This is a genomic window from Cyanobium sp. ATX-6F1 (genome assembly GCF_047395825.1).
In the GTDB taxonomy this organism is placed as follows: Bacteria; Cyanobacteriota; Cyanobacteriia; order PCC-6307; family Cyanobiaceae; genus ATX-6F1.
Genome location: NZ_JBCEBF010000002.1, coordinates 214298 through 254875, shown reverse-complemented (window position 1 = coordinate 254875; position 40578 = coordinate 214298). Strand labels below are relative to the sequence as shown.

General features: G+C 66.9%; 39 protein-coding genes, 1 tRNA gene and 4 pseudogenes (1 of these 44 running past the window's edge). 19 read left to right on the top strand and 25 right to left on the bottom strand.

Annotation, left to right across the window (positions count from 1 at the left end):
- From AAF143_RS11315 to AAF143_RS11305, 3 genes are all read right to left on the bottom strand, one after another.
- The coding region (locus AAF143_RS11315; RefSeq protein WP_414027046.1) for a hypothetical protein at positions 1-422 on the bottom strand (422 nt) is incomplete at its 3' end.
- A gap of 303 nt (positions 423-725) precedes the next feature.
- Positions 726-1013 carry a hypothetical protein gene (locus AAF143_RS11310; protein WP_414027045.1) on the bottom strand — a complete coding sequence of 96 codons (288 nt, stop codon included), beginning with the start codon at positions 1011-1013 and terminating at the stop codon, positions 726-728.
- Positions 1014-1258: 245 nt separating this feature from the next.
- Positions 1259-2356: an HlyD family type I secretion periplasmic adaptor subunit gene (locus AAF143_RS11305; protein ID WP_414027044.1), complete on the bottom strand. Its 1098-nt coding sequence runs from the start codon at positions 2354-2356 to the stop codon at positions 1259-1261.
- Between the two features lie 207 nt (positions 2357-2563).
- Between AAF143_RS11305 and AAF143_RS11300 the strand changes: the two genes are divergently transcribed.
- Positions 2564-2770, top strand: coding sequence for a hypothetical protein (locus AAF143_RS11300; RefSeq protein WP_414027043.1), 207 nt, complete (start codon positions 2564-2566; stop codon positions 2768-2770).
- On the opposite strand, the gene AAF143_RS11295 is transcribed toward AAF143_RS11300, so the two are convergent.
- The 4 genes from AAF143_RS11295 to AAF143_RS11280 are packed head-to-tail and all read right to left on the bottom strand — an operon-like array spanning position 2759 to position 6556.
- Entirely contained in the window at positions 2759-4882 is a 2124-nt protein-coding gene (locus AAF143_RS11295; RefSeq protein ID WP_255010308.1) for an ATP-binding cassette domain-containing protein, read from the bottom strand. The two genes, AAF143_RS11300 and AAF143_RS11295, sit on opposite strands and share 12 nt — an antisense overlap.
- Positions 4879-5703 (bottom strand): hypothetical protein, encoded by an 825-nt coding sequence (locus tag AAF143_RS11290; RefSeq protein WP_414027042.1) that lies wholly within the window; start codon positions 5701-5703, stop codon positions 4879-4881. Before AAF143_RS11290 ends, AAF143_RS11295 begins: the two co-directional genes overlap by 4 nt.
- On the bottom strand, positions 5697-6050 hold the full coding sequence (locus tag AAF143_RS11285) for a hypothetical protein (protein ID WP_414027041.1): 354 nt from the start codon (positions 6048-6050) through the stop codon (positions 5697-5699). The genes AAF143_RS11290 and AAF143_RS11285 overlap by 7 nt, the downstream gene beginning before the upstream one ends.
- A complete protein-coding gene (locus AAF143_RS11280) occupies positions 6032-6556 on the bottom strand; it encodes a hypothetical protein (RefSeq protein WP_414027040.1) in 525 nt (174 codons plus the stop codon). The genes AAF143_RS11285 and AAF143_RS11280 overlap by 19 nt, the downstream gene beginning before the upstream one ends.
- Positions 6557-6760: 204 nt before the next feature.
- Here AAF143_RS11280 and AAF143_RS11275 point away from each other — a divergent pair, with 204 nt between their 5' ends.
- Together AAF143_RS11275 and AAF143_RS11270 are read left to right on the top strand one after the other, a co-directional pair.
- Entirely contained in the window at positions 6761-7261 is a 501-nt protein-coding gene (locus AAF143_RS11275) for a hypothetical protein (RefSeq protein WP_414027039.1), read from the top strand.
- Positions 7249-7431 carry a hypothetical protein gene (locus tag AAF143_RS11270; protein ID WP_414027038.1) on the top strand — a complete coding sequence of 61 codons (183 nt, stop codon included), beginning with the start codon at positions 7249-7251 and terminating at the stop codon, positions 7429-7431. Before AAF143_RS11275 ends, AAF143_RS11270 begins: the two co-directional genes overlap by 13 nt.
- Positions 7432-7441: 10 nt before the next feature.
- Here the strand turns inward: AAF143_RS11270 and folP are convergent, their stop codons facing one another.
- The 3 genes and pseudogenes from folP to AAF143_RS11255 all read right to left on the bottom strand — a co-directional run bounded on the left by folP (position 7442) and on the right by AAF143_RS11255 (position 9309).
- Positions 7442-8296: a dihydropteroate synthase gene (gene folP / locus AAF143_RS11265; protein ID WP_255010303.1), complete on the bottom strand. Its 855-nt coding sequence runs from the start codon at positions 8294-8296 to the stop codon at positions 7442-7444.
- Positions 8296-8996, bottom strand: a pseudogene (gene tpiA, locus AAF143_RS11260) (triose-phosphate isomerase). Before tpiA ends, folP begins: the two are co-directional and overlap by 1 nt.
- Positions 8997-9066: 70 nt before the next feature.
- A complete protein-coding gene (locus AAF143_RS11255; protein WP_261359063.1) occupies positions 9067-9309 on the bottom strand; it encodes an RNA-binding S4 domain-containing protein in 243 nt (80 codons plus the stop codon).
- A gap of 23 nt (positions 9310-9332) precedes the next feature.
- Between AAF143_RS11255 and AAF143_RS11250 the strand changes: the two are divergent.
- Together AAF143_RS11250 and AAF143_RS11245 are read left to right on the top strand one after the other, a co-directional pair.
- Positions 9333-11070: pseudogene (locus tag AAF143_RS11250) on the top strand (ABC transporter ATP-binding protein).
- A 433-nt stretch (positions 11071-11503) separates the two neighbouring features.
- Positions 11504-11725 carry a DUF6447 family protein gene (locus tag AAF143_RS11245; protein WP_255010294.1) on the top strand — a complete coding sequence of 74 codons (222 nt, stop codon included), beginning with the start codon at positions 11504-11506 and terminating at the stop codon, positions 11723-11725.
- Between the two features lie 18 nt (positions 11726-11743).
- Here the strand turns inward: AAF143_RS11245 and AAF143_RS11240 are convergent, their stop codons facing one another.
- Together AAF143_RS11240 and carB are read right to left on the bottom strand one after the other, a co-directional pair.
- Positions 11744-12466, bottom strand: coding sequence for a DUF3386 domain-containing protein (locus AAF143_RS11240; RefSeq protein WP_255010292.1), 723 nt, complete (start codon positions 12464-12466; stop codon positions 11744-11746).
- Positions 12467-12521: 55 nt separating this feature from the next.
- The gene (gene carB / locus AAF143_RS11235; RefSeq protein ID WP_255010291.1) at positions 12522-15836 is read right to left on the bottom strand and encodes a carbamoyl-phosphate synthase large subunit; all 3315 of its coding nucleotides are present in this window, start codon (positions 15834-15836) and stop codon (positions 12522-12524) included.
- A gap of 122 nt (positions 15837-15958) precedes the next feature.
- Between carB and AAF143_RS11230 the strand changes: the two are divergent.
- The 4 genes and pseudogenes from AAF143_RS11230 (at position 15959) to AAF143_RS11215 (ending at position 18526) form a co-directional block, all read left to right on the top strand.
- Positions 15959-16592, top strand: a pseudogene (locus tag AAF143_RS11230) (DUF3318 domain-containing protein).
- Complete coding sequence (gene rsfS, locus AAF143_RS11225) at positions 16585-16983, top strand: ribosome silencing factor (protein WP_255010287.1); 399 nt, start codon at positions 16585-16587, stop codon at positions 16981-16983. Before AAF143_RS11230 ends, rsfS begins: the two are co-directional and overlap by 8 nt.
- Before the next feature lie 7 nt (positions 16984-16990).
- The gene (locus tag AAF143_RS11220; RefSeq protein ID WP_255010286.1) at positions 16991-17497 is read left to right on the top strand and encodes a CGLD27 family protein; all 507 of its coding nucleotides are present in this window, start codon (positions 16991-16993) and stop codon (positions 17495-17497) included.
- A gap of 43 nt (positions 17498-17540) precedes the next feature.
- A pseudogene (locus AAF143_RS11215) lies at positions 17541-18526 on the top strand (asparaginase).
- Here the strand turns inward: AAF143_RS11215 and AAF143_RS11210 are convergent.
- A complete protein-coding gene (locus AAF143_RS11210; RefSeq protein WP_255010282.1) occupies positions 18523-19542 on the bottom strand; it encodes a DUF475 domain-containing protein in 1020 nt (339 codons plus the stop codon). The pseudogene AAF143_RS11215 and the gene AAF143_RS11210 overlap by 4 nt on opposite strands.
- A gap of 58 nt (positions 19543-19600) precedes the next feature.
- Here AAF143_RS11210 and AAF143_RS11205 point away from each other — a divergent pair.
- Positions 19601-19677, top strand: a tRNA-Met gene (locus AAF143_RS11205).
- A 101-nt stretch (positions 19678-19778) separates the two neighbouring features.
- Here AAF143_RS11205 and AAF143_RS11200 read toward each other — a convergent pair.
- The 4 genes from AAF143_RS11200 to AAF143_RS11185 are packed head-to-tail and all read right to left on the bottom strand — an operon-like array spanning position 19779 to position 29390.
- Complete coding sequence (locus tag AAF143_RS11200; RefSeq protein WP_414027037.1) at positions 19779-20786, bottom strand: CHAT domain-containing protein; 1008 nt, start codon at positions 20784-20786, stop codon at positions 19779-19781.
- Between the two features lie 23 nt (positions 20787-20809).
- Positions 20810-22426: a hypothetical protein gene (locus AAF143_RS11195; RefSeq protein ID WP_414027036.1), complete on the bottom strand. Its 1617-nt coding sequence runs from the start codon at positions 22424-22426 to the stop codon at positions 20810-20812.
- A complete protein-coding gene (locus tag AAF143_RS11190; RefSeq protein WP_414027035.1) occupies positions 22423-28692 on the bottom strand; it encodes a YDG domain-containing protein in 6270 nt (2089 codons plus the stop codon). The genes AAF143_RS11195 and AAF143_RS11190 overlap by 4 nt, the downstream gene beginning before the upstream one ends.
- Entirely contained in the window at positions 28614-29390 is a 777-nt protein-coding gene (locus AAF143_RS11185; protein WP_414027034.1) for a hypothetical protein, read from the bottom strand. Before AAF143_RS11185 ends, AAF143_RS11190 begins: the two co-directional genes overlap by 79 nt.
- Positions 29391-29665: 275 nt before the next feature.
- Between AAF143_RS11185 and AAF143_RS11180 the strand changes: the two genes are divergently transcribed.
- The 4 genes from AAF143_RS11180 to AAF143_RS11165 all read left to right on the top strand — a co-directional run bounded on the left by AAF143_RS11180 (position 29666) and on the right by AAF143_RS11165 (position 31500).
- Positions 29666-29857, top strand: coding sequence for a hypothetical protein (locus AAF143_RS11180; protein ID WP_255010276.1), 192 nt, complete (start codon positions 29666-29668; stop codon positions 29855-29857).
- A complete protein-coding gene (locus tag AAF143_RS11175) occupies positions 29857-30546 on the top strand; it encodes an FAD-binding protein (protein WP_414027033.1) in 690 nt (229 codons plus the stop codon). The genes AAF143_RS11180 and AAF143_RS11175 overlap by 1 nt, the downstream gene beginning before the upstream one ends.
- Entirely contained in the window at positions 30543-31208 is a 666-nt protein-coding gene (locus AAF143_RS11170) for a hypothetical protein (protein ID WP_414027031.1), read from the top strand. The genes AAF143_RS11175 and AAF143_RS11170 overlap by 4 nt, the downstream gene beginning before the upstream one ends.
- Before the next feature lie 94 nt (positions 31209-31302).
- Complete coding sequence (locus AAF143_RS11165; RefSeq protein WP_414027030.1) at positions 31303-31500, top strand: GMC oxidoreductase; 198 nt, start codon at positions 31303-31305, stop codon at positions 31498-31500.
- A gap of 179 nt (positions 31501-31679) precedes the next feature.
- On the opposite strand, the gene AAF143_RS11160 is transcribed toward AAF143_RS11165, so the two are convergent.
- Both AAF143_RS11160 and AAF143_RS11155 read right to left on the bottom strand, forming a co-directional pair.
- Complete coding sequence (locus tag AAF143_RS11160) at positions 31680-31997, bottom strand: DUF2811 domain-containing protein (RefSeq protein ID WP_414027029.1); 318 nt, start codon at positions 31995-31997, stop codon at positions 31680-31682.
- A gap of 379 nt (positions 31998-32376) precedes the next feature.
- A complete protein-coding gene (locus AAF143_RS11155; RefSeq protein WP_255010317.1) occupies positions 32377-33456 on the bottom strand; it encodes a sirohydrochlorin chelatase in 1080 nt (359 codons plus the stop codon).
- A gap of 426 nt (positions 33457-33882) precedes the next feature.
- Between AAF143_RS11155 and AAF143_RS11150 the strand changes: the two genes are divergently transcribed.
- The gene (locus AAF143_RS11150; RefSeq protein ID WP_414027028.1) at positions 33883-36600 is read left to right on the top strand and encodes a glycosyltransferase; all 2718 of its coding nucleotides are present in this window, start codon (positions 33883-33885) and stop codon (positions 36598-36600) included.
- Positions 36601-36712: 112 nt separating this feature from the next.
- Complete coding sequence (locus AAF143_RS11145; RefSeq protein ID WP_414027027.1) at positions 36713-36934, top strand: DUF4115 domain-containing protein; 222 nt, start codon at positions 36713-36715, stop codon at positions 36932-36934.
- Positions 36935-37050: 116 nt separating this feature from the next.
- On the opposite strand, the gene AAF143_RS11140 is transcribed toward AAF143_RS11145, so the two are convergent.
- The gene (locus AAF143_RS11140) at positions 37051-37455 is read right to left on the bottom strand and encodes a gamma-glutamylcyclotransferase (RefSeq protein ID WP_414027026.1); all 405 of its coding nucleotides are present in this window, start codon (positions 37453-37455) and stop codon (positions 37051-37053) included.
- Positions 37456-37506: 51 nt separating this feature from the next.
- Between AAF143_RS11140 and AAF143_RS11135 the strand changes: the two genes are divergently transcribed.
- Positions 37507-37800, top strand: a complete 294-nt coding sequence (locus tag AAF143_RS11135) for a hypothetical protein (protein ID WP_414027025.1) — start codon at positions 37507-37509, stop codon at positions 37798-37800.
- Positions 37801-37842: 42 nt separating this feature from the next.
- On the opposite strand, the gene AAF143_RS11130 is transcribed toward AAF143_RS11135, so the two are convergent.
- Positions 37843-38397 carry a PAP/fibrillin family protein gene (locus AAF143_RS11130; protein WP_255010255.1) on the bottom strand — a complete coding sequence of 185 codons (555 nt, stop codon included), beginning with the start codon at positions 38395-38397 and terminating at the stop codon, positions 37843-37845.
- An 89-nt stretch (positions 38398-38486) separates the two neighbouring features.
- On the opposite strand from AAF143_RS11130, the gene AAF143_RS11125 reads away from it, so the two are divergent.
- Together AAF143_RS11125 and arfB are read left to right on the top strand one after the other, a co-directional pair.
- Positions 38487-38801 (top strand): hypothetical protein, encoded by a 315-nt coding sequence (locus AAF143_RS11125; RefSeq protein WP_255010253.1) that lies wholly within the window; start codon positions 38487-38489, stop codon positions 38799-38801.
- 118 nt (positions 38802-38919) lie between these two features.
- Positions 38920-39264 carry an alternative ribosome rescue aminoacyl-tRNA hydrolase ArfB gene (arfB, locus tag AAF143_RS11120; RefSeq protein WP_414027024.1) on the top strand — a complete coding sequence of 115 codons (345 nt, stop codon included), beginning with the start codon at positions 38920-38922 and terminating at the stop codon, positions 39262-39264.
- Here arfB and AAF143_RS11115 read toward each other — a convergent pair.
- From AAF143_RS11115 to AAF143_RS11100, 4 genes are all read right to left on the bottom strand, one after another.
- Positions 39261-39608 (bottom strand): PilZ domain-containing protein, encoded by a 348-nt coding sequence (locus tag AAF143_RS11115; RefSeq protein WP_255010250.1) that lies wholly within the window; start codon positions 39606-39608, stop codon positions 39261-39263. The two genes, arfB and AAF143_RS11115, sit on opposite strands and share 4 nt — an antisense overlap.
- Positions 39609-39775: 167 nt before the next feature.
- Positions 39776-40099 (bottom strand): hypothetical protein, encoded by a 324-nt coding sequence (locus tag AAF143_RS11110; RefSeq protein ID WP_255010247.1) that lies wholly within the window; start codon positions 40097-40099, stop codon positions 39776-39778.
- A 78-nt stretch (positions 40100-40177) separates the two neighbouring features.
- A complete protein-coding gene (locus AAF143_RS11105; RefSeq protein WP_255010245.1) occupies positions 40178-40417 on the bottom strand; it encodes a hypothetical protein in 240 nt (79 codons plus the stop codon).
- A gap of 93 nt (positions 40418-40510) precedes the next feature.
- Positions 40511-40578: the end of a hypothetical protein gene (locus tag AAF143_RS11100; RefSeq protein ID WP_414027023.1), read on the bottom strand. Its footprint extends 385 nt past the window's final position; only the last 68 of its 453 coding nucleotides appear in the window; its start codon lies beyond the right edge, outside the window — the gene reads right to left on this strand; the stop codon is at positions 40511-40513.

The following is a 40578-nucleotide window of genomic DNA, read 5'->3' as shown; positions in this document are numbered from 1 at the left end:
GGCGTGGCATCAAGGATCAAGATCCCGCCACTGGCGGTGGAAGATTCACCGCTTTGGTCGGTGACGGTGACCACGAGGGGAATCGTGGTGGTCACATCGGAGATGCTTGAGGTGCTCTCTGGATTGGCGTTGTTGACCGGGTTGTCGAGGATGAACGTGAAGCCGATCTCCCCGGTGACCGGGTTGAAGCTGGTGAGGACGAGGGTGCCCTCGGACTGGGGGTCTCCGTCTTTCGCCTCCAGGGGGATCTGGTAGAGGGGATCGGACGGGTTGATCGCCTGCAACTGGGCGAGGGTGAAGACCTTGCCGGCGATGGTCACCGTGGCGATGTCTTGGATGCCATCGGGATCGTTAACGGTGATCGTGCCGTTGGTGCTCGCGAGATCGGCGAAGGTGCCGCCTTCAAGACCCAGTTCAGCCACGGCGCCCTTGGGCAGGCTGAGATCGGGGCCGCCGTTGTTGGCGCGCAGATCTTGATCGCTCGGGGGGGCACCTCAGGGGTGCCCGGTGTGATCGCCACCGTGGGCGGCTGATCAACAGGCGCAGGCACTTCAGGCGCAGGCGCTTCCGCGACCAGGGGCGCCACCTCGGGGGCTGTCACCACATCGGGGTTCTGGGCACTGGGTTGAGCCGGCCCGCCGACGCCGCCCACATCCAGGGGCAGGTCGCTCGGTGGGGAGGTCGCGGCGCCAGGCAGCGGGGTGCCACCACCACCGCCAAGCACATCAGGCCCGCCGGGGCCCCTGGTTCAGGCAGGGCGGTGCCGGGTGCGGCAGCGGCTTCACCGAGCGGCCCGAGATTGAACTGATCCGGGTTGGGGCCGATGCCGGTGTCGGGGACACCGCTGGCCCCCTCAGGGTTGGGGGCGTACCACCGGGGCTGAAGGGAGCGCCGGCGCCGGCCTGTTGCGTGTTCTTGCGCAGTTCGTCGTCGGTGGCCTCCAGTCCCACGTTGGTGGCATCGACCTGGCTCTCGTCGGCGGTGGGGCCGGCAACGAAGGGGGTGGAAGTCATGGCTCAGGTGCAGCGAAGGGACGACGCAAACAACGGGAAAGAGTGGAAGACACCTTTCCGATCTGTTTTGAACCTAGGGGTGGCCGAGGGTGCCAACGGGCGGGTTAGCTGGAGAGTGTGCTTAGAGCACCTGGCCCGTGAGCATGAAAAACGGCCAACCCCCTGCAAGGCAGGGAATTTGGCCGGATTGAGAGTTGCCTGAGAGGCGCCCGATGGGGCTCTCAGTGCTGCTGTTTTGTGACCCCTCAGCGGGCTTCGGTGAAGGCCGAATTCATCGTGCGGGCGATCGGCTGGAAGATGTAACGCAGCACGCTGCGGCGGGGCCCCTGGATGTCGGCCACCAGGGTCATGCCCGGCAGGATCGGATAGAGCTTCTTCTGCGGGTCCACATACTGACGCTCCAGGGCGATCTTCACCCGGTAGTAGTACTGCCGGTCGTCGGGGTTCTGGAAGGTGGTGGGGGAAATGCTGCTCACCACCCCTGGAACGAAGCCATAGATGGTCGAGTCGTAGGGCTGGAGCTTGATCTCCGCCTTCTGGCCCACCTTCACAAAGCCGATGTCGGAGGGGCGCACGCGCGCCTCCACCACCCGTTGGGTGCCCTCGGGCACCACCGTGGCCACCACGGCGCCGGGGGCCACCACCGCCGCGGCATTCTTGAATTTCACGTCTTGAACCAGGCCGCTGGCGGGCGAGAGGATGCTGGTGCGCTCCAGCTGGTTCTTGACCCGCTTGATGTCTTCGCTCACCACCGCCTCCTCGTTCACCAGTTCGGCGATCTTGGAGTCGTTCTCCAGGCGCTGTCCCGAGTTCAGGCTGCGCAGCTTGGCCTGGGCCTCGCTGAGCAGCTTGTAGGACACCGACCGGTTGCCCCGCAGTTCCGCCAGCCGCGTGTTCGAGGCCGCCAGTTCCCGCTGGGCATTCACCACCTGCAGCCTGGAAACGGCGCCGATGTTGTCGAGTTTTTCGTACATCGACACCCCCTGGCGCAGCAGGCTCTGCTCGGTGAGGAACTTGCGCTCCTGGTCGTTGAAGCGGGCGATTTCCGCTTGCTTCTGGGCGATCTGGGCCTTGATCGTGTCCACCTGATCGCGGGTGTTCTGCTCACGGCTGCGCAGCAGGTCTTCCTGGGCGTTCTGGACCCTGTTGCCCAGGCTGCCCAGTTCCTTACTGGAGTCAGGGAGCTTGTCGCTGCCGCTGAGCGCCGCCCGCAGCTGGGCCTGCTGAAGCGTGAGCGCCTGCAGCTTCTGTTGCATCGCCAGGTACTGGCTGCCCAGGAGATTGGGCCGCAATTGCAGCAGCAGCTGCCCCTTCTGCACCTGATCGCCTTCTTTGACCGCCACCTTCTCGACGATGCCCCCTCCAGGTGCTGCACCGTGTAGACGTTGCCCTCGGGAATCACCTCACCGGAGGCATGCACCACCTCGTTGATCGGGGTGAGCGCTGCCCAGGGGATGAAGATCAAAAAGGCCGCACCGATGCCGTAAAGGGTGAGCTTGAGGTAGCGGTTGTCGGGTTTCTCCTCCAGCTCCAGGGCCTGGCTGAGGCGGTTGCGCCCCACCAGCCCGATGGTGTCCACCTGCTCGAGGCCCGGCAGTTTGCTGATCAGCCCAGAGCCCGGAGGCAGGGCCATGTCGTTGCCGGAACTAGGGGTGATGGCGGAAGGGCCGGCGGAGGTGGGGCCGCCGGGGGTGTTGGAGGAGTTGCTCATGGGATCAGAGGAGGGCGGGGCGTGGGGCGGTGATTCAGGGGGCTGATTTCTGCATCTGTTGGCGGAGCTCTTCAGCGGTTCCTTGGAAGACGGTGACGCCCTTGTCGAGGATCACCAGCCGATCGGCCAGCTCCAGCAGAAGTTTGTTGTCGGTGGCGAGGATCACACTGCGCTGCTGGCCGCTGAAGGCGCAGCGCCGCAATTTGGGCAGGGCATCGACCACCGTCTGGAACTGACCCGGGGCCAGGCCCTGGCTGATGTCATCGATCAACAGGATCGGCGCATCCTTGATGATCGCCTGGGCCAGGGCGATCAGTTTGCGCACCCCCAACGGGATCTGATAGGTGATCTCGTTGGTGAGCGGCGTGAACAACCCATCCGGCAAGGCTTCGAGGGTTTCGAGGATGCCCAGATCAGCGCAGACCCGGCGCACACCATCAACGGTGGCATCGGAGTTCATCGCCGTGAGGTTCGACCACAGCGTGCCCGGCAGCAGTTCCACGTTGGTCATCACGTAGGCGATGTTGCGCTGGAGACCATCGGTGCTGAACTGGCGGTAATCGCTGCCATCGAAGAGCAGGGTGCCACTGGCCAGGGGGTAGAGCTGGTCGATCACCTTGAGCACCGCGCTCTTGCCGGAGGCGGCATGGCCCGTGACCGCCAGGATCTGGCCCGGTGTGACCGACAGCGACACCCGGCTCAGGGCCAGTTGGGCGTCGTTGCCCAGGCGGCAGGCCAGCGAATCCAGCAGCAGGTTGCCGCGCAGGCGCGGAACACTGCCTTCACTCGACGCCTTGCTCACACCCCGGAGCTTCAGGAACGATTCCAGCTGCTTGTACTGATTGAGCATGCTCGTGTAGCGCAGCACCGCGTTCATCAGTTGCTGGAAGGGGGTGAAGATCCTCCACACGAAGAACATCGCCGCGATCAGGCTGCCCATCGCCGCCGGATCCTTCAGCTCACCGGAGGTGATCAGCCAGGCCCCCGCCGCCAGGGTGAGCACACCGGCCAGCTGGGAGGTGGTGCTGATCAGCACCTGCAGGCGGCTCACCTGCTTGTTGAGCTCCAGGCCACTCTTGCTGCTCTCAGCCGAAAGGCCGCGCAGCCGCTGCAGCCAGACCCAGCCGATGTTGGAGGTCTTGACCTCCAGGAAGCGCGACACCAGTTCCTGCTGGGCCAGACCGATGCCGGTGCCGGTGCTGAGGCTGAGCTCGGCGGCGCCGGCGTAGTAGCGGGCCAGGAAGAACACGATCAGGCCGCTGACGATCATCAGGGCGATCGGCACCATCACCAGCCAGCCACCGATCACCGCCACCGCGGCCAGATACACGACGATGAAGGGGAAATCCAGCAAGGCCGAGGCCAGGGGCCCTTGCAGGTAGCCCAGCAGGCTGTCGAGGTTGCGCAGGCGGTAATAGAGGCCATTGCGGCCAATTTGTTCAATCTGGCGGTAATCCAGTGAGAACAGCTTCTCAACGATGCCCACGCCCATCAGGCTTTCGATTCGCCCCGCCAGCAGAGCCAGCTGACCCGAGCGCCACTGGCGCAGGATCCAGTCGAGGCCGAACAGCACCACCACCCCCAGGAAGATCCAGAGGGTGGAAATGATGCTGTTGCTGGGGATCGAGACCGCGTAGATCGCCCGGATGTAGAAGGGCAGCGCCAGGGCCAGCAGGCTGAGGCCGAAGCTGATGGCGTAGAGCACGCCGATGCGGTTGGTGAAGCGGTAGAGGATCTGCTTCAGCAGGCTGGAGCGATCGACGCTCGCCTTTTCCTGCAGCAGCACCACCTGGCCGCCGGGGGTCAAGGTGGTGGGGTCGGTGCGACCGGTGACATTGCCGGCGATCACCTCGCCGTGGCTGTCCCGGGAGAGCACATAGGGGGTGCCCTCAGGGCTGAGGTAGAGGGCCGGCAGCAGGTGGGGGTTGAGCTGGCCCCAGCCCTGCAGCACCTCCAGGCGGCTGCCGTAGCCCAGGCGCAGCAGCACATTGCGCACGTCCACCAGATCCATCTGGCGGGGGTCGGCGCTGATCAGCTCGAACAGCTCCTCGGGCCGGCCCGTCCACAACAACTGCTGCAACAGCAGCCGCAGGCAGAAGGCCATGGGCGCCTCGGCACTGAGCGTGATGTCGCGCAGCAGCACATTGCGGCTGGTCATCGGGCCACCTCCAGGTTCAGCGCGGGAAGATCAATCGACTGGTCGGTGAGGGCCTTGAGGGCGTTGCCGGCCCCGCAGATCAGCACGGTGGTGCGGCCGTGGGTGCGCTTGAGCAACTTCGCGAAGCCATCGATGAACTCCTTGCCGTAGGAGCACTCGCTCAGGTCGACCAGCAGCAGCCGGGGCTCCATCGTCACACCCCGGATCAACTGGAACTGCTGCAGGGTGTCGCGGGAGAGCCCGGTGGGGACGGAGCCACCCAGGGGCGTGCTGTAGCCGTCGGAGAGGCTCCTGACCTTGTCGTCGGTGCCCACCAGCACCGACCAGAACAGGGCCTTGCGGCTGTAGCGGTTGGGCTGGAAGGAGGTGATGTTCTGCAGCAGGGTGCCGTCGAAATACGCCTGGGCCGGATCCACGTAGATCACCTCCCGGCGCAGCCGCTCACGGTTGTAGTCGGCAATCGAGAGGCCATTCACCTGCAGATCCAAGTCGGTTTCGATCTGCAGCAGCGAGAGGAACAGGTGCCGGGCGTCGGCACCGCTGCTGGCGTCGCGCACGATCACCGCCTCACCGGCGCCAATGGGCGGCAAGGCCTGGCCGTTGATGCTGAATTGGAGGCTCTGCTCCAGGGCCAGGTCGGCGCTTCCACCCGCCGGTTCCACCGGCAGGGCCATCAGGGTGTCGAGCTCGTCGCGGGCATGGATCAGCCGGCGGTAGCTGCTCCAGAGGCCCAGGGCCTGCTGCCAGGGCTGCAGGATCTTGCCCCCCAGCAGCAGGCAGGCGGCCAGGGCGCCCACCAGCAAGTGGCCGCTGATCACCATGAAGGCCCCCAGGTGACCAGGGCGGCCATGGTGACCTGGTTCATCAGGCTGCTGAACGCCTGGTATTGACCGGTGGCGTTGCTGTTCTGCATGCGCTGCCAGGCCAGGCGCTCCTGGCGCTCCTCGTTGCCGATCAGGAAGAAGCGCCCCAGCCCGTTCGACTTGATCAGATCAATCGACGACATCAACTGGGATTGGTAGTTGACCCGCTCCAGCTCCAGTTCATCCTTCTGGCGTGAGACCGCTTCGAAGTCGCGGGCGAACTGCAGCGAGCGCAACAGGTAGATGACGATCGCCAGCACCGCGATCAGGCCGACACTGCCGCCGATCAGGAACAGCACCAGCACGAAAAACAGGGAAAAGCACAGGTCGATGGCCGTGGTGAAGGCCTGGATGGCGCTTTCATCCCGCAGCAGGTTGATGCTGTTGAGCCGCTCGGCGTGGGTGGAGGGGGCTCCTTGAGGTAGTCGCCCAGACGCATCTGGGTGAAATGCGCCAGGGCCTCCATGCGGCGCTGGTGCTCCACCCGGGCGCCATCGAAGCCGGTGAGCCCGGTGCGCACCGTGCGCAGCCAGCCGGACACCGACAGCAGCACCACCACCCCGATGGTCAGCAGGGTGAGGCTGGCGAAGGCCTTGGTCGGGAGAACAGTGGTGTAAACGAGGTTGATGTAGATCGGTGAGGACAGCTCCAGCAGGTTGATCAGAATGGAGCTGACCACGATTGGTCCAACTTGGTATTGACTCCAATCGGTGTCCTTGAGAGATTGAAAGAACTGGTGGTTGCGCAGTTCCTCGATCAGATCGAGCTGGCGGTCGATGAAGTCTTTGATGCCCGCCCCGATGGATCGCAATCGGGTTCCGGCCCCAGGCAAGCTCACGGCTCGAACCACGTCGGTAAGCCTCAGTCCAACGAGTGAATCAGAACCAAGTTAATGCGTTACCCACGCTTTGGCTTCCATCGAGGGACAAACTGACAATTTCTGTGTTTCCCTCGCTGGCGGTTCCTACTTTTCGGTGGCGCCACTAGTCTGAACGTTCTGGCTTCATCCCCCAGCATGCTCAGGATCCGCCTTCCGGCCCCCCAGGTTCAACTCGAGCTGATTGGCACGGGTCGTGGCAACCGGCAGCCGTTTCAGGTGCTCGGCCCCACCACCGAGGTGGCCTTCGTCGAGGAACTGCTGGAGCAGCAATTCGGTGGGCTCACCATCAACCCCGCTGAACTGTTCAGCTTCCTCGGCAGCGATCCCTGGGTGCAGGAGCGCTTCAGTGCCCCGGAACTGGTGGACGGCGACCTCAACGCAACCGATACCGGCGAGCAGACCTTCCAGCGCCAGACCCTCGGCGACAAGCTCGTGCAGGCGGGCTTCCTCGAAATCGATGAGCTCGAAAAGCTGCTCGAGGATTACCGCCCCTTCGCCGGTACCCAGCGCTTCGGGGAGTTCCTCAAGCTCAACCTGCAGGTGCCCCCCAGTTGCTGGAGCTGCTGCTCAACCCCACCCTCTTCGATGGCGGCGGCTTCAACGACAAGCGCCTGGGCGATCGGTTGGTGGAGCTGAACGTGATCACCGCCGAGCAGCTTCAAGCGGCCCTGGCCGTCCAGAAGCAGGGCGGTGGCCTGCTCGGTGAGGTGCTGGCGAAGCAGGGGTTGCTCAGCGAGCGCATGGCGCGCTTTTTCTCCAAGGCCCAGATCAACACCCAGGGCCAGATCGAATACAGCGGCAGCTGAAGCGGGCGGCTCAGCGCCAGAGGGCATCGGCCATACGGCAGGTCTGAACGATCGCTCCCACGTCGTGGACGCGCACCAGATCGGCCCCCGCCGCCACCAACCGGCAGACCACGGCGGCCGTGCCCCAGAGCCGGGCCCGCGGCCGCGGTTCGCCCAGCAGCTCACCGATGAAGCGCTTGCGCGAGGGGCCCACCAGCAGCGGAAACCCCTCCGCGCGCATCGCCGAGAGGCCCTCCAGCAGCGCGAGGTTGTGGGCCGTGGTCTTGGCGAAACCCAGGCCCGGATCCCAGATGATCTGCCCGGCGGCCAGGCCGGCCGCCAGGGCCCGATCGGTGGCCCGCAGCAGTTCCGTGTGCACCTCGGTGACCACATCGCCATAGACCGCCAGGCCGTCCATCGTTGCGCTGGTGCCGCGGTTGTGCATCAGCACGTAGGGGCAACCGGCGGCGGCGATCAGGGGCAGCAGATCGGGGTCGCGGGCGCCGCCACTGACGTCGTTGATCCAGTCGGCTCCCGCCTCCAGGGCCGCTGCGGCCACGCTGGCCCGGAAGGTGTCGATCGAGAGCAGCGGCGGGGCTGGGGCACCTTCGAAGGCTGGCTCCGAGAAGCTGCTGCGGATCGCCCGCAGGCTCGGCAGCACCCGGCGCAGCTCTTCTTCGGGCTCCACCTCGCTGGCGCCGGGCCGGGTGCTCTGGCCCCCCAGGTCGAGCACGGCGGCCCCCTGGCGGGCCATGCGCCGGGCGGCGGCCACGGCGGCTTGGGGGCTGGTGAGCCGGCCCCCGTCGCTGAAGGAATCGGGGGTGAGGTTGAGCACCCCCATCACATGGGTGCGCTGGCCCCAGGCCAGGGTGCGGCCCGGCGGCATCAAGCCGTGACAGGCACCTGGTAGCCGGCGATGCGGGCAAAGCCGGCCGGGTCGAGGGAGGCACCCCCACCAGCACCCCATCGATGTCGGATTGAGCCATCAGCTGGTCGATGTTGTCGGCTTTGACCGAGCCGCCGTACTGGATCGTGATCTCAGGGAAGCCCACCCAGCCACGGATCAGGGCGCAGATCCGGTTGGCCTCGGCCGCTGCGCAGGTCTTGCCGGTGCCGATCGCCCAGATCGGCTCGTAAGCGACCACGAGAGCCGCGGGATCGAGCCCGTCCACCCCCTGCTCCACCTGGCGGCGGATCACCCGTTCGGCCTCACCTGACTCCCGCTGGGCATCGCTCTCACCGACGCAGAGGATCGGGATCAGCCCTGCCTCCTGGGCCGCCCGCGCCCGGTGGTTGATCTGCTCGTCGGTTTCGCTGTAGTACTTGCGCGGCTCGCTGTGGCCCACGATCGCGTGGGTGACGCCGTGCTCCAGCAGCATCGGCGCCGAGATCATGCCGGTGTAAGCCCCCGATCCATCCCAGTGGACGTTCTGGGAAGAGATTTTGATGGCGCTGCCGCTCAGGGCCTCGCTCAGGGCCGCGATCGCCGTGAACGGCGGCGCCAGGATCACCTCGCGATCACTGGGAAGATCGGCCACCAGGGGCAGAAAGGCCTCGGCGAAGGCCCGCGCTTCGGCGCAGGTCATGTGCATCTTCCAGTTGCCTGCGATCACCGCCTTCGCCACAGAAGATCCCTCGCCAAACCTGCCCATCAACCTAAAGCGCGGGGGTGCCGGGCACGACAACGGTCTGGCCCCTGATCTCCACCCGGTCGCCGGGGAGCAGCTGGCGGCCGCGCCGTTCCTCCAGCTCACCATTCACCTTCACCTCCCCCTGCTGGACCCAGAGCTTGGCCTCGCCGCCGGTGGCCACCAGGCCCTGCCATTTGAGGAATTGATCGAGCCGGAAGCGCACCTCGCTCCGCTCCGGGCCTAATTCCTGGGGCGCGGAGGGGGCCAAAACTTCACTGATAGGGTGCCTCGATGCTCGCACCACCGTCGGCTGGCTTCCGTCGGCTTCTGCCGCTGCTCAAGCCCTACCGCCGCAACCTGGTGGCCGGCGGCCTGTGCATGCTCGTGTTCGTGGGCTGCTGGCCGCTGCTGGCCTGGCTCGCCGGCCAGCTGATCCCAGCGATCGGCGCCGGCGATTTCCCCCGGGTGCTGCGGGTGGTGGCCCTGGCCCTGGCGGTGTTCATGGTTCAGAAGCTGGCCCAGTTCGGCCAGGACACCCTGCTGGCGGGCCCCGCCCTGCAGGTGAGCCAGGACCTGCGCCGGCAGCTGTTCGCGCGGCTGCAGCGGCTCGAATTCGGTGCCCTCGAGAAGCTCTCGTCGGGCGATCTCACCTATCGGCTCACCGAAGACGCGGACCGGGTCGGTGAGGTGATCTACAAGACCATCCAGGACACCACCCCCAGCCTCCTGCAACTGGTGGTGGTGTTCGGCTACATGGTCTTCCTCGATTGGCAGCTCTCGGCAGCCACGCTGCTGCTGGCGCCGCTGGTGGCGGCGCTGGTGAGCGTGTTCGGGGCGCGGGTGATGGGGGCGGCCGAGCGCAGCCAGAAGCAGGTGAGCGAACTGGCCTCCCTGCTGGGGGAGGCGATCAGTGGCCTGCCCCTGGTGCGCGCCTTCGCCGCCGAACCCTGGCTGCAGGAGCGCTTCGAGCGCGAAATCGACCTGCACCGCCGCGCCCGTTACCGCACCCAGCGGCTGCTGGCCCTGCAGTTTCCCGTGGTCGGTTTTCTCGAGGCGGCCGGAATCCTGACGGTGCTGCTGATTGGCTCCGCCCGCATCCAGGCCGGCGGCCTCGACAGCCAGGGCTTCAGCAGCTACATCGCCGCCCTGCTGATGCTGATCGATCCGATTTCCCACCTCACCACCAACTTCAACGAGTTCCAGCAGGGCCAGGCTTCCCTCAAGCGCCTGCGGGGCATCGAGCAGGAGGCGGTGGAGGAGCCCGACCGCCCCGATGCCCTCCCCTGGGCCCGGTGCAGGGGGGCTGCTGCTCGATGGCGTGGGCTTCGCCTACAGCCCCACTCAGCCGGTGCTGAACGACCTCAGCCTCGAGATCAAGCCGGGCCAGGTGGTGGCCCTGGTGGGGCCCTCCGGGGCGGGCAAGAGCACGCTGTTTTCGCTGCTGTTGCGCTTCAACCGGCCCAGCCAGGGTCGGATCCTGCTCGATGGCCAGGACCTGGGCGACCTCAGGGCGGCCGACCTGCGCCGAGCCCTGGCCCTGGTGCCCCAGCAGAGCAGTGTCTTTTCCGGCACGGTGGCCGAGACGATCCGCTTCGGGCGTCCCGCCAGCGATCAGCAGCTGCGCCAGGCGGCGCGGCTGGCCAATGCCGATGGCTTCATCGAGGCCCTCCCCGGCGGCTATGGCGCCCGCATCGAGGAGCGCGGCAGCAATTTCTCCGGCGGCCAGCTGCAGCGGCTGGCGATCGCCCGGGCGGTGCTGGGCAATCCGGCGGTGCTGCTGCTCGATGAAGCCACCAGCGCCCTGGACGCGGAGGCCGAGGAGGCCGTCCAACAGGGCCTCAAGCAGGCGATGGCCGGCCGCACCGTGCTGGTGATCGCCCACCGGCTCGCCACCGTGCAGGAGGCCGATCTGATCCTCGTGCTCGATCAGGGGCGGATCGTCGAGCGCGGCAGCCATGATCAGTTGATGGCGCAGGCGGGCCGCTACCGCGAGCTCTGCGAGCGCCAGTTGATTCGCGTCAGCATCTGAACCCCCAGCGCCTCAGGTCATGGCTGACTCCGCCGATCCCCCCTTCCCTTTCAGCTCTGGGAGTACCGGGTGATCCACATCAATGTGGAGAACAACGCCCCTCCCGAGGCGCCCAATCCCCAGGTGGCGAGCCAGAAGCTGCAGGGGATGCTGAGCCCGGAGTTCATCGCCCGGGAGTTTCCGCAGCAGTACGGCGCCCCGCCGCCGCCGCGTCACCCCGCCGAACAGCTGCAGTTCTTCCTCAACCTGCTCGGCAAGGAGGGCTGGGACATGGTGGGCTCCGAGCGGGTGGGGGTGCTGCTGATGTTCTTCTTCCGGCGGCCGCTGCGGCCCCTTCCCAAGGCCCTGCCTCCCCCGCCAGCGCGCAGGAGGCCCCAGCGGAGGAGGGCCTGGCAGACGGCCCCTAACCTGATCGGGCTCCCCCCGTGCAGGCATGACCGACGAACTCCAGCAGCCCCCCGTTCTCACCTTCGAGGACAAGCGCTACGACCTCAACAACCTCCCCGATGACGTCAAGGAGCTGGTGCGCGGGATGCAGGTGGCCGATGCCCAACTGCGGCTCCACGAAGACACCCTCAAGGTGCTGGTGGTGGGGCGGCAGTCGCTGGCCTCTCAACTCAACGAGCGGCTCAAGACGATCACCCCGATGCCCTGAGGCCAGGGGCCGTGGCGATCACTCGCCCAGGGCGCCCAACTCCTCGAAGCGGAAGCGTTGGTGGCTCGTGCCGCCTTCGGCTTCGGGGTCTTCGGTTTCGATCAGCCGCTCGGCCAGCACCCAGGGGCCGCCGTCGCCCAGGGGCACAAAGCTGTCGGTGAAGGAGCTGGCGCCACCCTTGGCGGCCCCGGTGGCCGGATCGCTGTAACGGCTGCTGTAGGTGTGGCTGAGGTAGCCCGCACCGGTGTCGGTGGTGCTGCCGGTGAAGATCGTCACCACCGTGCCGTGGATGTGGCGGTGCACCATCGTCACCACGTCGTTCTTGATGCGGTAACGATCACCGGCGTTCTTGCCGCCCACGATCACCTCCACGCCCACGTCATCGGTGTCGCCGGCGGAGAAGGTGTTGGCGCCATGGGTCTGCTCGAAGCTGCGGCGGACCCGGTGGATCGCCACCTCCCAGAGCTGGGAACCCACCGCCTTGGTGACCGCTTCGTCGTCGCAGCCCTCCACCTTGGCCTTGAGATCGGAGCTCACCTCAAACGTGCCCTGCTCGCGCCGCTCGCCCTGCTCCCAGATCCAGCGGCCGCGGTAGCCCCCGAACTCCGGATCCCAGGTGTAGCGGTTCTCGTAGGCGGCGCGGAAGGCCTCCCGCAGGTCGCTGCCCGGGGCGATCGGTGTTTCGGCTGCTGGGCTGTTGGCCTTAGACGCCGCCGGATCGAGGGAGAGAAAGATGGGCATGGGGGAAGCTCAAGCGTCCTGTAACCCTACCCAGCACCGCTCAGCTCAGCAGGGCTCAGGGCGCGGCCACGGGAGCGTGGATGTCCTGCAGGGCCCGGACCGTGAGGCTGTGGGTCGTCTGCAGGGCCGTGATCGCCTCCACCGCCGCCCGGGCCCCGGCCAGGGTCGTGACCGTGGTCACGGCGTAGTCGAGGGCGGCCCGGCGCAGGTACTTGTCGTCGTAGGCGGCCTGGCGGCCGATCGGGGTGTTGATGATCAGCTGGATGCGGGCCGAGCGGATCGCGTCTTCGATGTTGGGTCGCCCCTCGTGCACCTTGAGGATCGACTCCACCTCCAGACCGGCCTCCTGGAGCACCTTGGCGGTGCCGGTGGTGGCGATCAAGGCGAAGCCCAGGGCGGCGAGGCCGCGGGCCACGGGCACCAGGGCGAGTTTGTCGCGGTCGTGGGTGGAGAGAAACACCGTGCCACCGGTGGGCAGGGCCTCGCCGGCGGCCAGCTCGGCCTTGGCGTAGGCCATCCCGAAGCTGCTGGCGCTGCCCATCACCTCGCCGGTGGAGCGCATCTCCGGGCCCAGCAGCGAATCGGATCCCGGGAAGCGCTTGAACGGCAGCACCGCCTCCTTGACGTTCTGCATGGGCGGCACGGGCTCGCCCGTGAGACCCAGTTCCGCCAGGGTGCGGCCGGCCATCAACCGGCTGGCGATCTTGGCCAGGGGCACGCCGGTGGCCTTGGCCACGAACGGCACCGTGCGCGAGGCCCGGGGGTTGGCCTCGATGATGAACACCTCGCCGTCGCGCACGGCGAATTGCAGGTTGATCAGGCCGTTCACCTTCAGGGCCAGGGCCAGATCCTTGCTCCAGCCGCGGATCGTGGCCAGGGCCTCAGGCCCCAGCGACACCGAGGGCAGGGCACAGGCGGAATCGCCGGAATGGATGCCGGCGGGCTCGATGTGCTCCATCAGGCCGCCGATCACCACCTGGCCGGTGCGATCGGCCAGGGCGTCCACATCCACCTCGATCGCGTTCTCCAGGTACTGGTCGATCAGCACGGGGTGGTCGGGTTCCACCTGCACGGCTTCCCCCATGTAGCGGTTCAGTTCCTCCTGATCGAAGACCACCTCCATGGCGCGGCCTCCCAGCACGTAGCTGGGGCGCACCACCACCGGGTAGCCCACCCGCTCGGCCACGGCACGGGCCTCCGCCTCGCTGCGGGCCAGGCCATTGCGGGGCTGGCGGATGTTCAACCGCCGCAGGATCGCCTCGAATTGCTCCCGGTCTTCGGCCGTATCGATCGACTCAGGAGACGTGCCCCACAGCCCCGTGCCCGTGGCCAGGCCCTCCGGGCTGGCCAGCCAGCGTTGCAGCGGCAGGGCGAGCTTGAGGGGCGTCTGACCGCCGAACTGCACGATCACGCCTTCGGGCTGTTCGGCCTCGATCACGTTGAGCACGTCTTCGAGGGTGAGCGGTTCGAAGTAGAGCCGGTCGCTGGTGTCGTAATCCGTCGACACCGTTTCCGGATTGCTGTTCACCATCACCGTGGCGAAGCCCTCCTGTTGCAGGGCGAAGGAGGCGTGCACGCAGCAGTAGTCGAATTCGATCCCCTGACCGATGCGGTTGGGCCCACCGCCGAGGATCATCACTTTGCGGCGTGACTCCGGCTGCACCTCGTTTTCGGGGGGCAGCAGGGTCAAGGAGCCGTCGGCATTGAGATGCTCCAGGGGCCGCTCGTAGGTGGCGTAGTGATACGGGGTGCTGGAGGCGAACTCGGCGGCGCAGGTGTCCACCGTCTTGAACACGGCGTTCACCCCCAGCCCCTGGCGATAACGCCGCACGCTGAGCTCGTCGCTGGCGGTGGCCCAGGCGATCTGGCGGTCGGAGAAGCCCAGCTGCTTGAGCTCCAGCAGGGCCTCAGAGCTGAGCTGATCCAGGGAGCGGCCGCTCAGCAGGCGCTCCTGGGCCTCAACGATGTGGCGCAGCTTGGCCAGGAACCAGGGGTCGATGGCGCTGAGCTGGTGGATGTCGGCGTCGCTGCGGCCGGCGGCCATGGCGGCGCGCACGGCGAAGATCCGATCCGGCGCCGGGGTGCGCAGCAGGCGCTCCAGTTCGGGGGCCTCGATCGGCTGATCGGGGCGGTCGCAGCCCCAGCCGGCATGGCCCGTTTCCAGCGAACGCAGGGCCTTCTGGAACGATTCCTCGAAGCAGCGGCCGATCGCCATCGCTTCCCCCACCGACTTCATCGAGGTGGTGAGCACAGCCGGAGAACCACGGAACTTCTCGAAGGCGAAGCGCGGAATCTTGGTGACCACGTAGTCGATCGTGGGCTCGAAGCAGGCCGGCGTCTTGCCGGTGATGTCGTTGAGGATTTCATCGAGGGTGTAGCCCACCGCCAGGCGGGCGGCGATCTTGGCGATCGGGAAGCCCGTGGCCTTCGACGCCAGCGCCGAGCTGCGGCTGACGCGCGGATTCATCTCAATCACCACCACATCGCCATTGGCGGGGTTGATCGCGAACTGGATGTTGCTGCCGCCGGTCTCGACGCCGATCTCGCGGATGATCGCGATCGATTGGTCACGAAGGCGCTGGTACTCCCGGTCGGTGAGGGTCTGGGCGGGGGCGACCGTGATCGAGTCGCCCGTGTGCACCCCCATCGGGTCGAGGTTCTCGATGCTGCAGATGATCACCACGTTGTCGGCCAGATCGCGCATCACCTCCAGCTCGAACTCTTTCCAGCCGATCAGCGAGCGCTCGATCAGGATCTGCGACACAGGGCTCGCCTCCAGGCCGCTCTTGCAGAAGGCCCTGAACTCCTCGGGGTTGTAGGCGATGCCGCCGCCGGATCCGCCGAGGGTGAAGGCGGGACGAATGATGCGCGGATAACTGCCGATCTCCTCGTCGCCGACACGCTCGGCCTCCTCCAGGGTGCTCGCAATGCCCGACGGGCAGACGGCCACGCCGATGCGCTCCATCGCCTGCTTGAACAGGTTGCGGTCTTCCGCCTTCATGATCGCCTCGAGGTTGGCGCCGATCAGCTCCACCCCGTAGGTCGCCAGGGTGCCGTTCTCGGCCAAGGCCACCGCCAGGTTCAGGGCGGTCTGGCCGCCCATGGTGGGCAGCAGGGCGTCAGGGCGCTCGATCTCGATCACCCGGGCCACCACCTCAGGGGTGAGCGGCTCGATGTAGGTGCGATCCGCCATGTCCGGATCGGTCATGATCGAGGCCGGATTGCTGTTCACCAGCACCACCTCGAAGCCTTCGGCCCGCAGGGCCTTGCAGGCCTGGGTGCCGGAATAGTCGAACTCGCAGGCCTGGCCGATCACGATCGGCCCGGACCCCAGCAGCAGGATGCGACGCAGATCCGTCCGGCGGGGCATGGGGAAAAGCGGGGGCCAAACCTGCCCAGCCTCTCATGGTTGATCGCGGCACCGGCCGCTGCCGGGCGAGTCCACCCCTGTGGTCGCTAATCTGGTCCAATATCCATTCTGACGAACGTTCCATGAGCGAACTCCAGCGCCTGAAGGGGCTGCTGCCTCCTGAGATGCAGAGCTGGGTGTTCGTGGAAGCCGCCGCCGCCGCCGACCTGCCGCTGATCACGATCGAGGAGATCGGCCGTGATGAGGTGGAAATCCAGGTGGATCTGGAGAAATGGGACCAGCTGGCCCTGGATCACCGCAACCTGCTCTTCTGGCACGAGGTGGGCCGGGTCCAGAACGATGCCGTGCCCCGCGACGGTTGGGAGATGGCGGCCCTGGCCATCGGCCTGGGGGGCGATCGGCGAGCTCTGGGTCCAGGACGGCCTGCTGCTGGTGCTGGCGGCGGGGCTTTCAGGCTTCTGCCGGTTACCGCCTGTATCTCAAGAACAATTCCGAAAAGCGCCTGGCGGACGCCATCGGTGCCGACGAGCGGGCGATCGATCTGGCCACCCGTTTTGGTTACACCTTGCCCAATGCCTACAAGAGCCTGGGGGCGCCCTCAAGGAGCTGGTGGAGCAGAGCCGCAAGAAGAAGAAGCGGGCCTTCTATGAAGATCGCCTCGAGGCCCTGCGCAAGAGCGCCGGCAAGGCCCGCGCCGAGATGGCCCAGCAGCAGGGAAGCCGCCAGTCGGTCACCAGCGAGAACGTCTATGGATAGCCGGGAGCTGGCCCAGCTGGCGGCGGAAGCCTGTGATGACCGCAAGGCCGTCGACATCCTGCTGATCCGGGTGGACGAGGTGTCTTCCCTGGCCGACTGGTTCGTGATCGCCAGCGGGCTGTCGGATGTGCAGGTGCGGGCGATCGCCCGCTCGGTGGAGGATCGCCTCGAAACCGAGGCCGGCCGCCTGCCCCTGCGCAAGGAGGGTCAGACCGAGGGGCGCTGGCTTCTGCTGGATTACGGCGAGCTGATCGTGCACGTGCTCACCCCGTCGGAGCGCAGCTACTACGACCTGGAGGCCTTCTGGGGCCATGGGGAGAAGGTGCCCTTCGTGAGCACCGCCAGCTTGAGCTCGGCCAGCGTGAACCCCGAGGGCGCCCTTCCGGGCTGAGGGCTCTGTGGCCGAAAACATCCTCATCGATGATCTCTGCCCGGTGCCACCGGAGCAGCGACCGCTGGAGGAGTACGACCAGTTCTGCCGTTCCTGGTTCTTCCGCTGGCCCGCCACCAGCTCCCGCTCCCTGCTGCGGCCGCTGCTGGTGAGCTGGTGGGCCGCCCTGCCGCTCACCCTGCTGGTGACCAGCGGCAGCTGGGCCCTGCGCCAGGATCCCCTGCGCCTGACGGCCATCGCCGCCCTGGGCGCCGTGCTGATGCCCCTCGCCCTGCTGGTGCGCCAGTGGCTGGGCTGGCGGCACCTGTTGCTGCGCCTGCGCAGCGAGCGGATCGCCTACGAGGAATCCGGTTGGTACGACGGCCAGGAGTGGGAGAAACCCCTGGCCTGGCGCCAGCGGGATCTGCTGGTGGCCCGCCACCAGGTGGCTCCGGTGATGCGCCGGCTGGAGCTGGCCCTGGCGGTGCTGGCGTTGCTGCTGCTGCTCGGCACCGGCCTCTGTCAGGCTTTCTGAGAGGCTTCCGGTTCGATCGGGGGTCATCCCCCACGCCGCGCCGATGACCCTGTCCTCCAGCTTCGGAACTCCCCAGCGCTCCGGCGTCCCTCCTCTGGAGGTGCGTGTGCTGCGCAGCGGCATCGTCGAATCGGTGCACCGGGCCCATGCGGTGGTCTGCGACCAGCGCGGCCGGGTGCTGATGCGCGCCGGAGATCCCCAGCTGCTGAGCTTTGTGCGCTCGGCGCTCAAGCCGTTCCAGGCGCAGGTCTATGTGGGCAGTGGCGCCGCCGATGGGGCCGGCGCCGATGATCGCGGCCTGGCGATCGCCTGCGCCTCCCATGCGGGCACCCCTGCCCACGCCCGCGAAGCCTTCAAGCTGCTCTGGAGCGCCGATCTGGAGACGGAGCAGCTGCAGTGCCCGATCCCCCCGGCGGCACCAGCCCCCTGGAGCACAACTGCTCCGGCAAGCACGCCGCGTTCCTGGCCGCCTGCCGGCGGCTGCACTGGCCCCTGGAGAGCTACCTGCAGGTGGAGCACCCCTTGCAGCAGCAGCTGCTCAAGCGGGTGGGCGAACTGTTGGGCATGCCCGGCGCTGAGCTGGTGACCGCCCGCGACGACTGCGGCGCCCCCACCCTGCAACTGCAGCTGGCCCAGATGGCCCTACTTTTTGCTCATCTGGGGGCCTCCGAGCAGGCCGACCTGGAACGCCTCAGCCGGGCGATGCTCGCCCACCCCGAGCTCATCGCCGGTGAGGGCCGTTTCGACACCGAACTGATGCGCCGCGGCCACGGCCAGGTGGTGAGCAAGGGTGGCGCCGAGGGCATCCAATGCCTCAGCCGCGTCGGTGAGGGCATGGGGGTCGCGATCAAGGTGATCGATGGGGCCAGCCGCGCGAAGCACGCCGTGGCGCTGCATGTGCTGCGCCAGCTCGACTGGCTCACCCCGCTGAGCCTGGAGGAGCTGGAGCAGCGTTTTCTGGTGCCCGGCGAGGCCGTGCGCCTGGAGGTGGTGGGGGAGCTGCGCTTCGACGCCGCCGCGAGCCGCTAGGAGCGGGCCTGGCGCAGGGAATCCCACAGGGACAGCGCCAGCAACACGACCCCGATCAGGCCGCTGAGCCATTCGGGCACATGCAGGCCCCAGCGGGCGATCACCACCCCCGCCAGCATCAAAAAGCCCAGGGCGCCGATGGCGTAGTGGGCGCCGTGCTCGAGGTAGATCAGCCGGTCCAGGGCGCGCTCGCGCGTGAGCAGCACCGTGAGCGAGCGGATGAACAGGGCGCCGAGGCCCAGGCCGGTGAGGATCAGGGGTAGCTGGTTGGTGATCGCGAAGGCGCCGATCGTGCCATCGAGGCTGAAGGAGGCATCCAGCAGCTCCAGGTAGATCAGGCTGGCCACACCGCCATGGGCGGCCAGCCGTCCCATGGCCGCCTCGTCGCCGCCGAAGAACTGGGCCAGGGAGGTGCTGAGGATCTGCAGCACCAGGCCCACCAGGCCGCTGATCAGCACATCGCCGCGCAGCTCCCTGGGGAGGGCCAGGGCCACGGCCAGCAGCACCGTCAGGGCCAGGGCCACCTCCAGTGATTCGATCCGCCCTGCCTGGGCCAGCCTGGCCTCCAGCCGCTGGACCCAGTGCAGAGTCTTGGCCTCATCGAAGAAGTAGCGCAGGAACACCATCAGCAGGAACATCCCGCCGAAGGCCAGGATCCGTGGTTCGGCCAGCTCCAGCAGCTCACGGTAGTGGTCGGGATGATGCATGGCGGCATCGAAGGCCTCCCCCAGGCCCACGCCACCCGCCAACGCCACCAGTAGCAGCGGACCCATGAAGCGCACGCCGAACACCGGGATCACCAGCCCCCAGGTGAGGAAGAAACGCTGCTGGCCGGGGGTGAGCTCTTCCAGCACCCGCGCGTTGACCACGGCGTTGTCGAAGGAGAGGCTGATCTCCAGGGCCAGCAGCACCAGGGTGAGCCAGGCGGCGGTGAGGCCGCGGGAGACCAGCACGGCCCCCAGGCCGATCAGGCAACACAGCAGGGGGAACCGCACGTACTGGAAGTAGCGGGCCATGCCGTTGGCTCAGTTGATTGCCGAAGGGTACCCCTGAGGGATACGATCTTTGAGGCGACGCGGGGTAGAGCAGTCTGGTAGCTCGTCGGGCTCATAACCCGAAGGTCAGGAGTTCAAATCTCCTCCCCGCCACCAACTTCAGAGGTCGTCAATCGGCGCCCTCACGTCAACCCTCCGGCCCTTGGCCGGGGTTTTTTGTTGGCGTCTTGTTGGCCTGAGCTGCGGGCCGGCTGCGTTTACCAAGGCGTTCCCAGCAACTGGATGCCCGCCCAGAAGAAGGGGTGCTGCAGACCTGTGCTGATGCGACGTTGCTGGGACGTGGTCAGTTTGGAGAGGAGCACATCGCCCCCGGCCCCGATCACCTGATCGCGCACCAGGCGCATCCGGCCGTTCGCCATGGCGCGCCGGGTGAATTGCAGCGCCTCGGCCTTGGGAAGGCCCTGGTCCAGGTAGCGGTAGAACTGCACGAACAGCGCCGATGTGGCCACATCGTCGACGTACCAGAGGCTGCCGAGCGCACTGCGGGATCCCGCCTGGAGCGCCAACCCCGCGAAACCCAGTTCGCTGTCGGCATCGCCGAGGGCGGTGCGGCAGGCGCTGAGGCTGAACACATCCAGCTGACCCTCGCCGCGGCGTTGGCGCAGCTGGGATAACTGACGCAGGGACATCGGACCGGTGCCTGAGTAGAGGCGAGCTGCCGCTGGCCCGCCGGGCAGGAATTCAGCGTGGGTGGCGATGTGCACCCGATCGATCAGTGGATCGCCCGCCTTCTGGAGCAGCACTTGGGGCGTAAAGCTTCTGTTGAGGAAGCTCTGGTTCGCCTTGCCCTTGCCCACCCGGTCGAGCTCCTGGGGCACCAGAGGCAGGGCATTGAGGCCCACGAACTCGGAGGCCCCGGCCGCCAGCAGTTGCGGTTGGGCTTTCTCGGGCAGCACTGCCAGTTTGGTGAGCCCCAGGGCCGGCGTCATGCCAAGGCCATAGCGCTCACCCAGGTAGCTCTGGCCGTCGTGGAGGGAGGCATAGGGCACAGCCTGCAGCCCCGCATCGGCGGAGATCAGCAGCGTGGTGATCTTTTGCTTTTGCAGCTGCGCGGCAATCGGCTGGATCAGAATCGAATACAGCTGCCGAGCCGGTGAGTTCGGATCGTTGACATCCAGCGGCGATTGACTCGCCAGTTGGCCGTAGAGCTTGCGCAGCAGCTCGTTGAAGCGCTTGAGTGACACCTCACTGCGGGAGCCCTGCACCTCTCCATCCGGTGGAATCAAGGTCAGATCGAGGAAGGCATCCGCCTGGGGACTGGCGGTTTTCCCCTTGGCTTCGCTGAAGCCGATGCGCAGGATCGCCGGGTTGTACAGGGCCGAGTTGAAGGGGAGGTGCTCTCGGATGAACGGGCCAGCAGCTGTGCAGCGGCGCCTGGCGGCGTCGCCTGCGCCGCTGGGGTCGCCAGGGCTAAGCCCAGCAGCAACGGCAGCGAGACGGCCAGGGAACGGCTTGGTCGGTGGGAGTTGGGGTGGTTCATGGTTGGCCTGCTCGAATCCTTCCTCGGACCGCTTGGATCACGTCGCGCAAACTTTGCTGCAACTGGGAGGGGTCGGCACGGTTTGGCCGTCGGTGGGATCGAGACCCAACTTAGCGGCGGTTTCTTCCATCGCCCGCTGCTCATCGGCGTTGAACTGATCCTGCACCTGAAGGGGGTGAGTTGTTGCACAGCCCGATCAAACAGACCGAATGCATTGGCCGACAGGCTCAGCAGCGAGCCTTCGGGCCAACGGCCGGCGAAGGCCTGGGAGGGATACAGCTGTTGCTCGAGTTTCAGATAGAAAGCTGTTTCATCGAGGCCGGTGCCACCTGACGGTACCTTGATCTCAGCAGTGGTAACTCCTGGTGCTGCACCGGTCGCTTCGCGCAAAAGCATGATGTAGACCAAGGAATCTTGCTGGAAGGAGGTTCCGAGACGATCCAGGTCACGATCGACCGTAAGGGTGATGTCGTAGAGAGATCGTTGAGAACGTTCATTGAATAGATCCAAGCGTGCCCAATCCCAGATAGGAGTGATCGCCTCGTCTTGATACAAGAAGGCATCAGAGAAAAGGAACAGGGACTGGGTAAGGGTGATGGTGAGTGGATCGATGCCCAGTCGTTCCCATTGGGTCACGAGTGGAGAACCAGGGTCGGAGTAGTCGGTGGTGGAATCGATCAGGCCGGGTTGAATCGGATCAATCGTCTGGAGGAAGGTGACGAGCAGGGGGATGGTTGTGCTGGTGAGGGGCGCGGAGCTGCCCACGGCCACCCCGTTCACGAAAAGTTTGCCGCCCACGATGCTGGCGTTGTTGAGGATCGAGCCGCCGAAAAGATTGAAGGAGGCGCCGCTGCCCCCTACGAGCGAAGTGAAGGCATCGAGGCTCAAGGTGGCGGTGTTGCCTGAGCCCAGCACGATCGAGCCGCCACTGAGTCCAAAGACGTTGAGGGTGGAGCCACTGATCGCGATGTTGACGCCGTCGATGGTGATCGATCCGCCAAGGGCCGGTGGATCGGCGATCAGGCTGGAGTTGCTGATGGTGACGTTGCTGGGCAGGGCCTTGAGGCCGATCTGAATCGCACCGCCATCGTTGGTACCGGAGGTGTTCAAGCTGGTGCTGGCGAGGCTGATGCTGCTGCCATCGAGCTGCACGGTGCCGCCGGCACTGGCGCCGCTGGCATCGATGCGGGCGCTGAGTAGGGACAGGGGACCGCTGCTGTTGACGGAGATCAGAGCGCCGGGACTGGTGAGCGAGGAGCCGGCGGCAAGCTGAGTGGCGCCGCTGGCACTGAGGCTGATCGTGCCGCCGGCCGAACTCACCGCACCGCTGAGATTGAGGCCACCGGCCAGGCTGCTGAGGGTCACCGGCCCAACGGCGCCGACCCCCTGAGGTTGAGGTCGCCACTGGTCTGGGTGATCGAGACGCTGGAGAAGCCCGTTCCGAGGCTGCCGCCGCTCTCGGTGTAGCTCCCGTTGAGCGCCAGCGGCCCGCTGCCATTCACCAGCCCCCGGTTGAGCAGCGAGGCGGTGGAGAAGCTGCCGCCGTTGAGGCCCAGGCTGGCGCCGGTGCCCACGGTGGTGGCACCACTCACCGCCAGGGAGCCACCAGTGAGGTTGAGGCTCTGGTCGTTGAAGAGGCTTTGCAGGGTGGTGCTGCCGGCGGCGGCGTCGTAGGTGAGAGCGCCGCTGCCGACGGGGATCCTCACGGACGCCACATTGGCGGCGCTGGGCAGGGCATCCCAGTTGGCTGAATCACTCCAGTTCCCCGCCGTGCTGGCGACCCAGGTGGCGACGGGGCGGATGCTGATGTCGGCGCTGAGGGTGGTAGGAACGCTGGTGAGGCTGTAGTTGGCGGCATCGGTGCCGGAGATCCCCGCACCAGACACCGTGACGGTCTTTCCTGTGCCGACGTTGGGATCGGAGAAGGTCGAGGCGCCACTATTGAGTACTACGACGTCACCGGGCAACCGTCCGCCAAGGCTGGTATCAGACAGGGTGGCCGCGGTTCTGCCGTTGTACACCTTGTTCTCGGCGATTACTGAGGCGCCGGAAAGGGCGAGTTGGTTGATGTTGTAGTTGGGCGTTGTTGTTGCGAAACCAGAGAAGGAGTAGTTATTAGTATCAGCTCCAGAGAGTGTTGCGCTGGCGGACTGTGTGTAGGCGCCAAAGATGGGGTTGCCGCTTGTGCTGAGAGTTGAGGTATTGACGGCGGCGCTGGATCCGACGGCATCAAGGCCAATGATGTTGGAGAAGCTTACGGCACCTGGAGCGAGCGCCGAGCCGTAGATGGAGCTGCTCGCGGCAATGGCAGCGCCTGAGAGAGCGAGCTTGTTGATGTTGTAGTTGGGCGTTGTTGTTGTGAAACCAGAGAAGGAGTAGTTATTGGCATCAGCTCCAGAGAGTGTTGCGCTGGCGGACTGTGTGTAGGCGCCAAAGATGGGGTTGCCGCTTGTGCTGAGAGTTGAGGTATTGACGGCGGCGCTGGATCCGACGGCATCAAGGCCAATGATGTTGGAGAAGCTGACGGCGCCTGGAACGAGCGCCGAGCCGTAGATGGAGCTGCTCGCGGCAATGGCAGCGCCTGAGAGAGCGAGCTTGTTGATGTTGTAGTTGGGCGTGGCTGTTGTGAAGCCAGAGAAGGAGTAGTTGGCGGCATCAGCGCCAGAGAGTGTGGCGCTGGCGCTCTGTGTGTAGGCACCAAAGATGGGGTTGCCGCTTGTGCTGAGAGTTGAGGTATTGACGGCGGCGCTGGATCCGACGGCATCAAGGCCGACGATGTTGGAGAAGCTGACGACACCTGGAGCGAGGGCGGAGCCGTAGATGGATGTTCCAGCGGCGATGGCCGGCCCTGCGAGGGCGAGCTTGCTGATGGAGTAATTGGGAGTGGCTGTTGTGAAGCCCAAGAAGGAATAGTTAGCGGCATCAGCGCCGGAGAGGGCAGAGGCGCTCTGGGTGTAGGAGCCAAAGACGGGGTTATTGCTGATGCTGAGGGCGCCTGTGTTGACGGCGGCGCTGGATCCGACGGCATCAAGGCCGACGATGTTGGAGAAGCTGACGACACCTGGAGCGAGGGCGGAGCCGTAGATGGATGTTCCAGCGGCGATGGCCGGCCCTGCGAGGGCGAGCTTGCCGATGGAGTAATTGGGAGTGGCTGTTGTGAAGCCCAAGAAGGAATAGTTAGCGGCATCAGCGCCGGACAGGGCAGAGGCGCTCTGGGTGTAGGAGCCAAAGACGGGGTTATTGCTCGTGCTGAGGGCGGCTGTATTGACGAAGGCGCTGGAGCCGACGGCATCAAGGCCGACGATGTTGGAGAAGCTGACGGCGCCTGGAACGAGCGCCGAGCCGTAGATGGAGCTGCTCGCGGCAATGGCAGCGCCTGAGAGCGCGAGCTTGTTGATGTTGTAGTTGGGCGTTGTTGTTGTGAAACCAGAGAAGGAGTAGTTATTGGCATCAGCGCCAGAGAGTGTTGCGCTGGCGGACTGTGTGTAGGCACCAAAGATGGGGTTGCCGCTTGTGCTGAGGGCGCCTGTGTTGACGGAGGCGGAAGCCGTGACCAGTTCAGTTCCGACAATGTTCGATAGGTTGACGGCACCAGGACTCAGGGGCGATCCATAGGTCGAGTTGCCTGAGTTAATCGACGTGGCCGTCAATGGTCTGGCTGTAATTCCCCCGATCACTCCCGTAGCCGTTGAGCTGGCCAGCGAGTAGCCGTAAACGATCTGGGTGGGTGCAAGGGCGACACCAGCGACGGAGACGGTTTTGCCTGTGCCGACATCCTTTACGCCCACACCGGTGCCGGCGGTTGTGTATGCGCCAAGCACGGGGTTATTGAGTTGAACGGTGTCGCCATCGATCGCCCCACTGACGAGATAGTTGCCTGCACTGATCGGGGCATCCACGTTGCTGTCGTAGTTCTTGGTGGAGGCATTCACCAAGCTGACCGTGAGTGGGGCGGGGGTGAATCCGTAGATCACTCCTTTGCCGGCGGCTGCAATCGGTGTGGTGTCGTCGAAGGTTTTGCCGTATTGCTTGAAGTCGTAGTTGAGCAAGTTGGCATCCGTAGAGCGCGAATCCGCATAGACAAGCCAACCGTTGGGTGAGTTGAGGGCACTTGAACCGCCAGGGTTCAGGAACGAGCCTGCGCCGGCATAGAGCACCAGCGACCGGCCCGCATTGGGCAAGCCAGTCAGTGGACTGTTACTGAGCGCATTCAAGGTACCGTTGAGGCTGAGCCCATCCCGGGCATCCACGGTGATCAGGCCCGCGGTGATGTCCGTCAGGCTGACCACCCCAGCCGATGGTGGCACTCCCAGGGTGGAGGAAAACTGGCTCAGATACAACGCACCGGCAGCGGCACCGGCGGTGTTGGTGTTGAGGTCGATGCTGGTTCCCGCCGCCATGGTGACCGTCGCCAGGCCGGCATCGCGGAAGGTGGAAATGGCGGCGGGATCGTTGGCGATGAGGGTGAGGTTGGCACCATCAGTTCTGATGCTGGATTGCAGATCAATCGAGCGCCCGGCCTGGAGGGTGAGGTTGCCACCGGGGGCCGATCCACTCGTTCCGCCAGGGTTGTCGATGACGATGTCCGAGCCTGGCCTGAGCGTGATGTCATTGTTGGCCTGCAGCACCACGGCGGTGCCGGTGTTGGCCGTGGCGGTGATCAGGGCGGGGCTGATCCCGACATCACTGCCTGGGGAATTGGAGAAGTTGAAGGGATTGGTGAGGGCATTGGCCGTAGCGATCTGCAGCAGTCCTTCGCCGGTGCCGTAGGAGTTGCTGTTGATCACGAACCGGTCACCGCTCAGCGCACTGATGCCTGAGATGTAGAAGCAGCCATCCGAGCAGATAGAAACCCTGCCGTAGTAGCCATTCGCCTGTAGGCCTACGAGTGAATTGCTGCTTGTCACCACACCTGTGATGCCGCTGTTGCCGTTGCCCCACGTCACCGCTCCTTCGGAGGAGGGGGAACTGCTGGCTGCAGTGTTGCTCCAGTAGAAGCTGCTTACCACGAAGTTGCCATTGGCGAGAGCCGTGATGCCTCCAATGCCGACTTGATCAGCACTGGTACTTCCCACCAAGGAATTGCTGCTGCTCACCGCACCAGTGATGCCGCTGCTGCCATTGGCCCAGGTGACCGCTCCGGCGTTCACATTGGTGCCATTGTCCCAGGAGGAACTGGCTACCACGTAGTTGCCGTTGTTGATCAGGGCGGTCACCCCGTCAGAGCCCACGGCATCGTTGGTACTGGTGCCCACCAGTGAGTTGATGCCACTCACCACACCGCTGCTCCCGAGGCTGCCATTGCCCCATGTGACCGCTCCGGCATCCATAGCGGTGCCGTTGTCCCAGAAGGAACTGGCCACCACGTAGTTGCCGTTGGTCAGGGTCGTTATGCCGGCATTGCCTACGATGTCGAAGATGGTACTTCCAACGAGGGAGTTCCCAGAGCTGACAACACCACTGATGCCGGTCGTGCCACTGCCCCAGGTGACGGCTCCCAGTTGACTGGTCAGGGTGCTTCCGCTCCAGCTGGAGCTTTCCACGACGTAGTTGCCATTCGTCAGAACCGTGATGCCGGAACCGCCGACCCGGTCGTTCGGGGAACTCCCTACCAGGGAATTGGCTGAACTCGGTGTTCCGCTAGCCGCGCTACTGCCATTGACCCAGGTAACGGCGCCAGCGTTGAAGACACCGCTGTTGTCCCAATCGGGACTGCTGATCACATAGTTGCCGTTGTTGACAGCGGTGACGCCGCCACTGCCCACGGAATCTCCAAAGCTGCTTCCAATCAGGGAGTTGCTGCTATTCACAGATTGATTTCCACCCGCCAGCGGGTCGACCCAAGTCACAGCACCGAGGCTGCTACCTGCTGAGTTGGCCCACTTGGGGCTTGCAACGACGTAGTTGCCATTGCTGAGCTCGGTGATGCCGCCGCTGCCCACCTGGTCCTCGGCTTGGCTGCCGACGAGGCCTGAAAAAATTAAACCGGTAGATCCATCAAACTGGGCGACTGAACCCGCACGGGGTTTTGACGGGAAAAAAGCAGTTGTAATAAGAGGAGCGGGTATTGTGTAATTCGGACTGATGACGACGTAATTGCCGTTGGTCAGAGCGATCACCCCGCCACTCCCCATCTCGTCACCGAAGGAGCTACCCACCAGCGAGTTGGTGCTGCTCACGGCTCCAATGATTCCGCTAGAGCCACTGCCCCAGGTGACGGCACCCAGTGCACCAGAGCCCGTATTCCCCCATTGCGGGCTGGCCACCACGTAGTTGCCGTTGCTCAGTACGGCCAGATCACCGCTGCCCACGAGATCACCGGTGGCCGAGCCCACAAGCGAGTTGGCCGCACTGACCACACCGCTGATGCCGCTGGTGCCGCTGCCCCAGGTCACAGCACCGGCATTCGTGGCCGTCCCGTTGGCCCACCTGTAGCTGCGCACCACGTAGTTGCCGCTGCCCACCTCCGTGATGCGGCCAATGCCCACCTGATCAAAGGCCTGGCTGCCCACCAACGAGTTGGAGCTGGACACGGCTCCAATGATCCCGCTCGTGCCGCTGCCCCAGGTGACGGCACCCAGTTGGCTAGTCAGCGAGTTGCCCGTCCACAGGGGGCTGTAGATCAGATAGTTGCCGTTGGTGAGCGCGGTGACGCCGCCGCTGCCCACCTGGTTGTTGGGGAGCGTTCCTGAGAGGGTGGAGAGCAAGGCCCCCGTGCTGCCGTTGAACAGGTAGGTGGCGCCGGCATCGATGCCGAAGGCATCGTCGAAGGGATCGGTAGCGACGATGTTGCCGCTACTGAGCACCGTCACCTCCTGGGCGAAGTTGTCGCTGATTCCGGGGTTGGGGTCCACCAGCTGGGTGACGTCGTAGCCAATGGCATCGGCCGCGATCACGATGTTCTTCGGATCGAGCAGCAGGCTGCCCGGCGTGCCCTTGGGCGCCGAAGCATCGCCCATGCCTCCGAACAGGAGCTGTTCCTTGCCGGAGACCTCCAGCACGCCGCCGTCGCCGCCATTGGGGCCGCCCTTGGCGCTCACCGAGCCGCGGAAGCTGGTGCTCTGCTCCGACCAGACCACCACCTGGCCGCCGTTGCCCAGATCCGTGGCATCGGCCTTGAGGCTGCTGGCGGCGGTCACCGTGGTGCTGCTGGCGTTGGCGCCGCCCAGGCTCAGCGCTTGGCCCTGGAAGCCGCCGCCCACGCGCACGGCCCCGCCACCGCCGCTGCCGCTGGCATCGAGCTGGGCCGCCGCCAAATGCACTGTAGGGGCGCTGAATTCGATCGTGCCGCCCTTGGCGCCAGCGCCCGTGCCCAGGGCTGAGGCGGTGCTTGATGTGAACAGGCTCTTGCCCGCCTGCACGCTGATCGAGCCGCCAGCACTGGCGCCGCTGACGTCGAGCAGTGCGCCGGCGCTCTGCACCACCGCCTGGCCAGCGGTGATGGAAAGGCTGCCGCCGGCGCCGCTGCCGCCTTTGGCCTCGATCGGCGCCCCACTCACCACCGAACCCGCGGCGGCGATCGTGACCGAGCCGCCGTTGGCGCCGCTGGCGCTCAGGGCCGTGTTCTGCAGCACGGAGTGGCCGTTGATCGTGATACTGGGTGCCTGGATCCCGGCGGCCTGCAGCAGCACGTTGCCCCCTGGGCATCGAGCAGCAGGCTCTGGTCGACGGTGAGCAGGCCGCCGGAAAGGCTCAGATCGCCGTTGTTCTGCAGGCCGATCGCCGCCAGGCTGGCCGGATCGGTGAGAGCTCCGGCCGCCCCCTGCAGGGGAGCGCCGCTGAGCAACGCCGCCTGGCCGGCGGTGGTGCCGGCCGCATCGAACACCCCATTGCCCAGCCGCCAGCCGGTGGCGGTGCTGAGGTTCAGCTGCTGGATGTTGGCGAAACCGCCGGCGCCGCTGATGGCGATGCCGCCCGGGGAGAGCCAGAACAGGTTGCCGGGGCTAGAGAACGAGACAAGTTTGTCGATGAAGCTGCCCAGGGGGCTGGTCACCCCAACGAACACGTTCGAGGCGCCGCCGGTGGCGAAGTTCACACCCGTGATGCCGCCGCGGGTGTCGAAGGCCGAAAAACGGTGAAAAAGGTTGCTGCCCGCCGCCGTGCCGCCGCCCACCTGGCACAGGCCCGATGCGCAGCTGCCGCCCGCCATCCCATTCACCGCAGTGCCCAGGCCCAGGGCGCCGCCGGTGGCGCTCACCTCGCCCGCTGAAACCGGAACGCCGGCCAGGAGAGCGGCAAGACCGACCGCGAGGCCAGTGATCTTGGAACTCGATCGAAGCAGCGACCAGCGACTGGGGGGCAGGTAGCTGAGTAGCACGTTAAGCGCCATAGGCAGGCCAAGCGCTGATAGTAATTGTGAGTTCCAGGACCGACCTACCCGAACAGGCCAAAATTGACCTGCACTGGTAACAAGAACGACATTTTGCGGCACGTCCGCGCCCGCAATCCAGTCGGCGTCGCTTGATGCTCCTGCGCTGGAAGCATTTTGCGCGACGAGGTCGACGAACTGAGAATTGGCTGTGAATCGACCCCTCTCGTGCGCCTCTGCGCCCATGGGGCTGGCCTAACCTCGTCCCCAAACTCTTCCACCAGAACTCGGCTGCGATGGAGATCACGGACGCACCCTCCCCAGCGGCTCCGGAGCGCTCCGCTACGCACCCGCTGCTGGTGATGGCGGTGCTGGTGTGGTTGAGCATCGATCTGATCGGTGATGGGATCCTGGCCACCCTGGAGCTGTTGGGGGCCCGCACCCCCAGCGCCACACCCAGCACGGATCGGCAGGTGACCCCCTCCTGATGCCCTTCGACGCGATCGTCGTGGGCTCCGGCGCCACCGGCGGGGTGGCGGCCATGGTGCTGGCCGAGGCCGGTCTGCAGGTGCTGGTGCTCGAGGCCGGCCCGAACCTGAGCGTCGAGCGGGCCCTGGGCTCCGAACCGCTGAACACCGTGCGGCGGCTGGCCAAACTCACCAGCGGAGCCCAGAAACGGCAGGCCAGCCACCCCGGCTACTGGAAGGCCAATCCCGAGTTGTTCGTCGACGAGGGCGAGAACCCCTACGGCACCCCGTCGGAGCGGCCGTTCCTGTGGACCCGGGGCCGGCAGGTGGGCGGTAAGAGCCTCACCTGGGGCGGCATCACCCTGCGGTTGTCGGATCTCGAGTTCAAGGCCGGCGAGCGCGATGGCCATGGCCCGAGCTGGCCCATCGGCCACGACCACCTGGCTCCCTACTACGCCCGGCTGGAGAGGCTGCTGGGCGTGCGCGGCGGCCGCGATGGTCTGCCCCAGTTACCGGATGGCGACTACGGCCCGCCCTTGCCCTTCACCCCAGCTGAAGTGCATCTGCAGGGGGCGATCGACCAGGAGCTGCGGCTGCCTCTCATTCATTCCCGTGGCTTTGCCCTGCACCGGGGTGGTGCCCGCGCCGGCTGGCCGGCCTCCAGCTCCCAGGGGGCTGCCTGGGGCGGGCGCTGGCCACCGGCCGGGTGAGCGTGCGCAGTGATGCGGTGGTGAGCCATGTGGAGCTGGATCGCTCCGGATCCCGCGCCGAGGCGGTGGTCTATGTCGAGCGCCTGAGCCGCACGCGCCGGCGCGAAACGGCTCCGTTGGTGGTGCTGTGCGCCTCGACGATCGAGAGCGTGCGGCTGCTGCTGGCCTCCGGCGAGGACCAGCGCGCCGGCGGCCTGGTGGATCCCTCCGGGGGCCTGGGCCATGGCCTGATGGATCACATCTCCAGCAGCCGTTTCTTTCGCCTGCCCGATCAGCCCGCCCCCCGTGCCCAGGAGCTCTCGGGGGCGGGCAGCGTCTTCATCCCCAACACCGTGAATCTCGAGGCGCGCGAGGGGTTGCCCTTCCTGCGCGGTTATGGGCTCTGGGGTGCCGTGCAGCGCTTCGATCCGCCCGGGATGCTCAAGCGCCGCCGCAGCGAGGCCGTGGGTTTCCTGATCGGCCATGGGGAGATGCTGAGTGACCCCGCAACCATGTGCGCCTGGACACCGCCCGCAGCGATGCCTGGGGCCTGCCGATCGCCCACATCGATTGCGCCTGGGGCGAGAACGAACAGCGGATGGTGGCGCACATGCACCGGCGCATGGGGGAGGTGGTGGCGGCCGCCGGCGGCGAGATCCGTCCGCTCGAAGACCTGTTCCTGATGCCCTTGATCGAGCCACTGCTGCGCCGCAGCATCGCCCTGGCCCCGGAGGCCCCACCCCCGGCTACTACATCCATGAGCTCGGAGGCGCGCCGATGGCGGCGACGGAGAACGAGGGTGTCGTCGACCCCTGGAACCGTTGCTGGCGGGCCCCCAATCTGCTTGTGGTGGATGGGGCCTGCTGGCCCAGCGCCGGCTGGCAGAGCCCGACGCTCACGGAGATGGCGATCACCTGGCGGGCCTGCGAGCGGGCTGCCGCGGACCTGCGCAGCGGTGAGCTCAAGGCTCTGTGAGCACTTCGACATCGAACGGCTCCTGTGGTGTCGATGACCACAGTTCCCACCGGCGAGAAGCCGCACACTCTGGGGGCGACCTTCAACGGGTCGGGCAAGGGAGATCCAAAGCGGGAGTTCAGCCTCCCGCTTTTTTTGTGCCTGAGCAGGTTGATGCGTTCCCTGTCCCAGGGCTGAGCTCAGGGCTGGCCCTGGCGCCGGAACAGGCCGTGCAGGTAGTGCTGGGCCACGGTGCGATCGGTGCAGCCGTTCTGGAACAGGAACCCGGCCAGGGCCGAGGTCATCACCCGGTATTGATCCCAGTGGGGGTGAGCCTGGATGAACTCCCGCATGCCATCGAACAGGACCTCGGGAACCTCGGCTTCCAGGCTGACGCTGGCGGCGTCCGGAACGGCGGGCTTATCAGCCGTCTGGCGGGCGATGCAACGGGAAAGGTGGTCACGTTCCTGGTTCCTTGGCGTCTGCTCCATCCCATCAACCCCGCCAACGCCGTCCAAGGTCTGCCGTCCGTGACTACCCCCTAAGAAAGACACAACAGGCCCCGAGGCGTCAAAGCGGAGGTCTCTTCTGAGCGCACGTCGCATCAAAATGAGATGGCTTCCAGCGCAGGGGACTTGCATGGCGTCAGTGCTGGGCGCCCCGGACCTTGGTCGATGGCGCGTGGCTGTCAAGTTCCGTTGGTGCCAAATCGGGAAATCCCCAACGCTCTTGGCCCAGCAACCCTTCAGGTGGCTTGAACTGTGGAAAAACCCCGTTTGAGCTGGGGAAAACACCCGGAGCCTGTGGAAACCCCCCATTGATAGGCAGGACTGATCGGCGCTGTGTCCATTGAGACGCGGGCGAGATCGAGACGCTTGGGTGGGCCGCCCGCGCGGCTCAGGAAGGCGGTTCCTGCTCCGGTGGGTTCGTCCTCAGGCTGCGGGGTCCGAGGGGGTGATCGGCGTGGGGGTAGGGCGGATGGTGGGGGCCGTGGGCATGGCTATGGCTGTGCTCATGGCTGTGGTGAGGCCCGTGGTCGTGGCCGGCCACCGGGATCGGAACGCCGTCGCTCTGGCAGGCGCCGGTGCACTCGTTCTCGCAGAGGTCGCAGGCTTCACAGAGCCCCTCGACGTGGTGGTGATGACTCTCCTGGGGGGCGCCCACCTCGCGCTCGAAGCCGAGCACCTGGGCCCGGTATTTGCACAGGGAGCAGTTCATGTTGGTGTCGCCCCGCACCACCTCCTCCACCCGCTCGATGAAGGTGTCGATCACCAGCGGGTGATCCCCCAGGTAGTCGACCGGCAGGAACTCCACCTCGGGATGCTCGGCCGCCACGCGCTCGCTGTGCTGGCGGATGCGGCTCACCAGCACGCCCGAGAACAGGAAATAGGGAAAGACCAGGATGCGGCGGTAGCCCAGCCGCACCACGTGGCGCAGGCCCGGTTCCACCAGCGGGAAGGTGACACCGGAATAGAGCGTTTCGCCCCAGCCGAAGCCGAAGCCCTCCACCAGCATCCGCGTCACCTTGGCGACGTTGGAGTTGGCGTCGGGATCGGAGGAACCGCGGCCCACCACCACCAGCAGGGTGTCGTGCAGGGGGATGGGACCATTTGGTCCCACTGGGGCGCGATCAAGGGCCTCGCGGATGCGCGCCCCGGCCGCCTGGATCATCTTGAGGTCGATGCCCAGTTCGCGGCCGTAGTCGATCTGCAGCCCGGTCTCGGCGGCGTAGGTGTTGAGCACCGAGGGGATGTCGTTCTTGGCATGGCCGGCGGCGAACAGCATCCCCGGCACCGCCAGCACCCGGCCCACCCCTTGCTGCCGCAGGCGCTCCAGGCCATCCCGCAGGATCGGCCGGGCGAACTCCAGGTAGCCGTATTCGACCGGGATCTGGGGCAGTTGGCGGCGCAGGCCCTCGGCCAGCTGGGCGAACTCGGCCACCGCCAGGCGGTTGCGGCTGCCATGGCCGCAGATCATCACGCCGATCGGAGCCCCGCCTTGAGCGGAGGCGGAGAGGGTGGAGAGCGCCTGCTGCGCGGGGGCGAAACCATGGGAAGGCCGTGCTGATGGGAACCTATCGCTTTGCCAGGGCTGGGTGGGCCTGCCGCCGCCACCCGCCCAGCCATCGGCGCTCAATGTTTCGTTGCATTGGCTTTACGGTTGGTTACATCACCGGGAACCCGCCTCGGCTCGTTCGAGCCGCTCAACCGCGTTGAGCTGTCTCGCAACGGCCGAGGTTTTGGACAGCTTCAAGCCCTGAGCCTCAACCCATCCAGTCGGTCCCGTCGCCGGTAGGAATCAGTCTCCAATGGAGCGATCTCCCATCACCTCCCTGCCCTATCTGCTCTGGGGGGCTCTGCCCCTGCTGGTGGCCGCCCTGGCCCCCGTGGCGCCGAAGCCTGGGTGCTGCTGGCGGTGCTGGTCTGGGCCCTGGGGCTCTCCTGGCGCGCTGAGGCCAGCCAGCCCCTGGCGGCGCGGCGATCGGCGGTGGTGGTGCTGGCCCTGCTGGGGCTGCGCTATCTGCTCTGGCGGCTCAGCTCCACCCTCAACCTGGCCACACCGGAGGCCGCTGGGCTGAGCCTGCTGATGCTGGTGGCGGAGCTGGTGCTGCTGACCAATGGCTTCCTGCAGCTGGGCCTCACCTGGTTTCCCCATCGGCCGCTGGCCGAGCCGAACGCTCCGCCGCCGGCGGGGCCTGGGGAGCCCGCCTGGCCGAGCGTGGATGTGCTGGTTCCGAGCTACGGCGAGCCGCCGGAGCTGATCGAGCGTTGCCTGCGCGGTTGCCTGGCGATCGACTACCCCCACCACCGGGTGTGGCTGCTGGATGACAGCGGCCGGCCGGAGCTGCAGCAACTGTGCGCGCGTCTGGGTTGCCGTTACCTGAGCCGCACCGACAGGATCCACGCCAAGGCGGGCAACCTCAACCACGCCCTGGGGCACGCCGACGGCGAGCTGGTGGTGGTGTTCGATGCCGATGTGGTGCCGCTGGAGCCCTTCCTGCGGCGCACGGTGGGGCTGTTCGCCGACCCGGCCGTGGGCTTCGTGCAGACCCCCCAGTCGTACATGACGGCCGATCCGGTGATGCGCAACCTGCGCCTGGAGCGCTGGCTGATGCCCGATGAGGAGAGCTTCTACCGCTGGATCGAGCCAACCCGGGCGGCCGTGGGGGCGGTGGTCTGCGCCGGCACCTCCTTCGTGGTGCGCCGTTCGGCCCTGGAGGTGGTGGGACGCTTCGAAACCGGCACCGCCTCGGAGGATCTGGCCACCGGCATCCGGATCACCGCCGCCGGCTACCGCAACCTCTACCTCGACGAGAAGCTCAGCGCCGGCCTGGCCCCGCTGACGGCGGCGGCCATGGCACGCCAGCGCAGCCGCTGGGCCAGCGGCACCCTGCAGACCCTGCGCACCGGAGCCAACCCGCTCACGATCCCCGGGCTCAGCCCGCTGCAGCGCCTCGCCTACCTGGAGGGCATCCAGCACTGGTTCAACGTGATCCCCCAGTTGCTGCTGCTGCTGATGCCCCTGAGCCTGGGGCTGCTGGGGGTGGTGCCGATCCGGCTGAGCGCCGGCGGCTTGCTGGGGATCGCCCTGCCGTTTTACCTGGGCCAGCTGCTGCTGCTGGGTTGGTTCAGCCGCGGCTCCCGCTCCGCCCTCATGCCGGAGCTCTACCGCTGGATCTTCCTGGTGCCGATCACCGCGGCCGTGCTCGCCACCGGCTTCGGCCACCCGCAACGGTTCCATGTCACCCCCAAGGCGCTCAGTCCAGGCCGACGACCTGGCCCCGAGCCCTGGTTGCTGGTTCCACTGCTGGCGTTGCTGGCGGCGCAGCTGCTCAACCTGGTGCACCTGGTGATCGGGGCTGATCCGGCGCGTGAGGTTGCCGTTGCCGCCCTGACCCCCGCCGGCCAGGCCCTGGGGCTGGTGTGGTCGGGTTTGAGTGTGCTGCTGCTGCTGCTGGCCCTGCGCACCTGCTGGGACCGCCTGCCCCAGAGCGCGGCCCCCTGGTTCGCCCGCGACCAGGTCGTGAGCCTGGGCGATGGGGCCAGCACCTGGGCGGCCCGGCTGCGGGCGATCGGGGAGGAGGGGGTCGAGCTGCGGCTTGACTCCGGCGCGGCGCCCCCAGGGCTAGGGGCGATTCTTGAACTGGTGGGTCTCCTTCCTGAGGCGACGCGGTTGGCCTTGCGGGTGGAGCGGCTGGATCCGGCGGGGCGCGGCGGCGTGCGGCTGGGGGGCGTTGGCACGGCCTGGAGGGCGAAACCCGCCAAGCCCTGCAACGGGAGCTCTACCGCCGCTGTGGCCTCTGGCCCACCCGCCAGGCGCCGTTCGAGCCCCGGGCACTGCTGGCGGCGGTCCTGCGGCTGGTGTCACCCCTGGGGGAGGCGGCTGGTTCCACCGCAGCCTGTTGCCTCAGAACCACCGAACCGCTCAGGTGTCGGCGTCAGGGCAGGGCGGCGCGGGCCCGTTAATCTGACTTTCCGCACGGTTTCGAGCCGGGTTCGGGCCGAGCCGCAGGCCAGCTTCCTGGTCAGCAGATTCCAACGCGCAGCAGGAGGGGAGCAACCTTTGTCCGAGGACCGATCCAATGACCAGCCCTCGGATGACCCGCAGGAGATCGAGGCGTTGCAGCGGGAACTCGATGAGGCACGCGCCCAACTGGCGGACCTGGAGGGTCTGCTGGGGGAACTGCCGCAGATGTTCGAGCGCAAGTTCGAACAACGCCTGGAACCGCTGCTGGATCAACAGCGGCTGATCGCGGAGGAAAACCAACTGTTGCTGGACCAGGTGCGCCACGTCCTGGGCAGCGGCGAACCCCCAGGCGGTCGCCCGGCCCTGCCCGCCGCCGGCGGGACCGCCCCCGCCAAGGTTGAGTTGCCGCCGCGCCCGCCCGGACCTCCGGCGGCTCAGAGTTCGCCAGCCGCGCCAGCCCGGGCAGCTGAGCCATCGGTGGCGTCGGAGGGACTGGGGGCGAGCAGGCGATCACCGTGCGCCACTGGGTGCTGCCCCAATGGCTGCCCCAGGGGTTTTCCGTTGGGCGTCTGCGCCGGGGCGCAGGCCTGCTGGGACTTTCGCTGGGGGTGGCGCTGCTGGCGGCAGCGGTGGTGGTTGGCCTGCAGCGACTGAGGCCCCAGACGGCCTCGCCCCTGCAGGACGCCGAGTCCCCTGCCAGCACAGTTCCTGCCAGCGATGGCCCGGCCAGTGATGCCCCCGCCAGCAGCGAGCCATCCCCCAGGTGGTGTTCAAGGCCAGCGGGGTGAGTTGGCTGGATGTGCAGGACGCCAGGGGCAACCAGCTCTATTGGGGGCTGTTCAAGGGGGAGCGCCGTCTTCCCCTCGGAGCGGGTCTCAAGGTGTTGGCCGGCCGCCCGGATCTGGTGACGGTGCAGGTTGCGGGGGCGCCCCCTCGGTTGCTGGGGCGGATCGAGCAGGTGATCTCGTTGCCGATCAAGGCGCCGTAGGAGCCAGCGCCAGGAAGTTCTCACCACCTGGGCCGCTCACCTGCAGGCTCTGCAGCCCCTGGCGCTCCCAGCGCCGCAGCTCAGCCGGCGTAAGATGCTGCACCACTCCCGTGCGCCTATCCGCCGCCAACACCGTCAGGGGGATCCTGGTGGGCGATCGGCTCGCTCAGGAACACCGGTGTGCTGCCCCAGTCCGCGAAGGGCACCAGCGCTCGGCCGGCCACCTGGGGCGCCTGGCCGAGGTAGGTCCAGGCGAGGGTGCCGTCAGCGAGGGGCCGTCGGTGGCGCTGATAGAGCAGGGGCACATCCTCAAGCCCATCGAGCCGCAGCAGGCCCGGGCCATCGACCGCGAACAGCTCGCCATGGATCAGGCCGTCTCCGGGGACGGCCATGGGGTAGGGCCCCAGGTCGTAGAGACAGGCACCGCCCAGGCGCCGGCGCCCCAGAAAGGCGGCACCCCGCAGCCAGTGGTGGTTGACCTGGCCGCGTTTGAGGGTGCCGTAGACGAAGACCGGATCCATGCGGAGAGCGCCGCTAGGTTGAAGCTCACTGTTGCGCCCCACACCCGCCCTGTGACCCACCGCCCGCTGCCGCTGTTGCTGTTGGTGCTCCTGGGCTGGGGTGCGCCCCTCCAGGCCCAGACCCTGCTCGATGTCACCGCCGCCGGGGCGGCCCAGGGAGCGCTCAACAACACGGCCATGCCCCAATACGCCGGCGCCCTCAGCGCAGCCCGCGCGGCCGTCAACGGCAGCCAGCCGTCGTCCTTCGCTCCCGCTGGTTTCTCAGGCAGTTCGGCCAGCGGAGGGGGAGCGCCGCCCCCGCCGAGGCGGCCGCACCACCCCTGGGCACTCCGCTGGCCCAGGTGAACGGCCGTCTGATCAACACCTGCTCCAGTGGTCAGCTCTGCCTCAACCAGATCCGCTCGGCCATGGGAATGCGCTGAGCTCCAGCGGCAGACGGGTGAGGGCAAACAGGCTGCCGGCGTTGCCTCGGCAGATGCGCAGCTCCTGATCCAGCACGGTGACATCGAGCCAGGCGGGAAAGCTCTGGCGCACGCTTCGCAGCAGATCCAGCCGCCGGCCTCCGAGGCGCGGACCGCTCCAGCCGACCTGCTCGAAGCGCACACTCAGTCGCCGCGGGCCAATCCGCTCGATCGCGGCCGACGCCGTGATCTGCCCCAGGCCATCCAGCCCGCTCAGCCTCAACACATTCAAGGCGCGGCCCTGGGCGGGGTCGAGCAGCTGCAGGCTCTGGGCCCAGGGTCCCAGGAGCCGTTCGGGCCTGGGCCCGCTGCTCCAACGCAACTCCCAGACCCCCGCCAGCTGATCGAGCTGCTGATCAAGGTCGGCCGGTTGCTCCCGCTCCAGGGCTTCGATCAGGGTGCGGATGGACCCGCTCGGGGCCCGCTCGGGGCGTTGCAGGGCGATGAGCAGCTGACTGCGGAGGCTTGGATCAGGGGGCATGGTCACCATCCTCGCAACCTTCATGGCAACCGTGATGGCAACAGTGGCGGCCGGGTGTCGCCAGAGTTCAGGGCATTCGCAGCGATCCTGTGACGACACCCAGCCAAGACACCATCCTGGCCGCCTCATCAGGCTGGGTGGCGGCGCTGTTGAACGTGGTGCCGGGCCTGGGCACCGGATACATCTACCAACGCCGCTGGAAGGCCTACTGGATCACCTCGGCCGTCACCAGTGCCTGGTTCGTGCTTGGAGCGCTGTTGGCTCAGGGGGCGGAAGCCATGGCCAAGCAGCAGAACCAACTGATCGGCCTCGGGGGCCTGCTGCTGGTGGCCGCGGTGACGGCCACGGAGGCGGCACTGGCGGTGAAGCGGTTGAACAAGCGTGAACACTCCGCTCAGCCTTGAGCGGTTGAGACCGTGGGGGAGGAATGGCGGGCGATCTGAAACTGAGCGAAACGCTGACGATTCCCGCCCGGGAGCTGGCCTGGCGCTTCTCGCGCTCCTCGGGACCGGGGGGCAGGGGGTGAACACCACGGATTCGCGGGTGGAACTGGTGTTTGCCCTGGAAGCCTCGGAGGCCCTGCCACGGGCGCTCCAGCAGCGGGCGCTGCAGCGCCTGGCGGGCCGGCTGGTGGAGGGCACGGTGGTGATCACGGCCAGCGAGGAGCGCTCCCAATGGCTCAACAGGCAGGTCGCCCTGCGGCGCCTGCAGGAGCTGTTGCGCTGGGCGATCAGCCCGCCGCCGCCGCCGCGCCGACCCACCCGACCCTCGAAGGGCTCGGTGGAGCGGCGGCTCATGGCTAAGCGGCTCAGGGCCCGGATCAAGGGCAACCGGGGCCGGGCCAGGCGGCCTGAGGAGGGGGATTAAAGGTATTGGTCCAGGAACGTTCCCAGCTTGAGCGTCCTGGAGAACACGGTGCCCATCAGCGACGACGAGGGGCCGTGCGCGACCCAGCACACCTCCACCTCCAGCTCCAGTTCAGCTTTGCTGTAGCTGTGCTCAAGCACAAGCCGGCCGATGGTGTTTTCGGCGATCGTCACGTCGTGGTTGAACTGGAGGCCGGCGCCGGTGGGGCTGATGTCCCAGAGCCGACCGTGGATGCTTTTCCCATTGGGGCTGAAGAAGGTGGCATCCACCCGCGCCATGGAGGACGGCAGGCGCTGCCGCTTCTGGCGAAGGGGATAGTCCGGGGTTTCCGATGCTTCGGCCAAGGGGTGATCTGCAGCACAGGAAAGGATTGATTCAGCCTTTCGGCGGAACGGTCATTCCTTGGCCTGAAGGTAAGGCATGTCAGCGGGACTGAGTAGCCCTGTCCGGAGCGAATCCTTCGGCGGCTCAACCCCTTCCAGCGCTGCACCCAAGCCACCTGGCGAAGGCATCACTGCCCCATAGACGGCCCCGCTTGGGCCGCGTCGCCCAGCAATTCCACGATCCAGGGGGCGGGGATGCGCTGGATTTCGCCGGTGTCGATGTCGATCACCCGGGCGAAGGACTGGGCGGCCCGATGGCCGCGGTCGAGATCGCTGACGCGGCCGATGAACCAGGGGCGGCCGGCCATGGCCACCACCGCCAGGTGGCCGGGGCGGGCATCACGGAAGCGTTGGGGCCGGGCCTTGCGCAGGGGCTCGACCGCGGGGTCGATCTGGCCGGGCTTGAGGGACACGGCGCCGAGGGGGCCGCCATCGAGAAGCGCGGGCGCCATGGGGAACGGGGAATGCTGCCAGCAGGCTAGTACGTCTGTACTGTTCGCGCCACGGGTCGGGCAGGGGATTGGCTGGTGTCACCCCTGGGGCGGCTCCTCCGGCGGATCCTCGGGGCGGTTGAGCCGCCGGTAGAGCCAGAGCCCCAGGGGGCCCCAGGCCAGGGTCCAGAGGGCGAAGGTGGTGGCGGTGCCCAGCTGGCCGGTTTCGAGCGAATAGACCCCGGCCTGGATCAGCCCGGCGTCGATCAGGGAGCCGCCGGTGCCCCAGATCAGGGCCCAGGCCAGCAGCAGGGCGATCCGTTGGAAGGTGGGGGTCATCGGGCGGCGGGGGTGAGGCGGCAGCGCAGCACGGCCAGGGCCTCATCGGGTAGACCCAGGAAGCGATCGAGCCAGGCCTCGCCGCTGGGGGAATCATCGCCACACCAACGAGCACAGCGGAGCCATCGGCCGCCAGGGGGATCCGCTGCGCTGGTGCCGGC

Bases quoted from the DNA above. Each gene is read 5' to 3' on its own strand.
- AAF143_RS11140 (WP_414027026.1), bottom strand. From the start codon at position 37,455: ATGGATCCGGTCTTCGTCTACGGCACCCTCAAACGCGGCCAGGTCAAC.
- AAF143_RS11185 (WP_414027034.1), bottom strand. From the start codon at position 29,390: ATGGCGCTTAACGTGCTACTCAGCTACCTGCCCCCCAGTCGCTGGTCG.
- AAF143_RS11245 (WP_255010294.1), top strand. From the start codon at position 11,504: ATGACCGACGAACTCCAGCAGCCCCCCGTTCTCACCTTCGAGGACAAG.
- AAF143_RS11155 (WP_255010317.1), bottom strand. From the start codon at position 33,456: ATGATCTGCGGCCATGGCAGCCGCAACCGCCTGGCGGTGGCCGAGTTC.
- rsfS (WP_255010287.1), top strand. From the start codon at position 16,585: ATGGATAGCCGGGAGCTGGCCCAGCTGGCGGCGGAAGCCTGTGATGAC.
- AAF143_RS11105 (WP_255010245.1), bottom strand. From the start codon at position 40,417: ATGACCCCCACCTTCCAACGGATCGCCCTGCTGCTGGCCTGGGCCCTG.
- AAF143_RS11175 (WP_414027033.1), top strand. From the start codon at position 29,857: ATGCCCTTCGACGCGATCGTCGTGGGCTCCGGCGCCACCGGCGGGGTG.
- AAF143_RS11295 (WP_255010308.1), bottom strand. From the start codon at position 4,882: ATGACCAGCCGCAATGTGCTGCTGCGCGACATCACGCTCAGTGCCGAG.
- AAF143_RS11110 (WP_255010247.1), bottom strand. From the start codon at position 40,099: ATGGCGCCCGCGCTTCTCGATGGCGGCCCCCTCGGCGCCGTGTCCCTC.
- AAF143_RS11290 (WP_414027042.1), bottom strand. From the start codon at position 5,703: ATGGTGATCAGCGGCCACTTGCTGGTGGGCGCCCTGGCCGCCTGCCTG.
- AAF143_RS11310 (WP_414027045.1), bottom strand. From the start codon at position 1,013: ATGACTTCCACCCCCTTCGTTGCCGGCCCCACCGCCGACGAGAGCCAG.
- AAF143_RS11210 (WP_255010282.1), bottom strand. From the start codon at position 19,542: ATGGCCCGCTACTTCCAGTACGTGCGGTTCCCCCTGCTGTGTTGCCTG.
- AAF143_RS11180 (WP_255010276.1), top strand. From the start codon at position 29,666: ATGGAGATCACGGACGCACCCTCCCCAGCGGCTCCGGAGCGCTCCGCT.
- AAF143_RS11240 (WP_255010292.1), bottom strand. From the start codon at position 12,466: ATGCCCATCTTTCTCTCCCTCGATCCGGCGGCGTCTAAGGCCAACAGC.
- AAF143_RS11130 (WP_255010255.1), bottom strand. From the start codon at position 38,397: ATGCCCCCTGATCCAAGCCTCCGCAGTCAGCTGCTCATCGCCCTGCAA.
- AAF143_RS11275 (WP_414027039.1), top strand. From the start codon at position 6,761: ATGCTCAGGATCCGCCTTCCGGCCCCCCAGGTTCAACTCGAGCTGATT.
- folP (WP_255010303.1), bottom strand. From the start codon at position 8,296: ATGCCGCCGGGCCGCACCCTGGCCTGGGGCCAGCGCACCCATGTGATG.
- carB (WP_255010291.1), bottom strand. From the start codon at position 15,836: ATGCCCCGCCGGACGGATCTGCGTCGCATCCTGCTGCTGGGGTCCGGG.
- AAF143_RS11165 (WP_414027030.1), top strand. From the start codon at position 31,303: ATGGCGGCGACGGAGAACGAGGGTGTCGTCGACCCCTGGAACCGTTGC.